The organism is Pedobacter sp. CFBP9032, from assembly GCF_034045265.1.
GTDB lineage: Bacteria > Bacteroidota > Bacteroidia > Sphingobacteriales > Sphingobacteriaceae > Pedobacter.
This window is the reverse complement of record NZ_JAXCWE010000009.1, coordinates 173,015-230,685: the sequence shown is the minus strand read 5'-3', so window position 1 is coordinate 230,685 and position 57,671 is coordinate 173,015. Positions and strand designations below refer to the sequence as shown.

General features: G+C 36.2%; 40 protein-coding genes and 1 tRNA gene (1 of these 41 cut by a window edge). 25 read left to right on the top strand and 16 right to left on the bottom strand.

The annotated features are described in order from the left end of the window. The first annotated feature begins 164 nt into the window (after window positions 1–164). Both SOM16_RS16960 and cobA read left to right on the top strand, forming a co-directional pair. Window positions 165–629 (top strand): hypothetical protein, encoded by a 465-nt coding sequence (locus SOM16_RS16960; RefSeq protein ID WP_320465187.1) that lies wholly within the window; start codon window positions 165–167, stop codon window positions 627–629. Between the two features lie 1,974 nt (window positions 630–2,603). Further along, window positions 2,604–3,398 carry a uroporphyrinogen-III C-methyltransferase gene (gene cobA, locus SOM16_RS16955; RefSeq protein ID WP_320465186.1) on the top strand — a complete coding sequence of 265 codons (795 nt, stop codon included), beginning with the start codon at window positions 2,604–2,606 and terminating at the stop codon, window positions 3,396–3,398. A gap of 270 nt (window positions 3,399–3,668) precedes the next feature. Here the strand turns inward: cobA and SOM16_RS16950 are convergent, their stop codons facing one another. After that, window positions 3,669–4,937 carry a glucose-1-phosphate adenylyltransferase gene (locus tag SOM16_RS16950; protein WP_320465185.1) on the bottom strand — a complete coding sequence of 423 codons (1,269 nt, stop codon included), beginning with the start codon at window positions 4,935–4,937 and terminating at the stop codon, window positions 3,669–3,671. An 8-nt stretch (window positions 4,938–4,945) separates the two neighbouring features. Next, complete coding sequence (locus tag SOM16_RS16945; RefSeq protein WP_320465184.1) at window positions 4,946–6,358, bottom strand: glycogen synthase; 1,413 nt, start codon at window positions 6,356–6,358, stop codon at window positions 4,946–4,948. 459 nt (window positions 6,359–6,817) lie between these two features. Here SOM16_RS16945 and SOM16_RS16940 point away from each other — a divergent pair, with 459 nt between their 5' ends. Further along, window positions 6,818–8,602, top strand: coding sequence for a glycoside hydrolase family 15 protein (locus tag SOM16_RS16940; RefSeq protein WP_320465183.1), 1,785 nt, complete (start codon window positions 6,818–6,820; stop codon window positions 8,600–8,602). A gap of 1,246 nt (window positions 8,603–9,848) precedes the next feature. Here the strand turns inward: SOM16_RS16940 and SOM16_RS16935 are convergent. From SOM16_RS16935 to SOM16_RS16925, 3 genes are all read right to left on the bottom strand, one after another. Beyond that, on the bottom strand, window positions 9,849–12,038 hold the full coding sequence (locus SOM16_RS16935) for a bifunctional alpha,alpha-trehalose-phosphate synthase (UDP-forming)/trehalose-phosphatase (protein WP_320465182.1): 2,190 nt from the start codon (window positions 12,036–12,038) through the stop codon (window positions 9,849–9,851). Window positions 12,039–12,215: 177 nt separating this feature from the next. Further along, window positions 12,216–13,574, bottom strand: a complete 1,359-nt coding sequence (locus SOM16_RS16930) for a HAMP domain-containing sensor histidine kinase (RefSeq protein ID WP_320465181.1) — start codon at window positions 13,572–13,574, stop codon at window positions 12,216–12,218. Between the two features lie 65 nt (window positions 13,575–13,639). Then, window positions 13,640–15,049: a sigma-54 dependent transcriptional regulator gene (locus SOM16_RS16925; protein ID WP_320465180.1), complete on the bottom strand. Its 1,410-nt coding sequence runs from the start codon at window positions 15,047–15,049 to the stop codon at window positions 13,640–13,642. 317 nt (window positions 15,050–15,366) lie between these two features. On the opposite strand from SOM16_RS16925, the gene SOM16_RS16920 reads away from it, so the two are divergent. The 9 genes from SOM16_RS16920 to SOM16_RS16880 all read left to right on the top strand — a co-directional run bounded on the left by SOM16_RS16920 (window position 15,367) and on the right by SOM16_RS16880 (window position 35,081). Next, window positions 15,367–16,611, top strand: a complete 1,245-nt coding sequence (locus SOM16_RS16920; protein ID WP_320465179.1) for an efflux RND transporter periplasmic adaptor subunit — start codon at window positions 15,367–15,369, stop codon at window positions 16,609–16,611. A gap of 199 nt (window positions 16,612–16,810) precedes the next feature. Further along, window positions 16,811–17,509: an ABC transporter ATP-binding protein gene (locus SOM16_RS16915; protein WP_320465178.1), complete on the top strand. Its 699-nt coding sequence runs from the start codon at window positions 16,811–16,813 to the stop codon at window positions 17,507–17,509. 331 nt (window positions 17,510–17,840) lie between these two features. Then, window positions 17,841–20,207, top strand: a complete 2,367-nt coding sequence (locus tag SOM16_RS16910; RefSeq protein ID WP_320465177.1) for an ABC transporter permease — start codon at window positions 17,841–17,843, stop codon at window positions 20,205–20,207. 312 nt (window positions 20,208–20,519) lie between these two features. After that, complete coding sequence (locus tag SOM16_RS16905) at window positions 20,520–22,889, top strand: ABC transporter permease (RefSeq protein WP_320465176.1); 2,370 nt, start codon at window positions 20,520–20,522, stop codon at window positions 22,887–22,889. A gap of 293 nt (window positions 22,890–23,182) precedes the next feature. Continuing rightward, window positions 23,183–25,558 carry an ABC transporter permease gene (locus tag SOM16_RS16900; RefSeq protein ID WP_320465175.1) on the top strand — a complete coding sequence of 792 codons (2,376 nt, stop codon included), beginning with the start codon at window positions 23,183–23,185 and terminating at the stop codon, window positions 25,556–25,558. 296 nt (window positions 25,559–25,854) lie between these two features. Continuing rightward, window positions 25,855–28,236: an ABC transporter permease gene (locus SOM16_RS16895; protein ID WP_320465174.1), complete on the top strand. Its 2,382-nt coding sequence runs from the start codon at window positions 25,855–25,857 to the stop codon at window positions 28,234–28,236. A gap of 300 nt (window positions 28,237–28,536) precedes the next feature. Continuing rightward, window positions 28,537–30,936, top strand: a complete 2,400-nt coding sequence (locus SOM16_RS16890) for an ABC transporter permease (protein ID WP_320465173.1) — start codon at window positions 28,537–28,539, stop codon at window positions 30,934–30,936. 461 nt (window positions 30,937–31,397) lie between these two features. Continuing rightward, the gene (locus SOM16_RS16885; protein WP_320465172.1) at window positions 31,398–33,821 is read left to right on the top strand and encodes an ABC transporter permease; all 2,424 of its coding nucleotides are present in this window, start codon (window positions 31,398–31,400) and stop codon (window positions 33,819–33,821) included. 573 nt (window positions 33,822–34,394) lie between these two features. Then, window positions 34,395–35,081, top strand: a complete 687-nt coding sequence (locus tag SOM16_RS16880; protein ID WP_320465171.1) for an ABC transporter ATP-binding protein — start codon at window positions 34,395–34,397, stop codon at window positions 35,079–35,081. Here the strand turns inward: SOM16_RS16880 and SOM16_RS16875 are convergent. Next, window positions 35,078–36,178, bottom strand: a complete 1,101-nt coding sequence (locus SOM16_RS16875) for an L-dopachrome tautomerase-related protein (RefSeq protein ID WP_320465170.1) — start codon at window positions 36,176–36,178, stop codon at window positions 35,078–35,080. The two genes, SOM16_RS16880 and SOM16_RS16875, sit on opposite strands and share 4 nt — an antisense overlap. An 80-nt stretch (window positions 36,179–36,258) precedes the next feature. Here SOM16_RS16875 and SOM16_RS16870 point away from each other — a divergent pair, with 80 nt between their 5' ends. From SOM16_RS16870 to SOM16_RS16835, 8 genes are all read left to right on the top strand, one after another. Continuing rightward, entirely contained in the window at window positions 36,259–37,056 is a 798-nt protein-coding gene (locus tag SOM16_RS16870) for a helical backbone metal receptor (protein ID WP_320465169.1), read from the top strand. A 61-nt stretch (window positions 37,057–37,117) separates the two neighbouring features. After that, entirely contained in the window at window positions 37,118–37,420 is a 303-nt protein-coding gene (locus tag SOM16_RS16865; protein ID WP_320465168.1) for a hypothetical protein, read from the top strand. 311 nt (window positions 37,421–37,731) lie between these two features. Further along, window positions 37,732–37,813 (top strand) — tRNA-Leu (locus SOM16_RS16860). A 171-nt stretch (window positions 37,814–37,984) separates the two neighbouring features. Beyond that, complete coding sequence (tig, locus tag SOM16_RS16855; RefSeq protein ID WP_320465167.1) at window positions 37,985–39,334, top strand: trigger factor; 1,350 nt, start codon at window positions 37,985–37,987, stop codon at window positions 39,332–39,334. A gap of 72 nt (window positions 39,335–39,406) precedes the next feature. Then, entirely contained in the window at window positions 39,407–39,763 is a 357-nt protein-coding gene (locus SOM16_RS16850; RefSeq protein ID WP_320465166.1) for a four helix bundle protein, read from the top strand. A gap of 152 nt (window positions 39,764–39,915) precedes the next feature. After that, window positions 39,916–40,623 carry an ATP-dependent Clp endopeptidase proteolytic subunit ClpP gene (gene clpP, locus SOM16_RS16845; protein WP_320465165.1) on the top strand — a complete coding sequence of 236 codons (708 nt, stop codon included), beginning with the start codon at window positions 39,916–39,918 and terminating at the stop codon, window positions 40,621–40,623. Then, window positions 40,577–41,845: an ATP-dependent Clp protease ATP-binding subunit ClpX gene (clpX, locus tag SOM16_RS16840; RefSeq protein WP_414692267.1), complete on the top strand. Its 1,269-nt coding sequence runs from the start codon at window positions 40,577–40,579 to the stop codon at window positions 41,843–41,845. Before clpP ends, clpX begins: the two co-directional genes overlap by 47 nt. 94 nt (window positions 41,846–41,939) lie before the next feature. Further along, window positions 41,940–42,803, top strand: a complete 864-nt coding sequence (locus SOM16_RS16835) for an AMP nucleosidase (RefSeq protein WP_320465163.1) — start codon at window positions 41,940–41,942, stop codon at window positions 42,801–42,803. A 308-nt stretch (window positions 42,804–43,111) separates the two neighbouring features. Here SOM16_RS16835 and SOM16_RS16830 read toward each other — a convergent pair whose 3' ends face one another. Together SOM16_RS16830 and SOM16_RS16825 are read right to left on the bottom strand one after the other, a co-directional pair. Further along, entirely contained in the window at window positions 43,112–43,774 is a 663-nt protein-coding gene (locus SOM16_RS16830; RefSeq protein ID WP_320465162.1) for an ATP-binding cassette domain-containing protein, read from the bottom strand. A gap of 389 nt (window positions 43,775–44,163) precedes the next feature. Then, the gene (locus tag SOM16_RS16825; protein WP_010601359.1) at window positions 44,164–45,024 is read right to left on the bottom strand and encodes a sigma-70 family RNA polymerase sigma factor; all 861 of its coding nucleotides are present in this window, start codon (window positions 45,022–45,024) and stop codon (window positions 44,164–44,166) included. 420 nt (window positions 45,025–45,444) lie between these two features. On the opposite strand from SOM16_RS16825, the gene SOM16_RS16820 reads away from it, so the two are divergent. After that, window positions 45,445–45,990: a DUF2975 domain-containing protein gene (locus SOM16_RS16820; protein WP_320465161.1), complete on the top strand. Its 546-nt coding sequence runs from the start codon at window positions 45,445–45,447 to the stop codon at window positions 45,988–45,990. A gap of 12 nt (window positions 45,991–46,002) precedes the next feature. Further along, entirely contained in the window at window positions 46,003–46,209 is a 207-nt protein-coding gene (locus SOM16_RS16815) for a helix-turn-helix transcriptional regulator (RefSeq protein WP_320465160.1), read from the top strand. Between the two features lie 98 nt (window positions 46,210–46,307). Here the strand turns inward: SOM16_RS16815 and clpB are convergent, their stop codons facing one another. From clpB to pyrE, 4 genes are all read right to left on the bottom strand, one after another. Further along, window positions 46,308–48,908, bottom strand: coding sequence for an ATP-dependent chaperone ClpB (gene clpB / locus SOM16_RS16810; RefSeq protein WP_320465159.1), 2,601 nt, complete (start codon window positions 48,906–48,908; stop codon window positions 46,308–46,310). Between the two features lie 151 nt (window positions 48,909–49,059). Continuing rightward, window positions 49,060–51,723 carry an alpha-L-rhamnosidase gene (locus SOM16_RS16805; protein ID WP_320465158.1) on the bottom strand — a complete coding sequence of 888 codons (2,664 nt, stop codon included), beginning with the start codon at window positions 51,721–51,723 and terminating at the stop codon, window positions 49,060–49,062. A 145-nt stretch (window positions 51,724–51,868) separates the two neighbouring features. Beyond that, a complete protein-coding gene (locus SOM16_RS16800) occupies window positions 51,869–52,264 on the bottom strand; it encodes an SRPBCC family protein (RefSeq protein WP_320465157.1) in 396 nt (131 codons plus the stop codon). Between the two features lie 46 nt (window positions 52,265–52,310). Next, window positions 52,311–52,961 (bottom strand): orotate phosphoribosyltransferase, encoded by a 651-nt coding sequence (gene pyrE / locus SOM16_RS16795; RefSeq protein WP_320465156.1) that lies wholly within the window; start codon window positions 52,959–52,961, stop codon window positions 52,311–52,313. A gap of 108 nt (window positions 52,962–53,069) precedes the next feature. Between pyrE and SOM16_RS16790 the strand changes: the two genes are divergently transcribed. After that, window positions 53,070–54,455, top strand: coding sequence for a site-specific integrase (locus SOM16_RS16790; RefSeq protein WP_320465155.1), 1,386 nt, complete (start codon window positions 53,070–53,072; stop codon window positions 54,453–54,455). Here SOM16_RS16790 and SOM16_RS16785 read toward each other — a convergent pair. Further along, a complete protein-coding gene (locus tag SOM16_RS16785; RefSeq protein WP_320465154.1) occupies window positions 54,448–54,762 on the bottom strand; it encodes a hypothetical protein in 315 nt (104 codons plus the stop codon). The genes SOM16_RS16790 and SOM16_RS16785 overlap by 8 nt on opposite strands. A gap of 79 nt (window positions 54,763–54,841) precedes the next feature. On the opposite strand from SOM16_RS16785, the gene SOM16_RS16780 reads away from it, so the two are divergent. After that, window positions 54,842–55,213, top strand: coding sequence for a hypothetical protein (locus SOM16_RS16780; RefSeq protein ID WP_320465153.1), 372 nt, complete (start codon window positions 54,842–54,844; stop codon window positions 55,211–55,213). A gap of 197 nt (window positions 55,214–55,410) precedes the next feature. Here SOM16_RS16780 and SOM16_RS16775 read toward each other — a convergent pair whose 3' ends face one another. From SOM16_RS16775 to SOM16_RS16765, 3 genes are read right to left on the bottom strand one after another with little or no spacing between them, the layout of a single operon-like run. After that, window positions 55,411–55,641: a hypothetical protein gene (locus SOM16_RS16775; protein WP_320465152.1), complete on the bottom strand. Its 231-nt coding sequence runs from the start codon at window positions 55,639–55,641 to the stop codon at window positions 55,411–55,413. A 55-nt stretch (window positions 55,642–55,696) separates the two neighbouring features. After that, the gene (locus tag SOM16_RS16770; protein WP_320465151.1) at window positions 55,697–55,951 is read right to left on the bottom strand and encodes a hypothetical protein; all 255 of its coding nucleotides are present in this window, start codon (window positions 55,949–55,951) and stop codon (window positions 55,697–55,699) included. A gap of 13 nt (window positions 55,952–55,964) precedes the next feature. Continuing rightward, entirely contained in the window at window positions 55,965–56,255 is a 291-nt protein-coding gene (locus SOM16_RS16765; RefSeq protein WP_320465150.1) for a hypothetical protein, read from the bottom strand. 356 nt (window positions 56,256–56,611) lie between these two features. On the opposite strand from SOM16_RS16765, the gene SOM16_RS16760 reads away from it, so the two are divergent. Then, a protein-coding gene (locus tag SOM16_RS16760) for a hypothetical protein (RefSeq protein ID WP_320465149.1) crosses the window boundary here: on the top strand, window positions 56,612–57,671 show its 5' portion. It continues 116 nt past the right edge of the window; the window shows 1,060 of its 1,176 coding nt (coding positions 1–1,060); its start codon is at window positions 56,612–56,614; its stop codon lies beyond the right edge, outside the window.

Genomic DNA, 57,671 nt, shown 5'->3' with positions numbered 1-57,671 from the left:
GCTGAAGTTAATATTTATAGGGAATGTATTTCTTTTGGGGCGCCATATGGTTGCCCCATTTTTGTTTAGATTAGGTAGCATCATAAGTTTTGGTTTGTTATGGAAAGGTGTAAAACTTATCATCTGATTAGTATATTTAATAAAGAACCTTTAATTTTAATATCATGAAAAGAAATCTTCTATACATCGCCTTTGCAGCTGTACCTTTCATTTTTGCTTGTAACCAGTCTGAAAAGAAAGCTGATTCCTCAAAGAAAGATGCTGTAATCAATGAAACTTGTTATGCATCATCATTCGAAAAAGATAGTGCTGCAATGATTTTAAGCACTATGGCATCGGGTAAGGTTACCGGCTCATTATTAATTAAATATGGTAATAAACCAAAAAACAGTGGCGAGATTAATGGAAAGTTTCATGGCGATACGTTATTTGTTGATTATCGTTTTAATACAGGAAGCGACACTACCAGAGCATTCACAAATCCTTTGGCTTTCCTGAAAAAGGATGGCAAACTGATTATGGGGGTTGCTCAAATTGAAACCACACTGGGCAGATCATATTTTGTTAAAGGAAAACCGATTAATTATGATGCAGGTAAGTTTACTTTTCAGGAAGTTCCTTGTAAATAGGAGGCAAGCTTAAAGCTTAGAGACCAAAGTTGAAAGCCGGGAAAACGAATCTTTCTCCCAATATCGTTGCTTTTTTAGTTACGAAACTGTCTTACGTTAACTGTGGATTTTTAATCCACCATAATAATTCAACAGCTTCACTTTTACATTCTATCAGTTTGAATTAATCTGAATCGAATTTGCTTTTAGGATTAAAAATCCTTAGTAAAATCTGTCAGGAATATAAATCCTGACCAGCGTAGACAGAAGACGAACAACATAAAACGGTTGCATAAAAACACTAATTAAGATTATTTTTAAGTTAGTCCGGAAATCTTTTCCAGACTTGTATAACTGTGGATTTTTAATCCACCGTAATAACTCAATAGCTTCATTTTAACACTCTATAGTTTAAAGCAATCTAAATCAAATTTGCTTCAAGGATTAAAAATCCTTAGTAAGATACGTCAGGATTATAAATCCTGACCAGCGTAGACGAACAACATAAAACGGTTGCATAAAAACACTAATTAAGATTGTTTTTACGTTAGTCCGGAAATCTTTTCCGGACTTATATAACTTTGGATTTTTAATCCACCATAATAATTCAACAGCTTCACTTTTACATTCTATCAGTTTGAATTAATCTAAATCGAACTTGCTTTAAGGATTAAAAATCCTTAGTAAGATCTGTCAGGATTATAAATCCTGACCAGCGTAAACGAACAACAAAAAACGGTTGTATAAAAACACTAATTAAGATTATTTTTACGTTAGTCCGGAAATCTTTTCCGGACTTGTATATCTGTGGATTTTTAATCCACCCTAATAATTCAACAGCTTCATTTAACAGTCTATTAGTTTGAATTAATCTGAATCGAATTTGCTTTAAGGATTAAAAATCCTTAGTAAGATACGTCAGGATTATAAATCCTGACCAGCGTAGACTGAAGGCAAACAACATAAAACGGTTGCATAAAAACACTAATTAAGATTATTTTTACGTTAGTCCGCAAATCTTTTCTGGACTTGTATAATAGTGGATTTTTATTCGCCATAATAGTTCAACAGCTTCATTTTAACTGTCTATCAATTTGAATAAATCTAAATCGAATTTGCTTTAAGGATTAAAAATCCTTAGTAATACCTTTCAGTGTTATAAATCCTGACCAGCGTAGACGAATAACAAAAAACGGTTTCACAAAAACACTAATTAAGATTATTTTTACGTTAGTCCGGAAATCTTTTCCGGACTTATATAACTGTGGATTTTTAATCCACCGTAATAACTCAACGCCTTCATTTTAACAGTCTATCAATTTGAATTAATCTAAATCTTCTTTGCTTCAAGGATTAAAAATCCTTAGTAAGATACGTCAGGATTATAAATCCTGACCAGCGTAAACGAACAACAAAAAACGATTGCATAAAAACACTAATTAAGATTGTTTTTACGTTAGTCCGGAAATCTTTTCCGGACTTGTATAACTGTGGATTTTTAATCCACTATAATAATTCAACAGCTTCATTTTAGCAGTCTATCAGTTTGAATAATCTGAATCGAATTTGCTTTAAGGATTAAAAATCATTAGTAAGATACGTCAGGATTATAAATCCTGACCAGCGTAGACTGAAGACGAATAACATAAAACGGTTTCACAAAAACACTAATTAAATGATTCTAAATAAATTACCACGATCTTACGTTAGTCCGGAAATTTTTTCCGGACTTGTGTAACTGTGGATTTTTAATCCACCATAACAACTCAACAGCTTCATTTTAGCAGTCTATCAGTTTGAATTAATCTAAATCGAATTCGCTTTAAGGATTAAAAATCCTTAGTAAGAACTGTCAGGATTATAAATCCTGACCAGCGTAAAGCGGTTGCATTATAACACTAATTAAAATTATTTTAAAATAAATTACTACAATTTCTATAGACTTTATATATTTGTTTAATTAATAAGATTAAAAACGAGCTAAAATTTTCTGACATGATTTTAAATAAAGTAGAAAAAGCGAACATTGAACCAAAAATTACACTAGTAGGTGCGGGACCTGGTGATCCTGATCTGTTTAGTTTAAAAGGAGTTAAGGCATTAAAAACAGCAGATGTTGTATTATATGATGCAAATGTGAACGAAGCTTTATTGTGTTATGCGCCAGAAGGTATTCCTAAAGTGTATGTAGGTAAGCGGACAGACGACGAGGATTTTTCTCAGGAAGCCGTAAATAGACTGATCGTCGACTATGCTTTAAACTATGGTCATGTGGTTCGTTTAAAAAGTGGTGACCCATTTTTCTTTGCAAAAGGTTACGAAGAAATAGATGCAGCCGAATCCTACAGCATTCCAACTGAAATTATACCCGGAATCTCTAGTGCAACTGGTGCGCCAAGCTTGCAAAAGATTCCAATGATCTATAAAGATTTAAGCGAGAGTTTTTGGGCTGTAACAGGAACAAATTCTAAAGGCGAAATTTCTGAAGATTTATACATTGCTGCAAAAACCAAAGCAACGATTGTTGTTTTAAATGGTATTGAGAAAGTAAAAGAAATTGCAGCGATCTTTCAAGGTGAGAACAAAGGTTTATTGCCAGTGGCAGTGATTCAGAATGGTTCTTCTAAAGATGAAAAAATTGCAATCGGAATTGTAGATACCATTGCAGAAGTGGTAGAAGATAAAAGAATTCAGGCACCAGCACTATTGGTATTTGGTGATGTCGTTTCATTGCATCCACAATTTCAACCGATCAGAGATTTCTATGAAATTATTGCTGAAGAGTATTAATAATTAACCTAAACCATATTATTTGTTTTGTTGTAAAACCGCAGGTGAAAGCCTTGCGGTTTTTTAGTTTTGATAGCAAGTGGTCAGGTTCAATTATCGATTGGTAGCTCTTCAATCGAAAATTAATTCTAGGCAATCTAGGTAGGTTGGTGAGACCACAACTATAGACTAGTATAAAATATGTTGCTGCTAATCAATATAAATATGAAGCACAAAAAAAGCCAGTCTGAATGGATCAAACTGGCTGCTATATGAGATTAATAGATCGTATTAAATTACACTTCCACTAGGCAGAACTGCCCCTTTTTTTACCACCACAATACCATCCTTAACTGCATAAAGTTCATGATCACCATCTTCTAAATGTGGTCCGCCATTAATTTTTACATCATTACCAATGCGGCAATTCTTATCAATAATAGCGTTGTTGATGTAACATCTATCGCCGATACCGATTAAAGAATTTCCTTTTTCAGTTTCAGATTGAATTTCTTCAAGGGTTTGGTACCTGTCGCTACCCATCACATAAGCATTAGTTACTACTGTATCTTTACCAATCCGCGCTCTGATACCTAATACTGCATGTTCAATTCTACTGGCTTGCACAATGCAACCTTCTGCAATGATAGCTTTCTCTAAAGTTGTTCCTGAGATTTTAGAAGGTGGAAGCATCCTCGCCCTTGTAAAGATCGTATGATTGCTGTCAAACATGTTGAACTTAGGGATTTCATCAGTTAAGCCAAGGTTGGCTTCAAAGAATGAAGAGATATTACCGATATCTGTCCAGTAGCCTTCATACTGATAACTTAAAACCCGGCTTTCGTTGATTGCTCTTGGCAAAATTTCTTTACCAAAATCTTTTTCATCTTCATTATCATTCAGGATGTTGATTAGGTATTCACGATTGAAAACGTAAATACCCATAGAGGCCAGAAAATTTCGACCTTCAGCCTGCATTTCTGCACCTGTATCTGACACCCATGCCTCTAAACCTACCTTAGGTTTTTCAGTAAAAGAGGTAATCATGTTTTCCTCATCAGCTTTTAAGATACCAAAATCAGTAGCGTCTTTTGCCGTAACCGGTATCGTTGCAATGGTAATTTCTGCTTTTGCTTCGATATGTTTTTCAATCATATCTTTAAAATCCATCTGGTATAGTTGATCGCCGGAAAGAATTAAAATATAATCAAACTCATGTGAAACAATGTGGTGCATACATTGGCGTACTGCATCTGCCGTTCCTTGGAACCAGCCAGCATTTTGAACCGTTTGCTCTGCCGCAAGAATATCTACGAAAGCTGTACTGAAATGGCTAAAGTGATACGTATTTTTAATATGCTTATTTAAAGATGCCGAGTTAAATTGTGTTAATACAAACATGCGATGAATACCCGAATTTAAGCAATTGGAAATTGGAATATCCACAAGCCTATATTTACCAGCAATTGGAACTGCAGGTTTAGAACGTGTTTGTGTAAGTGGCGATAGTCTAGAGCCCTGGCCACCGCCAAGGATAACGCCTAAAACTTTATCAGTCATGTTTAAGCTTATTTTAATATTTGGTATAAATCTATATAATTTGTCGCTGCCTGATCCCAGGAATGATCTATCTTCATCATTGTCTTCCGAACCGTTTTAAAGGCTTTCTTATCATTGTATAATGCTAATGCCCGACTTATAGCGTGTGTTACATCCCATACAGTGGTTTGATCATGACAGATTCCAAATCCACCATCACCAATGTCGATCACTGTATCTCTTAAGCCACCAACCCTGCGTACAATAGGAACTGTTCCATAACGCAATGCATAAAGTTGGTTTAAACCACAAGGCTCAACCCGTGATGGCATTAACAGAAAATCTGCACCTGCATACATCTCGTGCGAAACTTTTTCATTGTACCCGATGTAGGCATTATATTTTTCACTGTAATAATCTTTTATTTGATTCAACCGCCCTTCTATTTCGGTATCCCCAGATCCTAAAATCAAAATATTAATATCATCTCCATGTTGCTGAAGTGCGCTGTAAAAAATATCAGGCAGTAAATCAGCACCTTTTTCATCAACCAACCTCCCTATAAAAGTAAAGAGTGCTTTTGAAGGATCTAATTGAAAAACATCACAAAGTGCTTTTTTGTTTGCAGCTTTACCACTTTCTAACGTTTTTAGATTGTAATTTTTGCCCAGCATTGGGTCTGTTTGCGGATTCCAGACCTCGGTATCAATTCCATTTAAAATGCCAACAGACTTCCAGCGTTCCTGTCTTAAAAGGCTTTCAAGTCCACGTGCGTTATACATCATTTCTTCCATATAACTAGGTGAAACTGTAGTAACCCGCCATGCACATTTAATTGCAGCAGCTAAAGGATTAATGGAATCTTTCCATCCCAATAATCCACCTTTCCATAAATCAAAAGCTGGTAAATAATAAAGCTTATCCCAGCCAAACTGACCTTGATATTGTGCGTTATGAATCGTTAAAACAGTAGGAACTTTACTAATGGCCTGATATTTTAGGCAATTTGAGACCATAAAGGGAACTAAGCCGGTATGGTGATCATGACAATGAATAATATCAGGACGGTGCTCCCACTGGGCAATCCAGTCTAGTGTTGCAATCTGAAAAGCAACAAATCGTTCCGTATCATCATCATAACCATACACATTTGGCCGATCGGTTAAACCTTGAATATGGACAAGGTATAGATCGAAACCTAATTTGTTGGTCTTCTCTTTAAAAACCCGGTATTGAAAATGATTATTTCCATAATTAGACCAGGCATCATAAGCTACTTCAAACTCGCTTTCTCTAATAAATTTTGTATCGTAGGCCGGAACAACCACCTTGGCAATGTGGCCGATTTTATTCTGGTATTTCGGTAAAGCCCCAACTACATCAGCTAATCCGCCAACTTTTGCAGCAGGGTAACACTCGGCGCTTATATGTATAATTTCCATCAAATATTTGGTGTAGATAACTGTGTTAAGTTAGTAATTGTTTTTAAATTAGCGCTTATTCGGAAATTTATTTTTAGTTGAAATAACCTGTGATAAACAACATTTTTATTTAGCTATTGCTATACAGAACGTTGCGGTAAAAATTCAGTAGAGATGGAGTTTTGTAACTTTTTACTGTTATTTTGATTTAAGAGGTTAGGGTTTTAATTATTTTTGAAAGTGAGCAGCACTGAGTTAATGGCGGCAGGTAACCCTGCTTTTTGCTGCAATTTTTTTGTTAGTTCTTTACGGGAAAAGGAATATACGTTTAACAAAAAAGATTTCCGCTTCAATCAGGCTTAAATACAAAGTATAGTAATAGGCCTCATGATAAGTTAGCCGATAAAAAAGAGCTTTTTTACATTCCTGCCAACATTTTTGGCAAAAGCTTGTTAGTTCATAAACACATAAAAATAGCTTATGGCTGAACAGCATCTTTATCAAACTGGAATAATAGGAAATTGTGCATTTATAGCACACGTAAATAAAAATACTGATATCTCTTGGCTCTGCTGGCCTCGTTTTGATAGCCCTTTTGTATTTGGAAGTTTATTGGATAAAAACAAAGGCGGCGAATTCTCCATCCTTCCACAAGGCGAATACAGTTCAACACAGTATTATATCGAAAACACGAATGTATTAAGAACAGAAATCACCGCTGAAGACGGAAAGTACCGCATTACGGATTTTGCACCACGCTTTAGGCTTCATGAGCGATATTTTAAACCCCTCATGTTCATCAGGAAAATTGAACCTTTAGAAGGCAATCCCCGGGTAACCATAAAATGTCAGCCGGTTTGCGATTATGGCAAAGGAAGAATGAGGGCCAGTCGCGGCAGTAACCACATCGATTATTTAGGTTGTGATGAGAATATCCGATTAAGTACCAATGTATCCTTAACCTATATTATTGACGAAAAGGCATTTGTGCTAAATGAAACCAAATACCTGATCATGACGTATGGACAAGATTTGGAAGCACCTATTGTTAGCACAGCAGAAAACTTTCTAAGGGAAACAATTGGTTATTGGAGGTTGTGGATTAAACACTCTACCATTGCCGGTTTTTATCAGCCACTTGTAATTCGTTCTGCATTGGTTCTGAAAATTCATCAATATGAAGATACAGGTGCAATTATTGCCGCAAGTACCACGAGTTTGCCAGAGTCTCCAGGAAGTACCAGAAATTGGGATTACCGTTATTGCTGGTTAAGAGATTCTCATTATGTGCTTACTTCTTTAAATCATATCGGTCATTTTGAAGAAATGGAGAAGTATTTCAATTACCTCTCTGATATTTCTCATAATGAAGATGAGCGTTATCAGCCTTTATACGGCATTGCAGGGGAAAGGGAGATTATCGAAACTACTTTAGATCATTTAGAGGGTTATAAAGGTGAAAAGCCTATCCGGATTGGTAATCAGGCCTACGAACACATTCAGAATGATATTTACGGACAGGTTTTAACATCGATGTTACCCCTTTACACTGATCATCGTTTTGTGTTTTCAGAGCGCAGTGATTCCGTTAAATGGATTGAAAGTGTGCTGTCTAAAATTGAAAGAACTATCGATGAAAAGGATGCGGGTATCTGGGAATTTAGAAATATTGCTAATGTGCACTGCTATAGTAATTTATTTCAGTGGGCTGGCGCACATGCGGCTTTAAAAATGGCCAAAACGATCGGTAATCAGGATTTCGAACAACGGGCACAGATTTTAATAGATAAAGCTGCGGCGCACATCGAGGCTTGTTATGATCCCGAGCGAAAGGTTTATACTAATGCAGTTGGTAGCCCTTATTTAGATGCCAGTACCTTACAACTGATTATGATGAATTATCTTGATCCTGCTTCAGACCGTGCTAAAGACCATTTGATTGCACTGGAAAAGGAACTTAAAACAGAAGATGGTTTGTTCTACAGGTATTTACATGCTGATGATTTCGGAAAACCTAAAACTACTTTCCTGATCTGTGCTTTTTGGTACGTAGAGGCGCTGGCTTGTGTAGGCAGGGTTGATGAAGCTATTAAAGAATTTGAGAATATTATTAAATATTGTAATCATTTATTGCTTTTTAGCGAAGATGTTGATGCCAAAACGGGTAGTCAATGGGGAAATTTCCCTCAGGCATACAGCCACGTTGGTTTAATGAATGCGGCACATCGCATTGCAATTAAATTAGACAGACCAATATTTTTGTAGCGATAGGGACAAAATTTTCCCGCATGTTTAGGTGATTCCTGCAGATTTTTCTGCAGTGATCTCCTGTATATGCGGGATTTTTTTTGCTTATCTATCGGTCGTGTTTCCCAAAACCGAAATGATGATACACTAAAGATAAAATGGTTCAGCTGAAGTAAATAGTGAAGCGCTTCAAATAAGGATGCTGAATCAGGTTCAGCAAGACGAGCGTTTAACCAACTGTTTATGGAAATATCAATTATCTTGGTTTTTATGCAATAAAGAATCTTCTATTAGCAATTAGGAAAAATGGTAACCATGTAAGACATATAGATATTGAAGCTCGATAGCCTACAAAACTAGGTTAGTTGTCTAAAAATTAATGATGAAGAAAAATGATAACTTAACCATGTAAGATTCCAAAGATCTAAATGTTCCAAAATTTTGATTGTAGTAGTGTCGCTCAGACTAACGCACCAACGTCTATATTTTCTTATATGTCTTAGGTGGTTCACTTTTTTAATCTATAACATACAAGAATTAAGCGCTATGGCTAAAAAACTACGTTTAACACTTAAAGATAAGCAAGTAGGAAAAATGGTAACCATATAAGACATATAGATATTGAAGCTCGATAGCCTAAAAAACTACGCCAATTTCCTGAAAATGAGTAATAAGGGAAAATGATAACTTAACCATATAAGATTCCAGAGGTCTAAATGTTCCAAAATTTTGATTGTAGCCTACCGTTCCGACTACCGCACCAAAACATATATTTTCTTATATGTCTTAGGTGGTTCACTTTTTAATTTATAACATAGAAGAATTAAGCGCTTTGTCTACAAACTAAGTTTAGCACCTAAAGATAAAGATTAGGAAAAAATGGTAACCATGTAAGACATATAGACATTGAAGCTCGATAGCCTAAAATCTACGTTAGTACATACAGAGATTATTAATTAGAAAAATGATAACTTGAACATGTAGATTCCAAAGGTCTAAATGCTCAAAATTTTTGCTGTAAGCTAGGCGTTCAGACTAACGCACCAAAGTCTATATTTTCTTATATGTCTTAGGTGGTTCACTCTTTTAAGCTATAACATATAAGAATCAAGCGCTACAGATAAAAAAACTAAGTTTAAGATTTGCAGTTGTTAACGTACCTGACGCCAAACCGAAAGTATAATGTCATTCTGAGCCTTTCGAAGGACCTGAAAAAAAATCTAGGGCGTTTCGACAAACTCAGCATGACAAATCTTGATATAAATTAATGAATTTCTGTAACCTCATCCTTAATCAAACTCCATAGCAGATTTCTTACCTCTTTATAATCATTCAGGTAATACTTCGCTTCAGAAATATTGTTGCCAACTTTGATTGTAAACGCATCGTTAGGTAGGGCCCTGAAAATATCTTCATCGGTATGATCATCACCCAGTGCGAGAATAAAATCTGGTTGCTTACCATAAAGCCAATTTAGTGCAGCTTTGCCTTTATTCACTTCCATATTTTTAAACTCAATCACTTTATTTCCTGGCATTAGTTGCAAACCTTTGTCTGCAGCCAGAATTTTTAAATGACTTACAATCTCATTCGCTCTTAAGTCGCCTAATCCTTCTTCCGCTTTGCGGTAATGCCAAACCAAAGAATAACTTTTTTCTTCGATGAAAGATCCTGGTGTTCTATCGGTATAGGTTTCCAGAATTGATTTCATTTCTTGTTTCCATTGATCGGTGAGAAGCGGAAGGCAATTCCATTTATCACCATAAGCTTTTTGCCATGCACCATGTTCTGCAATTAAATCAACTTTTAAATGTCCAAACCATTTTTCCAAGGTCTCATTTCTTCTTCCGCTGATAATAACAACTGTATTTGATGGATCTGCTGTCAATTTGGAAATCAAATTATAAAGTTCCTCATCCGGAGATGCATCATCAATGTTTCCGGAGAAGTCTACAAGAGTTCCATCGTAATCGAGAAACAAAACCCTGTTTTCTGTAAGGTTATATTCTACGCTGATCACTTCTTTAATGGAATGTACGGCATGTTTTGTTAATAATGAGTTTTGAGAATCTTTCACTTCGTCTAGTCTTAAAATAAAATTATTTACCCAATGTTTAACATTGAATTTTTCTACAATACCCCTCATGGCTTTCATGCGGGCTTGTTGTTCTGCTAACGGCATTTTGAGGGCTAAAACAATAGCCTCCATAATATCGCCTAAGTTGTTCGGGTTTACAATCACGGCATCTGTAAGCTCTTTAGATGCACCGGCCATTTCGCTTAAAATCAGCACGCCATCGTTGCGATTTCTACTGGCTACATATTCCTTACTTACTAAATTCATACCATCACGCATGGGCGTAACCAAACAGATGTCTGCAGTAGCGTAAAGTGCTGATAAAACTTCAATTGGAAAGGAACGGTAGAAATAGTTAACAGGAATCCAGTTGATAGAGCGGTACCGGGCATTCAAATTGCCAACAAACTGGTCGATCTGTTCTTTTAAATCCCTGTATTGTGGAACTGTATCTCTTGAGGGAACCACAATCATATAAAGTTCTATTTTGCCAATATATTCTGGATGAACCTGAAGCAGTAATTCCAATGCTTTTAAACGTTCTAGAATTCCTTTACTATAATCCAGGCGATCAATAGACAGAATTACTTTCATGTCTTCCTTACCATTACGGAAGTATTCAATTTCTTTTTGAACTTCATCATAGGCAGTCAGATTAGAAAATTTATCAAAATCAATCCCCATTGGGAAAGCTTCGACCACTATTTGCCTTTCGTTACTATTTAAGATATTGGCTGATGAATTTACAGGAAGTAACCTGGTAGCCGTGCTTATAAAATGGCGAACATCATCATAAGTATGGAAACCAATTAAATCTGCACCCAACATGCCGTTTAGTAATTCATCCCGCCAGGGGATTAATCTAAATATTTCATATGATGGGAAGGGGATATGCTGGAAAAAACCAATGGTAGACTGCGGTAATTTTTCCCGTAGCACTCCAGATAATAGCAGGAGTTGATAATCCTGAATCCATATTTTATCTTTTTTTGAGAGTACATTTAATGCTGCCTTTGCAAACTTATTGTTTACTGATTTGTAGCAATCCCAATAACTTTGTTCGTAATGTGCGTAGGTTACGAGGTAATGAAAAACTGGCCATAAAACTTCGTTTGAAAAGCCTTCATAATAGAGATTAATTTCTTCCTGCGTGAGGAATACAGGGTAGAGGTTGAGGGCGGAGAGTTTATCTATTACTTCTTGTTGTCTTTCTTCCGGTACTTCAATTCCCGGCCATCCGATCCAGATGGAGTTGCCTGTTTTATAAACGTCTCCAAGGCCTGTAGCAAGTCCTCCTTCACTTGGGATGAAGGTATACTCGTTGTTTTCTTCAATGATTTTAACGGGTAGTCTGTTCGATATTATAACTGTCTTCATGCTTGTATTTGTTGTATCCACATAAATAAAAGCCCTTAAAATTGATTTTGTTTGAATTTTTAGGTTAAAAAAACATTCAAATGATTTTAACCGGAATTTTTAATTGATTACTTTTTAAAACGTAGAGGTGTAAGAACTTAAGTTTAAATCTGGTATTTAAATTTGAATGATCAGGATTTACACATAGTTAAAAACCAACGAAAAAGTAGTTTTTTCGTTCGGTACAGATACCACTTCGATACTTCCCCTGTGCATTTTCATAATGTTGCGGCTGATGGTTAAACCGATACCTGAACCATTTCTTCTTGTTGTATAAAAGGGAACAAAAATCTTTTCTAAGTCTGCCACTTCAATACCATTGCCATTATCTGTTACATCAATATATAGTTTGGTGTTTTCCAATCGATAACTCACGATGATATGTGGGGTTTCCTTTTCTTCAACGGAATAAATACTGTTGGTAATCAGGTTGATCAGCGCCTGTTCAACCAGTTTTAAATCAAGCTGGACTGTGATTTTAGAACTGGTTTGTTCCACATCTAACAACACATTTTTGACCTTGGCAAAAGGTTGCATCAGGACTTTAATATGCCTCAAAATTTCGCCGATGGTGTGCGATTCGAGATTTGGAGTTGGCAACTCTGCTATAAGCCGGTAATCTTTAACGAAATCTAAAAGACCCGCAGATCGGCGTTTGATGGTTTGTAAGGCTGTTTTCAAATCTTCCATTTCATCTTGATCGAGATTTTCTTTATCAGTTACCATGCTGTTGATCGTATCTGATAATGAACTGATTGGCGTGATGGAATTTAAAATTTCATGCGAAATCACACCGATCAATCTATTCCACGCCTCAGTTTCCTTTTGCTCAATTTCATCTTTAATGTTTTGAAAACTAAGGATGGTATAATTTTTTCCATAGAGGTTAAGGGGAATAACTTCTGTGGAAAGCTGAATAAATTTTTCGTTGATTTTCAATTCCAGAAAACGTTTTCCACCATTTGGAATCTGATCAATTTCATTGGCAAAAGCGGGTAAATGCTGTTTTAAACGATGCCAGTATTTATAGGCTGGTACGCCTAAAAGATTGGACGCCGCTTGATTAAAAAAAGCAATTTCCTGATGTTTGTTATCATTAACTGTCGCATTAATTACGATTACGCCAACGGGAACCTGTTCCAGAATGGTTTTAATGAGTTGAAACATGGCTTCCTGCTCCAAGCGGATTTGCTTGTGCACCTGGAGGATGTCGCCGAAAGATTCATATAATTCGGGGAAGCTTCCTTTAGTGGCCTTATTTTTAAAATTTAAGGTATGGTCACGCGTTTTTACGGCTAAGATAAAGCGCTTAATATCTGAGCGAATTTCGTTAATGTAATAGTAAAGCGAAATAATAGTTCCGATAAAAATTAGACCTACGCCAATAATGGTAAACCAAAGTTGGGTGTTTTTGATAAGATAGAAGAGGAGATAACCAAGTAAATTGATGATTAGCAGCCGAAAGATTAAGCGAAAGGTAAAGCGTTTGTAAAACATGTTTTTAAAGCTAAAAGCTCAAGCTAAAAGATCAAAGCTTTCTGCTTTAGTCTTTCCGCTTTGAGCTAGATTCCAAATTTCTCAATTCTTCTGTATAAAGCTGCACGTGTTAAACCCAATTCTGCTGCGGCTTTTGAAATATTTCCTTTGTGTTTATCGATCGCTTTTTGTACCATCATTTTCTCCATATCTCCAAGCGCCATTTCATCTGGAATTGAATTATTTTGCGCAAAACGCTGTGGGCTAAGCTGTAAGTCTTCTTCGGTAATTTCCCGTCCATCGCTCATAATCACTGCTCTTTCCAACACATGCTGCAATTCCCTTACATTTCCTGGCCATTTATAATGTAGAAGAATGTCTTCAGCTTTATGGCTTAAACTTCGGTTTTCTTTATGATACTTTGTGCTAAAAACCTGCATAAAATAATTTGCTAACAGTAAGATGTCTCTTCCTCGCTGACGTAAAGGTGGCAGTAAAAGTTCAACGGTATTAATCCGGAAAAGTAAATCCTGCCTAAATGTATTTTTAGCAACCATATCATTCAAGGGCATATTCGTTGCTGTAATTAACCTAACATTCACTTTCCGCTCTTTGCTTTCACCTAAGCGGGTTACTGTTCTGTTTTGCAAAACGCTTAACAGTTTTGCCTGAAGGGGAAGTGTCAAATTTCCAATCTCATCTAAAAAGATAGTCCCACCATCTGCCAATTCAAACCTGCCGGGTTTATCTTCCTTCGCATCAGTAAAAGCACCCTTAGCATAACCAAAAAGTTCACTTTCGAATAAATTTTCATTTAACGAGCCTAAATCCACATGCATAAATACTTGGTTTTTTCGCTGGGAATTTCCATGTATTTCGTAAGCAAAAACTTGTTTACCGGTTCCGTTCTCCCCCAAAATCAAAACATTCGCATCTGTTGGCGCTACTTTCATCAAAGTGTTTTGAAGTTGTTTAATCCCCTCTGCCTCACCAACAATATTCTCGAAACCCCTGGTCATATCTTTTTGTAAGGAAGTATGGATTTTCTCGAGTTTCTTAACTTTTCTGTTTGATTCCCGCAATTTGGAAGCAGCAGAAATGGTAGCGAAAAGTTTTTCATTTTCCCATGGCTTTAAAATGAAATCCGTTGCACCATTTTTAATTGCCTTTACAGCGAGTTCGACGTTTCCAAAAGCCGTCATTAAAATGACCACATAATCCTTATCAATTGATAAAATGTGTTCCAGCCAATATAACCCTTCCCGTCCGTCGCTGGCACCTTTCTGGTAGTTCATATCCAGCAAAATGATATCCACTTCGTTTTTACTTAATAAAACGTTAATCTCTTTAGGCGATTTGCACGTAATTACTTGCTTTACCTGTTGCTTAAGGAATAACCTGGCACTCAATAGAATGTCATCATCATCATCAATAATTAATACGGTGGCGTCTAAGCCCTCCGCCCCTAAAGGGGAACCTGAATTTCTGTCGTTCATGTAAGTTGTATTATATAAAGCGTAAAACTTTTATCCAACGCTTCTGCTCCTAAAGGGGAAACTTAAATTCTATGTTTATGATAAATGTATTTTTACAACTTTTTTAGCTCCCGCTATTTAACTTCGCCTGTAACTGCTCCTTTGGGTGGCTGGTGGGTAAAATTAATAAAACTGTCCGTTGCCGTACATTAACTGTTCGATAATGAACATGTAAATGTGATCGTAAATTGCAACTAATTGTTTTTCAGTAGGTTAATTATCTTATTTTCGATTGGCACAAGCTTGGCTTAAGGGAAACCGAACAGTAGTACCGAACAATGGATAAAAAAATAGAGAAAAAAAGATTTACCACAAAAACCCTGATGATGCTCGGTGGCGCGGTAGTTTTTATAGCAATTGTACTTTACGGCTATACCTTATCGCTTAAGAAAACTTATAGTGCCGATGCTGAAAAACTAACCATTAGTAAAGTGCAGTATGGAGATTTTGAGGATGTTGTTTTATTAAATGCTAGTGTTGTTCCGTTAACGTCTGTTATTGTAAGTTCGGCAGAGGGGGGGACTGTTGCAGAAATCTTTACAGAAAATGGTGCATCAGTGGTAAAAGGAACTCCCTTATTAAGGATTGCGAATTCAAATGCAATGTTGGGATACACTTCACAACAAACTGCAGCAACAGAGCAAATTAATCAGTTGCGTAAATCAAGGTTAGATTTAGAGCAAAATCAAAGAATTTTAAACCAGGATGTGCTTGATGTTGAAAACAATTTACGTACAGCTACCCGCCAATATAGATTAGATAGTACTTTATATATTAAAAAAGTAATCACGCTTCAGGAATTTAATAAGTCTGTTCAGGATTATGAATATTATCAGGGCAAGCTGAAGATTGTAAGACAAGCGATTAAACAGGAGAATCAAAGTCGTAAAATGCAGCTTTCCCAGATTGATCAATCGATGAATCAAATGAATGAAAGTTTAGAAATGATCCGTAAAAATATTGAAAACATGACGATTAAGGCACCAGTTTCAGGTAAATTGTCTTCATACGATCCGGTGACTGGGAAATCTTATACTTCCAATGAAATGATTGGTAAAATAGATGTTTTGCAAGGTTATAAATTACAGGCCGGAGTTGATGAATATTACATCAACCGGGTGAAAGAAGGGCAAACAGCGAGCTGCGAATTTAATGGTAAAACATACAACTTAGCTGTAAGTAAAGTTATTCCAGAAGTTACAGCTGGTCAGTTTCAGGTAGAAATGGTCTTTAAAGGACCGTCGCCTGAGGGTTTACGTCGCGGTTTATCGCTGCAAACCAAACTTACCTTGTCTGATAATAGCAAATCATTGCTTTTAGCACAAGGTCAATTTTTCCAGAGCACCGGCGGATCTTGGGTATTTGTGGTAAATAATGGCAAAGCCACTAAGAAAAATGTAAAAATTGGAAGAAAAAATTACCTGTATTATGAAATATTGGATGGTTTGGTCAAAGGTGATGAAGTGATTACTTCTTCTTACGATCAGTTTAATCAATATGATCAGGTAGAGATTAGTAAGTAGAGATGTAATGGATGAGTTGGGAGTTGGGAGTTGGGAGTTGGGAGTTGGGAGTTTTTAAAAATAGGAATACAAGTTAGGAAATATATTCAAGTCTTGATACCTGATACTAAATACTTGCCAATAAAGAATTAATAAAAATACTCAGGTCTTGATACTTGATACTAAATACCTGATACTAAATACTTGATATTAAAACGCTATGATCAAAATAGAAAATCTGGAAAAAGTTTACAAAACTGAAGAAGTAGAAACTACTGCACTAAATGGAATCAATCTTCATGTAAAAGAAGGAGAGTTTGTATCTATAATGGGGCCATCAGGTTGTGGAAAATCAACGCTGCTGAATGTAATGGGTCTGTTGGATAAGCCTGAAAGTGGAAGTTACAAATTTATTGATACCGAACTGCTAACTTTAAATGATAGAGAACGGTCCAATTTCAGAAAAAGAAACATGGGTTTCGTTTTTCAAAACTTCAATTTAATTGATGAACTAACGGTTTTTGAAAATATCGAACTACCATTAATTTATAATAAAATTCCGGGAGATGAACGCAAAAAATTGGTGAATGAAATCATTGAAAGGATGAATATTGTAAACCGAAGCGGACACTTTCCTCAGCAATTATCCGGCGGACAGCAACAGCGGGTTGCCGTAGCGAGGGCTTTGGTAACTAAGCCAAAATTGGTTTTAGCCGATGAGCCTACCGGAAACCTGGATAGTTCGCATGGTAACGAGGTAATGGAATTGCTTTGTGAGTTAAATGAAACCGGAACCACTATCGTAATGGTAACGCACTCCAGTCACGATGCAAGTTTTTCAAACCGAATCATCAACCTCAAAGATGGCCATGTGATTTCTGAAAAAATAAATAAAAGTAGAAACGAGGAACTGATATAAGCTGGAAGGTAAATAGTTGAGGGTTTTCATTCCCCATCTTCCTAACAATGACCTTTCAATTCCATAAGCTCAGACGAAAAATTTTAGTTTAGTTAATGATAAGTCTTCCTAAAAATCTTCCTGGATGGGGAGATTTAGGTAGGCGCTTTGAAGGATGAAAGAGCAAGGATGAAAGAGCAAGGACGAAAGACTAAAGCCGAAGATTGTGGCGAATAAATTAATGCGAAAAATAATAATTTAAGACTTAAGCGATTTGCTAGTGTCTTGATACTTGATACTAAATACCCGATACTAACTACTCGATACGATATACTAACTACCCAATACTAATATGTTCAAACTCAACTTAAAAATCGCTTTGCGAAACCTTTGGAGAAATAAAGGATTTTCGTTAATTAATATAGGTGGATTGGCTATTGGACTGGCTAGCTGCATGGTTTTGCTTTTGTACATTAATTACGAGTATAGTTATGATAGGCAATATAAAAATTACGCTAAAACATATGTTGCTTATACAAATATGGAAGCAAATGGTAAAACATTTAGTTGGGCATGGACTCCAGGTTTACTCGCTCCAAACATTGCCGATAATATGTCTGAAGTAGAGTATGCTGCTCGCTCAACCTATCCAAATCAACAACTAATAAGTTATGGAGATAAAAAAATCAAGAGTATAAGTTTATTTGCAGACCCGTCTTTTCTTAAAATATTAAATTATCATTTTTTAAGTGGCAATCCGGATAAGGCTTTAAATAATGTAAATTCTGTAATTCTGACTAAATCATTAGCTAAAAAACTTTTTGGTTCAGAGGATCCCATCAATAAATCGTTGAAGCTTGATAACCAGGATGTATTAAAAGTAGAAGCTGTGATAGATGATTTACCTGCAAACAGTTCTATCGTTTTCGAGTATATTATGCCTTGGAAGTTATTTGAAAAAAGAGAGCCCTGGACTTTGAAAAATGGTTGGGGAAGTAATTTTTGTTTAACGTTAGTTCAGCTTCGGAATTCAAATTTATTAGATCAAGCCAATGCTACCATTAAGAATATTTATAGAAGAAATCAATCAAATATCACCAATACATCTTTTCTCCATCCTTTTGCCGAATGGCATCTTTATAATGAGTTCGAAAACGGTAAAACGATTGGTGGAAAAATAGATCAGCTAAGGATTTTCTTTTTGTTAGCTTTTTGTATTCTTTTAATAGCCTGTGTAAACTTTATGAATCTATCGACTGCACGTTCTGAAAAACGTGCGAGAGAAGTTGGGGTGCGCAAGGCTATTGGTTCTTCCCGAAAATCTATTATTTATCAATTCCTACTGGAAAGCTTGATGATGGCGTTTATCTCTGCGATAATTGCTTTTATTTTAGTGGAAATCAGCTTGCCATATTTTAATAATCTTCTTAATATTAAACTGGTGATCGAATATCACAATTGGAAATATTGGGCCACATTATTATGGTTAGTCTTATTTACAGGAATAATTGCAGGGAGCTATCCTGCATTCTTTTTGTCATCATTCGATCCAGTGAAAGTATTAAAAGGATTTGGAATACAAACCGGTGCTACATTTTCTATTCGTAGAATACTCGTTGTTTTCCAATTCGTTTTTGCCGCCTGCTTAATCATTTGCACAGCCGTAATTTATCAGCAATTAAACTATATTAAAAATAAGCCGATTGGTTATAATAATAGCAACCTTGTTGAACTATATATTCAGGGAAATTTAAAAAACAGTAAAAAACAAGAACTGCTTAAACAGCAACTGTTGAATTCTGGTCTGGCAACTCATATTTCTACATTTAGTATGAGTCTTGCAAATGGTGGAAATAATACTTCTGATTTAAGTTGGCCGGGCAAAAATCCCAATGATAAAGTATTATTCAATGAACGAGGAACAGGGAACGACTTCGTTAAAACGGTTGGTACGAAAATGATTGCGGGCCGTGAATTTTCAGCTGGCTTCAAAGATACAAGCAATATAATTTTTAATGAAGCAGCCATAAAAATTATGGGATTGAAAAATCCTGTTGGATCAGTTATCAGCTGGGGCGATCGGAAATGTACAATCATTGGTGTCATGAAAGATTTTGTTGTCGAATCTCCATATCGAAAGGTAGACCCTATGGTTTTTTATCCATCTTACTTAAACAGCGTTGGTGTAATGTTAATAAAGCTGTCTCCAAGTCAAAATGTTAGTTCATCCATCGCAAGGTTGGATGCTATTGTAAAGGACATTAATCCAGATTATCCAGTAGATAAAGGATTTGTAAATCAGTCATTTGAAGCCAAGTTTCAAAATGAAAAACTTTTGGGCACGCTTTCCAATTGGTTTGGTGGTTTTGCTATCTTCATTTCCTGCCTCGGATTATTGGGTTTAGCACTTTTTATGGCAGAGCAACGCAAGAAAGAAATCAGTATCCGTAAAGTTCTTGGTGCAAGTACGGCTAATATCCTTACACTTTTAAATAAAGATTTTATCAAACTCGTGGCAATTGCCAATGTGGTTGCCTTTCCAGTAGCGTACCTGGTAATTAATAAGTGGCTTTCTGCATTCGAATATCGGGTTGACATATCGTTTTGGCCATTTGCGCTTGCCATTACCATATCGCTTTTGATTGCCATTTTGACCGTCAGCATTCAATCTGTAAAAGTGGCTAAAGCTAATCCGATTGATGCTTTGAAATATGAATAGGGGGGAGAGGTTAGAAAAGGTTTAGTGGGTTAGGAAAAGGTTAGAGAAGCGTTAGTAAATTAGAGAAGATGCTAGTGAGTTAGGGTTTTGAGTTTACAAACTAATCAGTCCATTCTACCCCCTAAAAACTTCTAAGGCTATAAATTTTAATCATATAAAGTCTTGATACTAAATACCAAATACTTGCAAACTGTCGCTAACCCATGCTAAACTTTAACCCTCTAACCCATTACTTCATGGCCCTCCACAGTCTTAATACTTAATACTTGATACTAAATACTCGATACTATATACTAACTACCCAATACCAATATGTTCAAACTCAACTTAAAAATCGCTTTGCGAAACCTTTGGAGAAACAAAGGATTCTCTTTGATCAATATCGGAGGTTTAGCCATTGGCTTAGCCAGTTGTATGGTTTTGCTTTTATACGTTGCATATGAATGGAGTTACGATAAGCAGTTTATTAATCATGATAAAACCTATGTAGTTTATCAAAGCTCTGTTGCAAATGGTAAAACCTTTAGCTGGGCTTGGACACCAAACTTAATGGCCAAGGAAGTGCAGGAAAAAATTACAGGGGTGAAATATGCATCACATTCCTCTTATCCAAATCCAAAACTGATTACAGTTGGTGACAAGCGGATAAATAGTAGGGCCGTTTTTGCAGACCAATACTTTACAAAAGTATTTGATTATCAATTTATTCGTGGCAATCCAGCAAAAGCCTTGGAAGGGGTTAATAGCATTATTCTTACCAAGTCTTTTGCAGAAAAGTTATTTGGAAATGAGGATCCCATTAATAAAACCGTAAAGCTAGAAAACCAAGATGTGTTAAAAGTAGAGGCGATAATACAAGATGTGCCAGCAAATAGCAGCATCGTTTTTGAATGTATAATGCCTTGGGCATTGTTCGAAAAAAGAGAATCCTGGGTAAAACAGGGTAATTGGGGCAACAACATGTGTTTAACTGTTGTTCAATTAAAAGACAATAAATACTTTAATGAAGCTAATGCCGAAATGAAAGGCATTTACAAACGCAACCAAAAAGAAAATACAGCAGAGGCTTTATTGCATCCGTTAACCAAATGGCATTTATATGCTGATTTTGAAAATGGTAAACCTGTTGGTGGTAAGATAGATCAATTGAAGATATTCTTATTGCTTGCCTTTTGTATTTTATTAATTGCTTGCATAAACTTCATGAATTTATCTACAGCGCGTTCTGAGCGAAGAGCAAAGGAAGTGGGTATTCGCAAAGCAATAGGTTCAAATCGAAAATCGTTAATTAGTCAGTTCTTTTTAGAGTCTTTACTCATCACGTTCATTGCAACCGTTTTAGCCTTCATCTTGGTCGAAATCAGTTTGCCATACTTTAATAGTTTATTAAATATTCAATTATCAATTGATTATAGAAGTATTGCATTTTGGATGGTGCTGTTAGGTTTAATGCTTTTTACAGGGTGTATTGCCGGGAGTTATCCAGCATTATACTTATCATCTTTCGAGCCCATTAAGGTTTTAAAAGGCTTAAAAATCAAAACAGATTCATCCGTTTCGGTAAGACAGGTATTGGTAGTTGGGCAATTTGTGTTTGCAGCATGCTTAATTGTGTGTACGGCTGTCATTTATCAGCAGCTTAATTATGTAAAAAATAAACCAATTGGCTACAATAAGGATGGTTTAGTGCAGGTTGCTGTTCAAGGTAAAATGGCAGACCATGCTAAACTTGAGCTACTTAAAACTAAATTATTGAAATCAGGTGCGGTTTCTGATGTTACTTTTTTTAGCCAGGACCTTACTGAAAGCGGAAATAATACGATAGATGTTTATTGGGAAGGAAAAAATCCTAAAGAATCAATTCTTTTTAATAACAGAGGAATTGGAAGTGATTTTATCAAGACTATTGGTACAGAGCTTGTGGCAGGACGAGAATTTTTAACAAATTCTTTAAACGATAGCAACAGTGTAATGCTTAATGAAGCAGCTGTTAAGATGATGAGGTTAAAAAATCCTGTCGAAACAAAAATCAAATTTTGGGATAACGATAGGAAAATTGTAGGTGTAATTAAAGACTTTGTAGTGGAAAGTGCCTATCAAAGAGTAGCTCCAATGATATTTTTTCCAAGTTCAACATGGGGAGCAGCCGCAGTAATAGTCCGTTTAAACCCTAATCAAAATATAAGTTCTTCATTGATAAAAATTGAGGAGTTGGTAAAGGAAATAGAACCAAATTACCCGGTTAACCGCAAATTTGTAAATGAATCTTTCGAGGTCAAATTTCAGGATGAAAAACTTTTGGGCACGCTTTCCAACTGGTTTGGTGGTTTTGCTATCTTCATTTCTTGCCTGGGATTATTGGGGTTAGCCCTTTTTATGGCAGAGCAACGCAAGAAAGAAATCAGTATCCGTAAAGTTCTTGGTGCAAGTACGGCTAATATCCTTACGCTGTTAAATAAAGACTTTATCAAACTCGTGGCTATTGCCAATGTGGTTGCCTTTCCAGTAGCTTACCTGGTTATTAGTAAGTGGCTTTCTGCATTCGAATATCGGATTGACATATCGTTTTGGCCATTTGCGCTTGCCATTACCATATCGCTTTTGATTGCCATTTTAACCGTCAGCATTCAATCTGTTAAAGTGGCTAAAGCTAATCCGATTGATGCTTTGAAATATGAGTAGGGGGAGAGGTTAGAGAAGGTTAGTGGGTTAGGAAAAGGTTAGAGAAGATGCTAGTGAATTAGGGTTTTGAGTTTGCAAACTAATCACTTCATCCCACCCCCTCAAAACTTCTACGGCTATAATTATTAACCATATAAAGTCTTGATACTAATTACTAAATACTTGCAAACTGTCGCTAACCCATGCTAACCCTCTAACCCTTTACTTCATAGCCCTTCACAGTCTTGATACTTGATACTAAATACTCGATACTATATACTAACTACGTGCTACTAACTACTTAATACCAAAAAATGTTCAAACTCAACTTAAAAATCGCTTTGCGAAACCTTTGGAGAAACAAAGGGATAACTGCTATAAATGTTGGCGGTTTAGCCATTGCTTTGGCTGCATTTATTTTAGTAGCCATGTATTATAGTTATGAAACCAGCTATGATCAGATTAATCCTAATTATGCAAATATCTATGTAGTAGGTAGAATAGAGCCAGATTTTAAGACTAACTATACTTCTCCACCGTTGGCAAAAGTAATTAAGGAAAGTTTTCCTGAAATAGAAAATGCAGGGATTACGAAATTGAACCGCTCGTGGGAACTGGCCATTAAAAATGGGAAGAATGCTGTTTTTACGAAAAATATTCTGCAGGCTGATTATCACGCTGCTAAAATCCTGAACATTAATCCAATAGGAGGTCTGATCAAGCCCTCTGGTGAAGAACGGTTAACTTACTTAAGTGTTGAAAATATCCAGTCCTTATTTCCAGGTAAGCGGGATAACAAACCAGAATTGGTAAGTTATGGATCTGCCAGTTCTGGAGTAACCGGAACTATTGCCGGTGCTATTGTAAATAATGCACATTCTAATTTTAGCGTCGACGGGGTTTCTATTGGCAATGAACTTGGTAAAGGAGAGGCTTATGGTTATAATAATTACAATACTTACGTTCAGCTTAAGCCTGGAACAGATGTGAAAAACCTCGAAGAGAAAATTACGCTTTTATATCGAGCGGAGTTGTTAAAAGGTGAAACTGATCAGAAGACTATCGAAGAAATTAAAGGCATATCAATTTTTTTGGATCCGTTGGCAAATCTGCATTTGAGGCCTAAAGCAGGAAATGATACGCCATATAAAATACTAATTGCGCTTTCAATTCTTGGGGTTTTGATCTTGGTGATCGCCTGTATTAATTTTACGAACCTAAGTATTGCCCAGGCTGCTAAAAGGGCTAAAGAAGTCGGAATTAAAAAAGTTATGGGGGCTTACCGCTTTCAACTTACAGTTCAGTTTTTAACCGAAATATTTATTCAATGTTTGGCGGCAACTATTTTGGCGCTGGTATTTGCAGAATCCGCTTTGCCGTACTTCAACAATTTGTTTCAGGTTAAACTTTCTATCTGGCAGCTTGAAAATAACCTGCTTTGGCAATTGCCTTTAATTTTATGCCTGATCACAGTCATTGCCGGGATTTATCCTGCTTTGGTTTTATCTGGATTCAAGCCTGCGTTGGTACTCAAAGGAAACTTTGCCACCAGTAAACAAAGTTCATGGCTGCGGAATGGATTGCTGGTTTTTCAGTTTAGTATCGCTGTGATATTCATTATTGGTTTATTTATCATCAACTCGCAACTCAAATATATGCGGACGGAAGATTTGGGTTTTTCACCCGGTCAGGTAGTTTTCGTTAAGAATATTGCTTATTTCGGCAAACCCGAAAAGTTTGAGCCATTAAGGAAAAAAATGCTGAATATTCCAGGGATAAAAGCAGCAACTGTAGCCACCGATATTCCGGATGGTTCTGAAAACGGAATTAATGGTTACGTTTTTGAAGGTGAGCAGAAAAGTATAGACTTTGTCGACGTTGATTTTGATTATTTCGAAACCCTGAATATCAAACTGAAAGATGGTCGCTTTTTTTCAAAAACCTTTCCTGCTGATACTGCAACTGCCGCTGTGATTAATGAAAGTGCTGTTGCTAAATATGGGATGAAAAATCCTGTGGGTAAAATTATAAGAGGTTGCGGAATCGATTATAAGATTGTTGGTGTAGCCAGAGACTTTAAAGCCCAAGGGTTTGAAAGTGCTGTTCAACCCACAATCTATGCCATCAAAAATCCTTGTGGAAATGCCAAAACAAATATCATGCTCAATATTGATCATCAGAAAATGAGCGAAGTACTTGCCGCTTTGAAATCGCAATGGTCGCAAATTAATACGCTGGATGGAGAAGATTTTAGGTATGAATTTTTGGATGATTTATATGGCAAACTATTCAAAAAACAAGAGCAACTCCAGTCGGTCTTTTTCGCTGCAGCACTCCTCACCATTTTCATCGCCATTTTAGGTTTATTTGCCTTTGCAAAATACATCACCAATGGTAGAATTAAGGAAATCGCAGTGCGAAAAATCCTGGGCGCAAGCGACGTACAAATTTTCAAGTTGATTAACAGCTCATTTTTTGTGATGGTGCTGATTGCCAATGTAATTTCATGGCCAATTGCGTTTGTACTGGTTAAAATGTGGTTAACCACCTTTACTTATAGAATTGATTTATCGGCCTTGCCATTTGTTATCAGTGGCCTAATTACCATTTTATTAACTGTGATAACGGTAAGCATTCAGGCTAGAAAAGCCGTTAAAGCTAATCCGGTCGATGCTTTGAAATATGAATAGGGGGGAGAGGTTAGAAAAGGTTTATTGGGTTAGGAAAAGGGAAGCGTGAGTAGGTTAGAGAAGATGCTAGTGAGTTAGGGTTTTGAGTTGACAAACTAATCACTCCATTCTACCCCCTCAAAATTTCTAACGCTATAAATTTTAACCATATAAAGTCTTGATACTAAATACTAAATACTTGCAAACTGTCGCTAACCCATGCTAAACTTCTAATCCTCTAAACCGTTACTTCATGGCCCTGCACAGTCTTGCTACTTGCTACTAACTACCTGATACTATATATTAAATACTAAAAAATGTTCAGACTCAACTTAAAAATAGCCATTAGAAACCTTTGGAAAAACAAGGGATTCACTTTAATAAATATTGGCGGACTTGCGATTGGCATGGCTTGCTGTTTGATGTTGCTGCTTTATGTAAATTACGAGTGGAGTTATGATAAGCAATTTAAAAATCCGGATAAAATATATTTTGCCAAATTAAAGTTAAAATTTAACGGAGAATTGATCACCACAGGTGCTGTTCCTTACAAATTAGCCAAATCGGCTTTGGAAGAAATTCCTGGGATACAAAATGCCGCAAGATTATCCATCAATAATGGGCAACAACTCTATAGCAATAAGGAAAATAAATTTAAACTTCATTCAATTTTTGTAGATAAATCTTTTATAAAAATACTCAGTTATAAATTTCTTTATGGCAATTCGGCAACAGCGCTTGATGAGCCGGGTTCGGTAATCATCACCTCAACCACAGCTAAAAAGCTGTTTGGAAGTGAGAATGTTGTAGGGCAAAGTGTTAAATGGGATAATCAGAGAACACTTAAAGTTGCTGCTGTGGTAGAAGATCTTTCAAAAAATCAAACTATACAATTTGACGTTTTGCATCCCTGGGCTTTTTTCGAACAAATAGAGCCAGAAATTCCGGCTACAGGTTGGGGAAGTATAGATTGTGCTACAATATTTCAGTTAAAAGATAACGTTGTACTTAAAGATGTTAATTCAAGATTAAAGAATTTTATCGTAAATAAAAATCCACCAATGAAGGCTTATGTTTACGAACCATTTCTTTTTCCTTTTAGTAAATCACATTTGTGGGATGAGTTTAAAAACGGTGAAGTTGTTGGAGGTAAAATTGATGAGGTAAGATTATTTGCAATTCTCGGTCTTTGTGTTTTACTTATTGCATGTATCAATTACATGAATCTATCTACTGCGAGGTCTGAAAAACGAGCAAGAGAAGTTGGCGTTAGAAAAGCATTGGGATCAGCAAGAAGTACACTCATCAGCCAGTTTCTTTTAGAATCTATTATTCTCTCTTTTTTGGCGGTAATGATTGCATTTGTATTGTTAGAAGTTTTTCTTCCATATTTTAATAACCTGCTTGATATTAATATTTTTATAGACTACAGTTCCTTTATCTTTTGGATTGTTTTAGTTAGTCTGGCGCTTTTAACAGGTTTTTTAGCAGGAAGTTACCCTGCGTTTTATCTATCCTCCTTTATTCCTGTAAAAGTGTTAAAAGGTTTTAAAGGAAGTTCAGGTTCGCTTAGTATTAGGCGTCTATTGGTTATTTTGCAATTTAGCCTTTCCATTTGCATGATCATTTCGGCAATTGTTGTTTATAGTCAAATCCAATATTTAAAAAATAAACCTTTGGGTTTCGATCAAAATAATATGGTTCAACTGGATATTGAAGGAGAATTGAAGAATCATTCCAGACTGGAGGCTTTTAAAGATAATCTCATTAAAAATGGTGCAATAATATCTTCAACCGAGTTTGCGGGTAATTTCACTGGTGGAGGCTCAATTACAGGCGATTTAAGTTGGCCCGGTAAAGCTGCAAATGATAACGCTATTATAAATTATAGAAGTACAGGCTTTGATTATACAAAAACCATTGGAACAAGAGTTATTGCAGGGAGAGATTTATCGGCTAAATTCCCCGCAGATACCATTACCTCGGTATTATTAAATCAAACTGCTGTTAAGCGGATGAGCTTGAAAAACCCGGTTGGAACAATTCTGAAGTGGGGTGATAATCCACCTTTGACAGTCGTAGGCGTAGTGCAAGATTATTTTAATGAAAGTTTAGGTAGGGTGGTTGAACCGACTATTTTTTACTATAATGTTAAAAAGAGTTCTGTTTTATTATTGCGATTAAACCCAAACCAGTCGCTTAGCACTTCCATTCAAGCAATAAAGAAAATCGGTGAGCAATTTAATCCGGCCTATCCCCCTCAAATCACTTATGTTAATGATGGGATGAAAGAAAAGTTGCAAAGTGAAAAATTGCTTAGCGTACTTTCTAATATTTTCGGAGGTTTTGCCATCTTCATTTCTTGTCTTGGCCTGCTCGGACTAGCGCTTTATATGGCAGAGCAACGGAGCAAAGAAATTAGTATCCGTAAAGTTTTAGGGGCTAATTTATCTGATATCCTTGTCCTGCTGAATAAGGATTTTATGAAACTGGTAATCATCTCCAACATTATTGCCATTCCGGTAGCTTACTTTTTAGTTAACCATTGGCTGCAGAAGTATGATTACAGAATTGCCATCAATCCATGGCCATTTATATTGGCACTATTGGCTTCTGTAGTTATTGCTGTGCTAACCGTAAGCCTCCAAACTTTTAAAGTGGCAAAAGCGAATGCTGTTGATGCGCTGAAATATGAATAGGGCGAAAAGGGTTAGAGAAGAGGTGAAAAAAGGAGGGGAGTAGGTTAGGAAAAAGGTTAGTAGTTTAGGGAAGAGGTTAGGGTTGAGTTTGCAATTACAAACTAACCACTCCATTCTAACCCATAACATTCCGGCCCTACCCAGTCTTGATATTTGATATTAAAAACTTGCAACTATGATCTAATCATTGCTAAACTTCTAACCCGTTAACCCAATAAATCCTTAACCCTGTCCAGTCTTGATACCAGATACTAACTACCTGATAATATATACTAAGTACTAACGACCTGATACTAAAAAATGTTAAAACTCAACTTAAAAATCGCATGGCGGAACCTTTGGAAGAACAAGGGTTATACTTTTATTAATGTGCTTGGTCTTTCCATCGGGATGGCGAGCTGTATTCTGATTTTTATTTTTATCCGATACCAAATGAGTTTTGATGAGGATTTTAAAAATGAAGATAGAATTTATCGGATCACTACAAACTGGACTTCCGCAGATGGGTTTTATGAATCAGAAGGCGTACCAAAACCGGCACCGGCTGCTTTAAGAAACGACTTCAAAGATCAAATCGAAAAAGTGGGTGCCATTCGCCAGGATGGGGGGATCATAAAGGTGAAAGACGATGCTGGCAAAGAACGCGTTAAAATTCTGGAAGATGTTTTTTATGCTGAACCTGAATTTTTCCAAATCATGAGTTTTAATTGGTTGCAAGGCAATCCGGTTCAATCATTAAGCGAACCCAATACCGTGGTATTATCAAAAGAAATGGCCACAAAACTTTTCGGCAATTGGAATCAGGCTGTAGGTAAAACAATTAATTACCAGAATAGGGAAAATTTTAGGGTTACCGGCATTCTACAGGATATGCCAGAAAACAGCTCTTTTCCTATCAACATAGTGGTTTCTTATAAAACCTTTCAAGGGTATAAGGATGAGGAGTTTACAAAGTGGGGAAATACCTCTTCAAATGATCAGTGTTTTTTCTTATTAAAAAACGGCGTTTCAATTGAAGAGATTCGTAGTTTATTGCCAAAATTTTCGTCAAAATACTTTGAAAAAACTGCATCTTCGAAAGAAGAAATAAGTGTACAGGCACTCAATGATATTCACTATAATGAAAGTTTGGGGAATTTCGCAAATAAAACTGTTCCTAAAAAAGAACTTTACGGTCTGGCGATCATCGGTATATTTTTATTACTAACTGCCTGCATAAACTTTATAAATCTGGCTACGGCACAAGCAGTAAGCAGAAGTAAAGAAGTTGGTGTTCGGAAAGTAATGGGCAGTTTAAGGAAGCAATTGGTATTTCAGTTTCTTACCGAAACCCTAACGATAAGTGTATTTTCCTTGCTTGTTGCCTGTGTTTTAACGGAAGCTGCCTTACCTGGAATGAAGCGTTTGTTTAATGAAAACATTTCTTTCAGTATCATTCAACATCCTGTCATTTTTGTATTTATGATTGGATTAGTCATTCTGGTCAGTTTTCTTGCGGGCTTTTATCCGGCAATGGTTATGTCGGGTTTTAGCCCCGCTCTGGCGATCAAAAATAAAATTACTGCAAATGCAGGAGGTTTAAGCTTACGCAAAGTGTTGGTTGTGCTTCAGTTTACCATTACCATTATTCTGATCATTGGTACGGTGGTAGTCTTAAATCAAATGAAATATACGAGAGAGAAACCATTGGGCTTTAATCCATCGGCTATAGCGATGGTAAGCGTCAGAAATGATAGCCTGAGTGTTTTAAAATACAATATTTTGCAGGAGCGGGTGTCAAAGATTCCAGGGGTGCTGCTCACCAGTTTTTGCCGCACACCTCCATCTTCCAGTAACAATAACGAAAGCAATTTCAAATATAATGGTACTGAAAGTGCAAACTTTCAGGTCAATACAAAACTTGCTGATGAGCATTATTTCAAAACATTTGGGTTAACTTTTGTTGCTGGAAGAGGCTTTTCTAAAAGCGATACCATCAAAGAACTGGTGGTAAATGAAACCACATTGAAAAAGCTAAATGTGGTAAATTTTAATGAAGCTTTAGGTAAACAGATCACCATATGGGGCAAAAAGGGGACTATTGTAGGTGTAGTAAAAGATTTTAATAACCTGAGTTTGCACGAGCCGATATCGCCAGTAGTAATCGCACCGATAAAAGAAAACTACCGTAACCTGGCTGTTAAAATGGATAGCAAACAGATCATGGCTATAATGCCGCAAATAGAAAAAATCTGGAATGAAACCTTTCCCGAAAATTTCTATAGTTCATCCTTTGTTGATGATGATATTAGTCAGTATTATGAGTTGGAACGTATTATGGGAACACTTTTTAAAGTTTTCGCTGGCGTAATTATTTTCATTTCCTTTATTGGTCTTTTCGGATTGATATCATTTGTAGCCACCCAGCGAACGAAAGAAATGGCCATTAGGAAAGTGCTCGGCGCATCAACTTTAGAATTAGTACGCATGCTAAATGGCACGTTTCTATTAATGGTTTTTCTGGCAAATGTAGTGGCCTGGCCGCTAGCATATTTATTAGTTTCTAAATGGCTGGCAACATTTACTTATCGAATCGAATTAAGCATCTGGCCATTTGTATTCGCCATGATTATTTCCATGTTGATTACTTTAATCACAGTAAGCTTTCGGTCTTTTAAGGCAGCCCGGGCAAATACTATTGATGCGCTTAAATATGAGTAGCGGGCGGAGATGGGTTAGGGATGATCTAATTGTTTAGGGTGGGTTAGCGTTGTTTAGATAGGTTAGCGGATTTTAAATATGAGTAGCGGCGGAGATGGGTTAGGGATGATCTAATTGTTTAGGGTTGGTGAGCATTGTTTAGATAGGTTAGAGGATTTAAAAATAGGAATAGACATTTTGATTTTAAAGATGATTCGATGTAAACTAAATTATGATAAGACAAAGAATAAAATTTATGCATTTATCAAATAAGCTCATCATTTATAAAGATGAAAACTTTACTCACGGTGAGGTCCTTAACTCGCTAACCATTAATCTATTCATTAAATTTTTAACCCAATTTTACCTAATCTTGATACTCGATACTAAAATACTTGATACTAACTACTCGCTACTAACTACCTGCTTCTAACTACTCGAACTTGATACTAACTACCCATTACTAATTACCCGATACTACGATGTTCAAACTCAACTTAAAAATTTCCTGGCGCAACCTCTTTAAAAATAAGGTTTATACAGCCATCAATATTGGCGGTTTAGCCATTGGATTAACTGCTTTTGTGTTAATGATGTTATATATTAATCACGAAGAAAGTTATGATACCTGGACGCCGGATTTAAAGAACGTTTATCAAATCCGCGAAAAACATGATTTTTCTACTCCTGATAACAAGGAGCATTGGCAAGATGCTACCGATAGTAGAATGGCCGCTTTGGTAAGAGAAAATATTCCACAAGCCATCTCGGTAACCAGGGTAGATCAGGAATGGGAATGGAATACTGGTTATTCAGTAAAGATTGATCATGCTGATCCAATAATGATTGAAAAAATTAAGGATGCAGACAGTAGCTTTTTCCGCGTGTTTAAATATCAGTTTTTGCAAGGTGATGCGCTAACTGCATTTAGTGCGCCAAAATCAATTGTATTAAAAGAAAGTGTTGCCAAAAGGCTCTTTGGTACAGATAAGGTTTTGGGTAGAACTTTAAAGATCGTATTGTGGAGGAGCGATCCCGGACAAGACCTAACCATCACTGGTGTAGTAAAAGAACCTGAAACGCCACAAACCGTAGGTTTTAATGCTATAATGAGGACGGGTAATAAGGATAAAGACCCAGATAATGTTACGGCCAAGCACTTTTGCCAGGTTTACGCCCGGATGAATGCAGGGGTAGATAGCATAGCGCTTAATAAAACGTTGCAAAATATTTACGTGAATGCTAAAAAAGCTGCATTTGCCAAAGAGAAGAGGAATTACAATGATTATTATAAAGACGGTAGAACGCCAGGGTTGATGGCAATACAATTAGCAGACGTTCATGCTAACCCATCATTAAAAATGAGCTGGAAAGATAAGTTGAAACCTGTAGTGGGTATTTCAGTTTTCTTACTATTAGTCTCGGTAATCAATTTTGTAAATCTGGCAACCGCTCAATCTGTTCAAAGGGCTAAAGAAGTTGGTGTAAAAAAAGTTTTAGGTGCTAACAAGCGTCAATTGCTTTTACAGTTTTTACTGGAATCTGCTCTGCAAAGCATAACCTCACTATTTTTATGTGTGGTGTTGGTTGAAGTAGTGTTGCCTTCATTTAATCAGAATTTTAATATCACATTAAGTTTTTGGCACAATGCCAGGTTATGGATGATGATTTCACAGTTAATCGTATTGTTTATTGTGGTTACCTTGCTGGCTGGCTTCTATCCTTCTTGGGTATTATCGAATTACAATCCGGTTTCTGTATTGAAGGGTAGTTACGGAAGTGGTTTAAAAGGAACCGCATTGCGCAATATGTTAGTTGTTTTTCAGTTTGTGATTTCCGTTACATTCATCATAGCCATCGGCGTGATGTACCAGCAAACAACATATGTAAGTAACAAAGATTTAGGGTTTGAGAAAGGAAATTTGATCAATATTAAATCTAACTACGAAGAAAAATTTGCTGAAAGGTTAAGAAAGGTGCCGGGAGTTAAATACGTTGCTACCACTACACAGGTGTTGGGAAATGCCTTCAATATACCAGAAGAGATTACTTATAAAGATAGCAAGGTGGCCTTAAATACCGTTACGGTAACTATCGATGCCTTGCCGGCGCTTGGCGTTAAAGTATTGGAGGGAAGAATTTTCGCTAAAGAATATAAACAGGATACCATAAATTCGGTAGTTATTAATGAAAGCGCGGCTAAATTGATCGATAAACATCCTGTTGGTAAAATGTATGATGTGAAGGGAGAAAACGAAAAATACACTTTTCAGATCGTTGGCGTAATTAAAGATTACCATAATGAAGGTTTTGATAAAACCGTTCTTCCAACCATTTATAAGGTTACTCATTTAGGGGGCATGTCTAGCACCAATAATTTGTTGGTTCGGTTTGATAATGTTAATAGTGGCGAAGTGATCAAAAAGATTGAGGCGGAATGGAAAGCCTTATATCCAGATTATCCAATGTCGTATGTTACGATGAAAGACTCATTAAATAAAATTCTGGAAGAGAATAACCGCTTCATGAACGTGATCATCCTGTTTAGCTTAATTTCTGTTTCACTCTCCCTGTTGGGCCTATTTGCATTGTCAACTTTTGTGGCAAAGCGCAGAACAAAAGAGGTAGCCGTTCGAAAAGTTTTGGGTGCATCTAACATCGAAATCATCAATCTGCTGAATAAATCCTTTTTAATTTTAGTGGTTGTTGCAAATCTGATCAGCTGGCCTATTGCCTACGTCCTGGTTAAAAAATGGCTAGACGGTTTTGCCTATCGGATAAATATGCCCATTTTTCCATTTTTTCTGGCAACCGCAGTTTCTATAATAATAGCTATTCTAACAGTAAGCATTCAGGCGAGAAAGGCTGCGATTGCTAATCCTGTTAAAGCACTTAAATATGATTAAAGGGGTATGGAAGAGGTTAGATGGGTTATAAGTTTCTACGAACGAAGCTTTAAATCAAAATATAGAAGAGGTTAGATGGGTTAGGATAGGTTATAAGTTTATACGAACGAAGCTTTTAAATGAAAATATAGAAGAGGTTAGATGGGTTAGGATAGGTTATAAGTTTATACCAACGAAGCTTTTAAATTAAAATATAGAAGAGGTTAGATGGGTTAGGATAGGTTATAAGTTTATACGAACGAAGCTTTTAAATGAAAATATAGAAGAGGTTAGAGGGGTAAGGATGGGTTATAAGTTTATACGAACAAAGCTTTTAAATGAAAATGTAGAAGAGGTTAGATGGGTTAGGATAGGTTATAAGTTTATGCTAACAAAGCTTTAAAATGAAAGTATGGAAGAGGTTAGATGGGTTAGAATAGGTTAAAGTTTATGCTAACAAGGCTTTTAAATGAAAATATAAAAGATGATAATTGATTTAGGCTACTTAGTCATATCCTTTCTAACCCCTAAACTCCTAACCTTCTAACCCCTTCTTAAACAATCTTGATACTAATTACTTGATAATAAAATAAAATGATAGAACTTAAAAACATCGAAAAATACTATTCCAGCAAAGGCATAAAACATTATGTGCTGCGCCATGTTACCACCACCATTAAACAAGGTGAATTTGTATCCATTATGGGGCCATCGGGTGCAGGCAAATCAACACTATTAAATATTCTGGGCATGTTAGAAGAGCCTACTTACGGCACCTTCGAATTCTTAAGTGAAGATGTAACCACGCTAAACGAGCGTAAGCGAATAGAACTTTACCGCAATCACATCGGCTTCGTTTTTCAGGCTTACCACTTGATTGATGAAATGACCGTTTACGAAAATATTGAAGCACCGCTACTTTACAAAAAAGTTGGGGGAGCGGAAAGAGCAAGCCGAATTGCTGATTTATTGGATCGCTTTAACATTGTTGCCAAAAAAGACTTGTTTCCGAATCAACTTTCTGGCGGGCAACAGCAATTGGTTGGAATTGCAAGGGCTTTAGCCGCCCAACCGTCCATTATCCTGGCTGATGAACCAACTGGCAACCTTCAATCTACTCAGGCTGAAGAAATTATGCAGCTGTTTCAAAAGTTAAATAAAGAAGATGGCATCACCATTATCCAGGTAACGCACTCCGAAAAAAATGCACAATATGGAACTCGGATTCTAAATATTGCCGATGGTGTGATCAAAGATGATATTGCGATTGCAGCTGTTTAAGGTAACTTAACTTTATATATCCGGTAAGGATAGTCTGTTCTGTCCTTACCATTATTGTATTTCTCCTGCCTGTTTAATTGCGAGCAACTCAGGTACAAATAGCCATCATCACCAATGCCAAAAGAATCGGGCCAGCTCAGCCTTTTATCAGTAACAAGTGTATGTAATTTACCATCCGGACTTACATATTTGATCGAATAATCTGGCGATGAGCTTAAAAAAATATTTCCTTTTTTATCAGCGATCATTCCATGGCTAACACCAGTTTCAGCAACCATTTCTACCGCATTACTGAGGTCATTCTCTGCCAATTTTGCATCAGCTAAAACCGCCGTTTTGATGCGATAAAGTTTAGTTTGATTAATAGCCCTGAAATAAAAATATTCATTATTTTTGGTCAGTGCTATTCCATTCACATTCGAACTGAATGGCTTTCCTGAATCATCAACCACATCCCGGTTGTCTAAATGCAGTACAAAATTTGGATCGGCCATTGTAGATTTATCCTTTTGAAGAACAATCCTTGATTTTCCGGTTTTCAAATCTAAAATTACGATGGCACTTAAACCTGGATCTGATAGATAAGCGAGTTGTTTATCATGGTCAACAACTACATCGTTTAACGCACTTCTGTCTTTTGGCAGATCTTCAAAATGGTAAACGCTCACCACTTTGTTATTGGTTAAATTGATTTGCAGTAACTTAAACTGACCATCTTTCTTTTGCGTTTGGCTGCCTCCAAAAATTGAAGCACTACCTGCTGGCTTGGAATCTAAGACCCAAAGAAAGTTATCGTTATCAGCATACAAATCCTGTACATTAACAAAATGGTTTTTAGTATCAATGGTGTCAACCTTATTCCATTCGCTATCTGGAAATGGTTTTCTTTGTCCATTCACTATTTCTGTTAACCCGTATAAATAAGGTTCACGTTTCGGAAAAGAGACAAATAATCGGTTAGTTTTAGCAGAAACAGTTACGCCTATAGGTTGATTTTTACCAGAAGATAAAACTTCGATAAGTTTAGATTCCTGAGCAAATAGTTTAACGTTTGATAAAATGCTAATCAGGAGTATAGTGGGAATTAGTTTTTTCATAAATAATGAATTAAGTAGCTCAAATAATAACTCTAAACCGAGGCTGAATGTTTTTCGACTGCTTAAGTTACCTTTGCGTTATGCATAAATCTTTTACCGATCAAATGGGGCGGGAGATGACAATCAGTTTTCCACCTAAAAGAATTATTTCTCTTGTACCATCGCAAACAGAATTGCTTTTTGATTTAGGCTTAGATCAAGAAATAATCGGTTTGACGAAATTTTGCATTCATCCGATAGAAAAGTTTGCCGGGCGTACTAAAGTTGGGGGCACTAAAAAGCTTAATATTGATTTAATAAAAGATTTAAAGCCAGACTTAATTATTGGAAATAAGGAAGAGAATACGCAAAGCGATATTGAAGAACTGTCTGGATTTTTTCCGGTTTGGATGAGCGATATTTTTACGTTGGATGATGCCATAAAAACCATTAGCCAGATAGGAGCATTGGTTGATCGGGAGCCAGAAGCAAGTTATCTTAATCACCTGATATCGGCGGGTTTTAATGATTTGAAAACACTTGCCGTGCAAAATAAAATCGACAAAAAGATTGCTTACCTGATTTGGCGTAAGCCATACATGGTTGCCGGAAAAAATACTTTTATTGATGATATTTTGCTCCTCAACGGGATGACAAATGTTGTTCAGCAAGATCGGTATCCTCAGATTACATTGGATGAACTGCAAAGTTTAAACTGTGAACTGATTCTGCTTTCTTCAGAACCATATCCTTTTGATTCCAAACATATTGAAGAAATTCAATCGGCTATTCCCGGCGCCAAAATTATGCTGGTTGATGGGGAAATGTTTAGCTGGTATGGGAGTCGTTTGGTAAAAGCGGTACAGTATTTTTTTGAATTTCAGAAGAAACTTTATTGAAAAATCCCGCAAGGTTTCCATAAATTGTCGCGTTAAACAACTTTACTTCGTTTTAGGTACTATGAAAAAAATACTTGCATTATCATTGTTTATCGCCATTTTTTCTGGCTGCACTTCTTTTAAAGATTCGAATACGGCAACCCAGGCAACTGCCACCGGAACTATTCAGAAAATAGGGGCAACTACTTTTCAATATGGTACCCACTTGCTAACAACCGAAAATAAAACTTTTGCCCTGAAAAGCAGCGCCATCAACCTGGATGAGTACATGAATAGAAAGGTTACCGTAAAAGGGAAGAAAGTTAAAGGCTATCCTTTAGATGGCGGGCCTGAATTTTTAGATGTAACCTTAATTAAGTTTTAAACAATTGATCTTGCTTTTTAGATGCTGCAGTTTCTGGAAATCTAAATTTTACCAGTAGCAAGATCATTGGTTAATTAAACCCGATTGCCGCGAAAAGCCCCGGTTTTTTCTACCGGGCTTGAAGCAAAAAGCGGGACTGCTGAAACCGACTAGCACCAAAACTGCTTTTCTGAATCATTTTAAATAAAATTTTTCTCGCTCTAAATTAATGACTTAGCTTTTTTGATTGAAAATAATAGATAAAATAAGTTGTATACCTTTTGATTATTCAATCTTGTTTCTATCTTTGCAGTCCTTACAAAATCCTAACTGCGGATGTGGCGTAATTGGTAGCCGCACCAGACTTAGGATCTGGCGCTTCACGGCGTGGGGGTTCGAGTCCCTTCATCCGCACTATAATGAAGCCGTTTTGAGTTAAATCGAAACGGCTTCGTTTTTTTTAAAAACATTGATTAACAAAAATTGATGTGCTGTTAAATTAGAAAGATATGTGCCATTTGTTTCAAATCTCATATCTTAAGATTCAAATCTGATCGCACATCTCAATACTCATATCTGAAAAAAATGGATATTACACAGGAAAAAACCGGCAACTTAAATGCTGTTGTAAAAATCAAAATCGCACCTGCCGATTATAGTGCTAAAGTAGAAAAGGCAATCAAAGACCAGGCTAAAAAAGCACAATTACCTGGTTTCCGTAAAGGGATGGTTCCACCTGCACACATTAAAAAAATGTATGGCAAAAGTATTCTGGTTGAAGAAGTAAACAACTTGTTAAACGATACTTTATCTAACTACATTGCTGAGCAAAAATTAGAGATTTTAGGTCAGCCTTTACCACAGTTAGAAAATGAGCGCGAATTTAAATGGGATAATACAGACGAATTCGAATTTGATTACGAGTTAGGCTTAGCGCCTGCTTTTGATGTAAATATTTCTTCTAAAGATCAATTTACTGAATATGTAATCAAAGCTGATTCCGAAACGTTAGAAAGCCGGATCAAAAATATTCGTCGCAGTTATGGTAAAATGACTAACCCTGAGGTAGCTGCTGAAGGTGATGTATTATATGCAGAATTGGTACAATTGGGTGCTGATGGTGCTGTTTTTGAAGGTGGAATTACCAATACGGCTACCTTGCGTTTAGATTTAATTAAAGACGAAGCCATTTTGAAAACCTTAGTGGGTTTGAAGAAAGACGATGTGGTAACCATCAATATCACGAAAGCGCTTGATGACAATGCTGCAGTTGCAAAAGCTTTAAATATTTCTGAAGAAGATGCTGCTGATTTGCAATCAGATTTCCAGTTGACAGTTAAAAATGTGAACCGTTTAGAGGAGTCTGATTTAAACCAGGAGTTTTATGATAAAATTTTCCCTGATGGTTCAGTAACGGATGAGGCTGCTTTCAGAGCAAAAATCACGGAAGAAGTGGAAGGCATGTTTAAACAAGATGCGGAACGTAAATTATCTAACGATATTTATGAAGACCTTTTGAAAAAACATACTTTCGAATTGCCAGATGAATTTTTACGTCGCTGGTTAAAAGCAACCAACGAAAAATTAACCGACGAAGAATTGGCTGAAGGTTATGATGATTTCGCTAAGAACCTTAAGTGGACTTTAATCGAAAATAAAATCATTAAAGATAACAGCATCGAAATTAAATATGAAGACGTTGTTCAGGCGGCTAAAGCGAAGTTAGATGCACAATTCAGGATGTATAGCCCAGCTCCACTTCCAGAAGATCAGTTGGCACAATATGCTGTTCAATTCTTACAGGAAAAAGAAAATGCAAACCGTGTTTTCGAAGAGGTGAAAGCCCTAAAAACTTTCGAACAAATCAAATCTATTGTTACGTTAGCACAAAAAGATATTGATTACGATAAGTTTGTGGAGATGGATAAAAAGTAGTTGGCAGAGGGCAGAGCGCTTTAAGCTTTGAATGCCATGATGTAAAATCAGTTTAAAATCTTAATTTGCCTGATGGCAAAATTTAGATTTCAAGACTTACTTATTTGGCAAAGAGCTATAATAGTAGGCAATAAGCTGATAGATATTTCTGAGAAATTAGAAGAATTGAAAAAATTTAGATTCGCAGAGCAGCTTCGAGGGGCTGCTCTTAGCGTATCTAATAATATTGCAGAAGGCTCGGGATCGAACTCTAATCCTGATTTCAAAAGGTTTTTAAACTATGCGCACCGATCTATTTTTGAAAATGCCAATATTCTACTGGTCTTAAATTTAAGATTATTAGTTTCTGACAAGGATCTGGCAGATTTACTAGAAGATTTGGATATTTTAGCCAGGATGATTTCCAGTTTTTCGAAGAGTTTAAAATAGGAGGTGCTATATTGTCAGCAAATCTGATGTGGTATACTCTTTGACTAACTGACTATAATTAAAATATTATTTATATTTTGGTTTTTTATTATTCAAGAAACTGTGGGGACAGGATATTCAAGCTCTATGCCCTCTGCTAAAAAACTCATAAAATGAACATAGATTCACAAGAATTCAGAAAATTTGCCGTTAAACATCAGGGAATTGGCGGTTTACACGTAGATAAATTTATTTCTCAGGCGAATGTAAATCCGCAGAGCATGACACCGTACATCATTGAAGAACGTCAGTTAAATGTTGCACAAATGGACGTGTTTTCGAGATTAATGATGGATCGTATTATCTTTTTAGGAGATGCGATTTATGATCAGAATGCAAACATCATTCAAGCACAGTTGTTGTTCTTGCAATCAACAGATGCAGATAGAGACATTCAGATCTATATTAACTCTCCGGGCGGTTCAGTTTATGCTGGTTTAGGTATTTACGATACAATGCAGTACATTCAGCCTGATGTAGCTACAATCTGTACAGGTATGGCAGCATCAATGGGGGCTGTTTTATTAGTGGCAGGCGCAGAAGGAAAACGGTCTGCATTACCGCACTCAAGAGTAATGATTCACCAGCCATCAGGAGGTGCACAAGGTGTGGCATCTGATATGGAAATCAACTTAAGAGAGATGTTAAAATTGAAAAAAGAATTATACGATATTATTTCAGAGCACTCTGGTCAAACTTATGATTGGGTAGAGAAAGCTTCAGATCGTGATTACTGGATGAGTGCTGAAGAAGCAAAAGGATTTGGTATGATTGATGAGGTATTATCGAGAAACGCAAGAAAAAATGGCGAAACAAAATAAAGAATCTCGTTGTTCATTCTGCCATTCTGGCAAGCATGAAACTTTAATGTTAATTGAAGGCATGGATGCATTTATCTGCGATAAATGTGTTACACAAGCCAATCAATTGCTTGCTCAGGAATTGGGTACGAAGAACACGAAAAATATTCAGGATGCAATCTCTTTGCTTAAACCCTTAGAGATTAAGCAACACCTCGATCAATATGTAATTGGCCAGGATGATGCGAAGAAAGTATTGTCTGTAGCCGTTTATAACCACTACAAACGTCTGAATCAGAAAGTAGATAAGGATGAGATTGAGATTGAAAAATCGAATATCATGTTAGTTGGTGAAACCGGAACGGGAAAAACGCTTTTAGCTAAAACCATTGCGAAAATTTTGCATGTACCTTTTTGTATTTGCGATGCAACGGTTTTAACTGAAGCAGGATACGTTGGTGAAGATGTAGAAAGTATTCTTACCCGTTTATTGCAGGCAGCTGATTACGATGTGGCTGCAGCAGAACGCGGAATCGTTTACATTGATGAGGTAGATAAGGTGGCCCGGAAAAGCGATAACCCATCTATAACACGTGATGTATCTGGTGAAGGTGTACAACAGGCATTGCTTAAAATCTTAGAAGGTACGGTTGTGAATGTTCCACCACAGGGCGGTCGTAAACACCCAGATCAGAAAATGATTCCGGTAAACACAAATAACATCTTATTTATTTGCGGTGGAGCATTTGATGGTATTGAGCGTAAAATTGCCAATCGCTTACGTACGCAGGCAGTAGGTTACAAAATAAAGAAAGATGATACCGTTCTAGATCTTAAAAACCTTTATAAGTATATTACACCACAAGATTTAAAATCTTTCGGATTAATACCTGAATTAATTGGTCGTATTCCGGTTCTTTCTCACTTAAATCCGTTGGATAAAGAGTCTTTACGTAATATCCTGACTGCACCGAAAAATTCGTTGATTAAGCAATATGTTAAGCTTTTTGCTTATGAAGAAGTTGATTTGGTATTTGAAGATGATGTATTAGATTTTATTGTTGATAAAGCAATGGAATATAAATTGGGCGCCCGTGGGTTAAGATCAATTTGCGAAGCCATTATGCTTGATGCGATGTTCGATACACCAACTCAAACAGATGTCAAGGAGTTGCATATCAATCTCGATTATGCGATAGAAAAATTTGAAAAGGCCGACTTTAAAAAGTTACAAGCCGCATAAAAATCAAATCCTTCCCAAGTATCGGGAGGGATTTTTTTTAATATAATAATTGTTAACGCTAAGCGCCTGGCGCTATGCTCAAAGCTATTGAATTATGAATGAAGAAAAAGACGTTAAGAAAGATGAGGCCATCGTAGAGAAATCAAAAAAAGTGAAAGAGGTAGAAAGTCCGGTTAAATCTGGACTGAAATCTAAAGACGAGATTGTGAAAAATTGGCTGCCCAGATATACCGGGCGTCCATTGGATCAATTTGGTGATTATATTTTGTTAACAAACTTCAGCAAATATGTAAGCATGTTTTCTGAATGGAATGACAATGCACCAATTATGGGTTTAGATAAACCTATGCAAAGTGTTACGGCAAATGGAATCACCATTATCAACTTTGGGATGGGAAGCCCGCTGGCGGCAACCATGATGGATTTGTTAACCGCGATTATGCCAAAAGCCGTATTGTTTTTAGGTAAGTGCGGCGGTTTGAAGAAGAAAAACCAGTTAGGTGATTTAATCCTTCCTATTGCAGCAATCAGGGGAGAGGGAACATCAAATGATTATCTTCCGGCAGAGGTTCCTGCATTACCAGCCTTTGCGTTACAAAAGGCGATATCCACTACCATTCGTGATCATGGAAGAGATTACTGGACGGGAACCTGTTATACCACTAACCGCAGGGTTTGGGAGCATGATAAAGAATTTAAGAAGTATTTGAAAACCTTAAGGGCTATGGCGGTTGATATGGAAACAGCCACCGTTTTCACCACGGCTTTCGCAAATAAAATTCCTGCCGGTGCATTATTATTAGTTTCAGATCAACCTATGATTCCGGAGGGTGTGAAGACAGCTGAAAGTGATAGCAGTGTTACGGAGAAATATGTAGAGACACATTTAAGAATCGGGATCGATTCATTAAAACAATTGATTAATAACGGCTTAACAGTAAAACATTTGTTGTTTTAATTGTTGCTGCACTAATATTTAAATAAATAGTATAAGATCGGAATGCCGGTCTTTTTTTATGCGCAAAATAAGTGTTGAATCGAGAGCAGGTGTAATTGCGTTCGGTCTTTGCGCCACCGGCCATTGTGTATCTATCGGTTTGTTGTCTAGCCAACGGGGAAAACAGCGTAAATAGATTGAGATAAGGTTGCTTGGTGAAGACACAACTAATAGAATAATCCCTAAACAATAAACTGCCATTTAGCAATTAAGAATAATCCAGCCATTTTATTCGAAAGTTACAACAGGATACGTTCTTTTCGTTTTAGCTAATGACCAGGTAAATAGCCGTGAAGGATCAGGTCATCAGTGTTATTTATTTTATAATTGCATCCGTTGTGAAGTAATATAATTCTGTCTGAAATATCCAGAATTGATTTGTAATAATGATCGGTCACAATGAATCCTTTAAATAGCTTCATATGATTGATGTGCTGCTTAACTTCATCTACTAATAGTGGTGCTAACTGTGAAAAGGGCTCATCCAGAAGTACAAAGTCAGCGTTACTGTAAATGATAATTAAAGCTTCTATGAGTCTATTCTCTCCTCCAGAAAAGTCCCGGAATTTCTTGTTTAAGTTTTCAGCAATAAAGGGGATTTGAACAATTGCTTCTTTATGCTTACTGCAAAAAACTGCTATTGCATCTTTTACTTTCAATTTATTTGGAATAAAGTTATGCTGTGTTAAATAAGCAATCTTTCCGGATGAGTAGCCTTTAGAAACGATTTCCCCATTCACTTTCAGATGTTTGAAATCAACATTCAGAATCCCAAATATTGCCTTTAATAAAGTCGACTTTCCGCAGCCATTTCTGCCTAACAAACCTACAACTTCACCAATTTTGCAATTCAGGTAAACTCCATTTAAAATTGCTTTTTCATTAAATCGGTGGGCAACGCTGTCAATAGATAATCCCTGCATAAAAGACATAAAATAACAATAAAGAAAAGGAAGAGCAGATCAAAGAATACAAGATTTAGAAATATTTTTCTAAAACTTAATCCCATATTTTTGTAGAAGATCGTGTGTTTGTGAAGAAAAAATCGCTCTATAATTAAGGAAAATCCCCAACTGATAGGTTTCATCAACAAGGCCATGGCGTATGGGCCTGGCTTTCCAGGCCCATCAATAATGAAGAAAATACCAACGATGATATCGACCAGAATATTCCAGAATACAATAGGTTTATAAACTATTATAGATTTTTTGAAGAGCTTAATCGACATATCTAAATGTATGGAAAAAACCTAAAAAGCCTGTAACCAAAAACGGATCGACAATTTGTCGATCCGTTTTTAGTTCAATGAAGGTAATAAGTATTACCCTAAGTATGATTTTAATATTTTACTTCTTGAAGTATGACGAAGGCGTTGAAGTGCTTTATCTTTAATCTGACGAACACGTTCGCGGGTTAAATTGAATTTCTCGCCAATTTCCTCTAAAGATAGTGGATGGTTTGAACCAAGTCCAAAGAACAATACAATAATTTCTCTTTCTCTTTCTGTTAAAGTAGACAGTGAACGCTTAATTTCTTCAGAAAGTGACTCATTAATTAATGAACTATCTGTATTTGGCTCATGGTTTTCCAATACATCTAACAATGTATTTTCCTCACCTTGAACAAAAGGTGCATCCATAGATACGTGACGACCTGAGTTACTTAAGGTATCAGAAATCTTATCAACCGTTGTTTCTAAAATATCTGCCAATTCTTCAGGAGAAGGTTCGCGCTCATATTCCTGCTCTAATTTAGAGAAAGCTTTACTGATCTTGCTTAGTGAACCAACCTGGTTCAATGGCAAACGTACAATACGACTTTGTTCTGCGATGGCTTGCAAAATGGATTGACGAATCCACCATACTGCATATGAAATGAATTTGAAACCTTTTGTTTCATCAAAACGTTTTGCTGCTTTGATCAAACCTAAATTTCCTTCGTTAATTAAATCGCCTAAGGTTAAGCCTTGATTCTGATATTGCTTTGCAACAGATACTACGAAACGCAAGTTTGTTTTTGTTAATCGCTCTAATGCAGCCTGATCGCCTTCACGAATCTTTCTTGCTAAAATTACCTCTTCCTCTGCTGTTATTAAATCTACTTTACCAATTTCGTGTAAGTATTTATCAAGTGATTGACTTTCACGGTTGGTTATGGATTGCGTTATCTTGAGTTGTCTCATTTATACGTTTTGTGTGCTCTTTAATTATTGAAGTGTGCAAAGTTACGAAATTGTACGCCAATCCGAAAGGATAAAATACTGAAAATGTTGCTGTTTGCACTTGTTTTTTACACTTTTACTTATAACAAAAATCATTCCAATAAAGTTTTTGACATAGTTCTAATCAGTAAATCCAAAATATTTGAATATTAATATATATTTATTGTATTTCAATAAATATATATTAATTTATAACTAAAATATTTTTTATTTTTGCTAATATTGTAATGTAAATTTGACGCTTAGTAGATAACTATTAGTTTGATGATAAAATTTTTATTTTTCTATTTAGTGTAAGTTCTTGCGCTGCTTATCTCATCTAAATAGATGACAAGAGTGGTCTGCTAAAATTATCAACTGAGTATTTAAAGAATTTAATACATGAAACTAATCTCAATAGACAAACCTGAAGAAAATAAATTAATTAGCATCAATATGAAAACACAACATCAAATTTTAGCTATAAAAACTGCCTACGTTATTACGCTCGCAAGCGCATTATTATTGTCTTTCGATGATGCTGCACGTGGCTTTAGGGACGGTTATAATGCTGCAGGTAATCCAGGTAAAAGTAGCTTAACGGAAGTGATTTTATCGTTATTAATCTGCTTTTTTACGCTAAGGGTGTTGGTGTACCTCTATCATTTCATCAACTCTGTACAAAACGGAAAAGTGTTTAACGAAGAAAACGCAAGCCGATTAAGCAGAATGGGGTACTACTGTACCATTATTCCATTCTTGCTGTTTGGCTTTAATCTGATAGGCTATTTAAACGAAGTGGGTAATAAAACTTTGGGAATAAGCGATATCATTAAACACGTCGACTTTGAGATATGGCTGCTCATTTTTGGCTTAACACTCCTCACTATTGCTTTTGTTTTCAAAAAAGGTATAATCATAAACCAGGAAAACGAACTGACCATTTAAATCACATTCCTTATGCCAATAATTATAAATTTAGATGTGATGCTTGCCCGAAGGAAAATGTCGCTTACTGAACTCAGTGAACGGGTAGGCATTACCATGTCTAATTTGTCTATTTTAAAAACCGGTAAGGCTAAAGCAGTTCGATTAGAAACGCTCGAATCCATTTGCCGGGTTTTAGAATGCCAGCCAGGAGATATATTAGAGTTTAGAATAAATTAAGCCGGGTAAAAAAACCTGAAATTATTTTCTTTGAGCCTATTCCAAAAAAAAGACTCTGATCACGTTAATTAATCAGAGTCTTTTTGATACTTAAAAATTTAATCCTGTTTTTGGTTCAGAAAAACAAAGTTATGATCGAACATATCTAACTTAATTTTGCTTTCTTTATCTATTTTGCCAGCAAGAATTTCTTTAGATAGTTCATTCAAAATACGTTTCTGAATGACCCTTTTTAAAGGTCTTGCACCAAATTGGGGATCGTAACCTAACTGGGCTAACCAATCTAGCGCTTCATCACTGGCCTCCATTTCAATGCCCATCTCTGCCAGGGTTTGTTTTACCTGTTTAAATTGTAAGGCAACAATATTCCTGATTTCACTTCTGTTTAATGGCGTAAACATGATCAGTTCATCAATACGGTTTAAAAACTCCGGGCGAATGGTTTGCTTTAATACCTCAAAAAGTTCATTTTTAGTTTTTGCAATCACCTCATCGCGGTTCTCATCGCTCAGGTCTTTAAAATTATCCTGAATTAAATGTGCACCAATATTAGAAGTCATAATGATAATGGTGTTTTTGAAATTCACTGTTCTGCCTTTATTGTCAGTTAAACGGCCATCATCTAAAACTTGTAGCAGAATATTAAATACATCAGGGTGCGCCTTCTCAATTTCATCTAACAGCACTACAGAATAAGGTTTCCGTCTAACAGCTTCTGTTAGTTGTCCGCCTTCATCATAACCTACATAGCCCGGAGGCGCCCCAATTAAGCGGGAAACCGCATGGCGTTCCTGATATTCGCTCATATCAATCCGGGTTAAAGCATTTTCATCATTAAATAAAAATTCCGCCAATGCCTTCGCCAATTCCGTTTTACCTACACCTGTTGTACCTAAGAAAATGAATGAACCTATCGGTTTGCGCTTATCTTGCAAGCCTGCACGCGAACGACGGATGGCATCAGAAATGGCTTCAATTGCTTCATCCTGTCCGGCAACACGCTGGTGGAGCTCATCTTCTAAATGAAGCAATTTCTCGCGCTCGCTGGCAATCAGTTTAGTAACCGGAATACCTGTCCAACGGCCAACCACGCCAGCAATGTCATCTGCTGTCACCTCTTCTTTCAGCATGCGGCTATCCAACTGCTGACTTTCTAAATCGACTTTAAGTTTCTCAACCTGATCTTGGGCTTCTTTAATTTTCCCATAGCGGATTTCGGCAACCTTGCCATAATCCCCTGCTCGTTCAGCCTGCTCTGCCTCTAATTTATAATGCTCTATTTGCTCCAGCTGATTATTCACCGCATCTACCAGGTCTTTTTCGCCTTGCCATTTGGCTTTAAACTCATCACGCTCTGCTGATAAATTGGCAATTTCTTCAGATAATTCCTGAACTTTACGATCATCCTTTTCACGTTTAATGGCTTCACGCTCAATTTCTAAACGCATAATCTCCCGATCTAATGCATCAACATTTTCTGGCACACTATCCATCTCCATTCGAAGTTTTGATGCCGCCTCATCCATTAAGTCGATGGCTTTATCTGGCAGAAAACGATCGGCAATATACCGCTGACTCATTTCTACTGCTGCAATAATGGCTTCGTCTTTAATTCTAACTTTATGGTGTGTTTCGTAACGCTCCTTTAATCCACGGAGGATAGAAATGGCATCCTGGGTATCGGGTTCTTCGACCATCACCTTTTGGAAACGACGTTCCAATGCTTTATCTTTTTCTAAATATTTTTGATATTCATCTAAGGTAGTGGCTCCAATAGCCCTCAATTCGCCACGGGCAAGGGCTGGTTTTAAAATGTTAGCCGCATCCATCGCACCTTCTCCGCCGCCAGCACCTACAAGGGTATGAATCTCATCAATGAAAAGCACAATGTCACCATCACTCTGTGTAACCTCTTTAACCACTGCCTTCAAACGTTCTTCAAACTCACCTTTATATTTAGCGCCGGCAATTAAAGAGCCCATGTCTAATGAGAACACGGTTTTACTTTTCAAATTCTCTGGAACATCACCTTTGATAATTCTAAAGGCAATTCCTTCGGCTATAGCAGTTTTACCTACACCAGGTTCGCCAATTAAAATCGGATTATTTTTCGTCCTGCGGGATAAAATCTGAATTACCCGACGAATTTCTTCATCGCGACCGATTACCGGATCAAGTTTTCCGCTTTCTGCATATTCATTTAGGTTGCGTGCATATTTACTTAAAGCCTGATAAGTAGCTTCGGCATTTTGGTCAGTTACTCTATTATCGCCACGTAATTCAACAATGGCTTTTTTCAGGTCTTTTTCATTTACACCTTGCTCTTTTAAAAGTTTTGATGTGCTATCATTAACGCCTAAAAGTCCTAATAACAAGTGCTCTACAGATACAAACTCATCCTTAAATTCCTTCAAAAACGTTTGTGCCTTTTGCAATACGTTATTTGTATTTGATGACAAATAGACATTACTTCCACTTACTTTCGGGAATTTGGCGATCTCGGCATCCAAATTCTGGCTGAGGGAATTGAGATTAACATTTAATTTTTTCAGAACGTATGAAACTACGTTTTCATCAACAGTTAGCAAACCTTTAAGCAGGTGCGCTGTTTCAATAGCCTGCTGCTGATTGCCCTGAGCTATTTCAGAAGCCTGTTGAATCGCTTCCTGGGCTTTTATTGTATAATTGTTGAAGTTCATATTTTCCTTTGAATCAAAACAAATGCCATAGCGGTTTTGAATTTTGAATCGGAAATTTTGTCTGTATAAAGGATTTTTTAATGACTAAATTGCTGATAATAAGTAATTTGGGCTGAGTTTTTGTCTGTAATTGGGTAAAGTTGATCAAGTATTATATTGCCTCATGTTCTATTACATATTTCCCTGCTGGTAATTCAATTTTATTATTACTGATTTTTCCATTCACTTTAATTTGCATTTTGCGAACAATAGGTAGTTCCATACTTGCCGAAGAATTTGCCGGAATCGTGATGTTGTATCTGATGCCTTTTTCCGTTCTTTTCCACGCGCTTACAATTTCGCCGTAAGGCCCAACGTGGCTGGCTTCAAAAGCATTCAAACCATCCATAATATGCGGATCTAAAATCACATGTTTGAATCCTGGTTGCTTTTCATCAGGTTTAATGCCCCCGGGAGATTTATATAACCATGCACCGATTTCGCCGAACATAATATGATTCATCGAGATATCAGATTTTGCATCAATCGGCCAGTTCTCGTATAAGGTAGTGGCGCCATTCTCCATCCACCAACCCCAGCTCGGATAGGTTTTTTGAGCTGCTATTTTATATGCCCAATTGCTGTAGCCATTCTCGCTAAGGGCATTCAAAATTGCTTTTGTTCCTAACAATCCTACGTCTAAATGAAAACCGTCGGCCGCTACCCGTTTTGCCAGATTTTCGGCAACCAGGGCAATAGATTCTTCAGGAACAATTTTCCAATACAGTGGAACACTCATTTCTGTTTGGATGCCGGAAGCGTAAATGCCAGTTGATTTATTTAAATATTTAGTGTTGAAAGCCTTTTTTATTTTTTCTGCCAGAGCAGTGTACTTTTCGTAATCCGCTTTTTTACCAAGAATATTAGCTGCTTTAGCTAAGATGACGACATCAGCATAATAATAGCAGGTTGATGTTAATTCTACAGGTGATTTTGATTTGACCGGAATCCAGTCTCCCAACCCCCAATCCGTTAATCCCGAAGGGTAATTTTCATCAATATGATTGACATATTTTCTAATGTTTTCATAGCAATTAGCCAATAATTTTTGGTCACCATAAAATAGATAAATATTCCATGGGATGATGGCAATGGTACTGGTCCAATCGGGGCCATTTCCCCATTCATAACCCCAGCCATCTGTAGGAATGATTGATGGAAGAACCCCATTTGGTTGTTGTTCATCCTGGTGATCTGCCAGCCACTTTTCGTAGATTGTAATGCCATCGAAACCATAAAGGCCTGTTTCAATTGCAATCTGGGCATCTCCCGTCCAACCATTTTTTTCCCGCTGAGGGCAATCAGTAGGGTAGCCAAAAAGATTTGACAGGTAAGAATTATTGGTGGCGGAATAAATCTTATTGATGATGGCTTCAGACGATTTTACCGCTCCCGAAACCGGAACATCACTGTGCATAAAATAGCCAACGAGATCCTCTTTTTTAAGGTTAATAGGCATTGACGTGGTTACTTCTATATATTGAAAACCTTTATAATTAAAATGAGGCATAAAACTTTGCCTGCCTTTCCCATTTAAAATTAAAATATCAGTTTGAAATGGATCTTTGTTGTCAGTAGGGCGATAATGCGCGTCAATATTAGAAATGTCCAATCTTCCATTTGGATATAAACGTTCGCCATGTTTTAATTTAACCACTGTTCCGGCTGGGCCAGTTAAGGTAATTTCACTCACTCCAGAAATATTCCTTCCTAAATCGAAAAGATAAGTAGTGTCATTAATTTTTTTTAATGTTTTTGACGTAATTTCTTCAACATTACGAATGGGATGTAGCGCCTGAGCTACAATATTTCTGGATGGCGCAGAACGATTAATAACCCCTTTCCAATCTTTGTCATCGAAGTTTGCGGTATTCCACCCAGGTTTTTCAAGCCTGGCATCATAATGTTCGGCGGTATAAATACTGTTGAAAACAATCGGACTTAAAGCAGTTTTCCAGTCCTTTCCAGATTTGATCGTTTCTACTGTTCCATCTTCATAAGTGATTCTTACATCAAGACAAAAAGTAGGCCTGTTACGCCAAGGTGCCCGATCGAAATCCCAAACGGCAGTAGATTGATGGTTGTACCAACCATTTCCTAAAAGTACGCCAATTGCATTGTTACCCTGATTAATTTCATTTGTAACATCGTAAGTAACATATAAGGTTCTCCTGTCGAAACGAGTGTACATCGGGTCCATACGATGGTTGCCTATCCTTTTTCCATTGATTGATAACTCATATAAACCTGCAGCAGCAATATATGCTCTGGCCGATTTCACTTTTTTTGAAGTATTAAAAGTATTCCTGAAGTAGGGGGCAGGTTTAAGCTTTACGTTTTCATTATCTGATATCCATGAACCTTGCCAGTTGCTTATGCTCATCATACCCGTTTCAAAGCTCGCTATTTTACCGAAGCTTTTCTGGCTACTATTGGTTACGTCTACCCTCCAGAAATATTTAGTAAAAGGTTTTAGTGGAAGTCCAGAATAAATTACAAGATTGCGATCTGATTTGATCCAGCCAGTATTCCATGAATTGGCTTTTTCTTTTATTAACACTGTTGAATCAACATCCACTAAAATACGATACTTTGTTTGCTTTGCGCCCTGGCTATCATCATTCATTTGCCAGGTAAAACGAGGTTGAGCGTTATCTAAACCAATTGGTTGCGTCAGATATTCGGTTTTTAAAGCTTTTAATGATTGTGCTCTTGCATTTAAATCGAGGAATATAAATAGGAGCAGTGTGAATATTTTAAGGAAATTAAATCTCATAGTTTAGGGCTTATCCAAAACTAAGGTATTAAAAAAATATATAGATAAATACCGCTGGAAATTTCTTCGCATAAAAAAAGCGAAGAAAAATCTTCGCTATATCTTAATCGGCCGCTAAATTGATTGCAAGATTCAGGATTTTAAGCTATCCTAAAATTTGCTGTAAACGCTCCGTTTGGTGATCTACTAATTTTTGCAAAGGACCTGAGGCTAACATTTTCATCATCATATTCAGATCTGCGGAAATGATGAGTTTTGCAATTGTTCCGTCGCCATTTTCTGCAACAGTCCATTTTAATTCGATTTCGAAAGGTGCTTTTTCCGTTGGAGTCGCCGTTAGTTCCTGATTTTCAACACGGTTGGTAATCGCAATTGCTAATTTGGCCATGTTTTGAATGGTAAAACGTGCTTCATCTTCGGTAGATTCCCAATTGTATATATTTTCAGGCATCAATCTCTGATGATTGTTCATATTGGAAAGAAAAGCATAAACCTCGGCAACGGGTTTATTCACTTCCACAGCGCTTTCGATAATAGTCATTATATTTTTTTAAATTTTTAGATAATTGGTTTGAAGTAAAGTGATCTTAGCTAGAAGTTTGGCCCCACTCTGATGGGTTTAACCGCCATTTGCTAAGTAGCTCCATATCATTTTTTGCAATAATACTATGTTCAGCAGCATAATCAATTAATGCACCATAGCTTGATAAAGTTAAGTAACGGCATTTCGCAGCTGCAAAGTTTTCATCAGCTTTTTCAAATCCGTAGGTAAAAATTGCAGCTAAGCCAGCAACAGATAAACCAGCAGATCTTAATGCCTCAACAGCCTGCAAGCTACTTTTACCTGTAGAAATTAGGTCTTCGATTACCACTACACGTTGCCCTTCTATCACTTCACCTTCAATTAAACTTCCGGTTCCATGCTCTTTTGCTTTTGCTCTTACATAAATAAATGGAAGACCAAGTTCCTGAGCAACCAGTACACCTTGAGGAATTCCGGCTGTTGCAACTCCAGCAATAACATCAACCGAACCAAACTCTTCCTGAATTGCCTGTGCAAGTTTTTGACGGATGTAAGTTCTAACCTGAGGATGGGAAAGGGTAATTCGGTTATCGCAATAAATTGGCGACTTCCAACCAGATGCCCAAGTAAAAGGATTATTAGGTTGTAATTTAATTGCCTTTATTTGTAATAAAAATTCCGCTACCTTTAATTCAATATCACTTTTATTATACATGGCCCAAAATTACAGAATTTTTTATCTTTGTCATTATCATACTTTAAAGCCACTTTTTTAGTGGTGTGTAGAAAATTGTAGAAAAATTCTTTGTTTAAAAATTAATTAATGTCTCAAATATCGCAAATATTAGTTGATGGTGAAAGTTATATTTTACCACCTGTTAGTAATCAACACTTTAAATCAGCAGCAGTTTTAAAAACGCCAAATAAAGGTGATTGGTATATTTATTACTCTCTATGGGATTTTAAAGTTGGAAAATGGAAACCTATAAAGTTCTACACCAAACAGCTTAACAACTCTGATGCGTTGAAGCTACCTATTAAAAAAAGAATCCTAACTGGTGAGGCAATTCTCTCTGCCTGTAACGCAGATCTAAGCAATGGTATAGATCCAAAGACCGCAAAAGCAATTGCGCCATTTAGTAAGGTAACGTTGAAGGATGTACTTGAGGATGCTGCAGATGAATCAAAAGTACCACGCCTAGATGAAGCAATTGAAACCTTCTTAGCAACCAAAACTGATACGTTAGGTGGGAAGACAGGTGCGGAAAACAAGGAGAACACTGCAGTTACTTACAAGTATTTTTTTAAAGCCTTCAAAGATTATTGTGTAAGATCAAAAATTGATAATTACAAAGTGAACAAGTACACTAAGCAAGATGTGTTTAACTTCATGCAAGAGTACTTAAATGCTGGTATCTGGGGTGCTTCTACCTATAACAGCAATTTAGGTTTTATCAAATCCTTTTTCAACTTCTTTGCTAAACGTTATGACTTCACACATTACATTGGTAACATTGAAGATGTTGAAGTGACCGAAGAAACTGATAAGTTTGAACCATTCAATGAAGTTGACGTTAAACGTGTTTTTGATTTCTTATCTGCGGAACAAGTAATTGAATATCCACATTACAGGCGAACTTTACCACCTAATAATCTGATCAGAATAATTGCTAAAACTATCTTTTACTCCTTTCTCAGACCCTCTGAAATAAGAAGAATTAAGGTAAAGCATATTAAGCGTTATAAGCAAGGTTACTTTGACTTGAGTGTTGATATTACCAAAAATAAGAAAGTGGCTTCACGCTTTAAAGAATTGTATATTGATCCTATATTGGTTGAAGAGTATAGTAACTTAGGTTGGGATGAATTAATCAGCAAAAAAGAATGCCAGGAATACTATGTTTTTACGAAAGATTTGATTCCATCATTAGATAAGAGCAGCAATTATCAATTTGGCAAGAAATTCTCAAGAGAGTTGGATAAGCTGGATAAGCAAGCCTCAAAGAGTGATACAATCTTTGCGGATGCTAAGTACTCTTTATATTCACTAAAGCACTCAGGTAACATCCAAGCTTACAAGGCTGGTTGGACAATTGCACAACTTCAACTTCAAAACAGACACAGTAGTGAAGAGCAAACCGAAAACTACCTAAGAGAACTAAAACAAGAAATTAATCAACAACCAAGGCCACCAAGAGCAGCTATTTAAGTAACTGATTCGCTCTAAAGGTCGCAATGACATCTTCTTTTGTTTCTTTTTTCTTTACGTTTGAAATTTTAGATGTTAGAGCCTTGTTAATAGGCTTTAACATGCTTTTTAGACTTGTAATCTCTTCTATAAGTAACGTTTGTTCTTTTAATTTTTCGTTTTCCAATTGAAGAGACTCAATCTTCATCTGACTTTGTAGCAAAGCATTGCCAAACTCTAAAATGGTTTCTCTATCAGAACCCCTGTAGGTTTCTCGTTCATTTGAATCGCTAAATTCCTGTAATGATATACATGTCACTTTTCCCATTTTTCTAAAGTAATATGAGATTGAAAAAAATCAAGGCTGAGATATTAATAATATCATAAAAAGATTTTTATTTTCGTGAATGAAAAAATTAATAACTCTCTTTCTACTTATGTTTACTACGCTTATCCTGAAAGCTCAAACAGCAGATGAAACTTTGGAATGGTTGCGAACAAAACAACCAAGCCTTGGCGGAAATTCAGTCACGATAGACCAAAAATTCATTAAAGTAACCAATGATAAAGATGTAACATCAATTGAATGGTCAAAGATTAAAGATGTAACAAGAAAAAATTTTGAAATAAAAATCGTTGGTGACGAACTTCTTAATGGTAAAAATATTTTTATCAACATTAGGGTTGACGATTTTAGGCTCTCAGATAAATTCGTGAAAGCACTTAGGCATTTAGCCGAATTGAAGGGAGCTAAATTAATAAAAGATGATTTGTTTTAGTATAACTAAATCTAAGTAAGAAGGTGGCTACTGTACTTCACCACCCCTTTGATCAGTGTGTTTCTAAAGTAATATGAGATTAAAAAAAATCAAGGCTGAGAGATTAAAAAAAATGGCAGCTGGTTACTATACTTCTCCAACTGCCTCGTTAATATCTGATACTAATTTAGCACCAGTATCAAAATTTGTAAATGTTATTAACTTAAAGCAAGTGGATCTTTACCCTCGAAAATTTCAGTTTCATTCTCGTGGTTGTGAAATGTTTCAGTTATGGTGTTATCAGGTTTAGGTTTACGGTGAATCCATTTACCATCTTGTTTACCATTTACATAGTTACCTTCAAGCCAAATTCCACCATCACCATCTGATAGTTTCCAATAACCTATTCTTTCATCATTTTCGTTTAATTGATTTATCTTTCTTTCCATATCCATAAATATATTGCAACAATTGAAAATGTCAAGTTCAGGTGAAATATATTTATTAAACTAATTTCTTTATCTGATTTTGAAAGGCTATTGCTTCACCATCTTCACGTACCAAGGGATGTACATCAACAACTGTAACCGAACCATTTTCAACATAAAGTGTAAATATTGGGTTATCCAATGCATTTTTGAAAATCATATAGTTATCATTTACAGCTTCATAGTAGAAGGATGAACCAAATAGTTTTTTAGCAGAACTGAATATTTCTCCAGCAGTTTTTCCTGTATTAAGTTGTATTGTATTATTCATTTATACAAAAGCATTAAATTTCAGTTCTGTTCACTCTTAAAAAATCCCCTATTTCGTAATAACCAACAGCCTTTAAACTTTCTTCAAATTCTGTTTTTGATGGGGTTGGTACATCTGATTCTAAATCATTGTAATAGTTAGCAATCATTTCACGATATGCTTTATCTAATGAGCCAACTTTGATTGGTGCTTCACCATCATCAGCATTTGGGTGTGGAATTGAATAAGTGTAACGGTTTCTAACTACTGGCACTGCTGGTTGAGCAGTAGCAAATAATGATTGTTGTTTGGGCTTTTTACTCATAGCGTTTTATTTTATGCAAAGATAACTTTTGCTTTTCCATTTTGTACCCATCTCTGTTGTATATGTTTTGCTTTTTTTATATACAACAGAGATGGGTACAAAATTAATATTCAATATAGACTTGATAATTTTCAATCTACCAATACTTTAGAATAGTACCATGTTGGAACTAATTAAAAATAATTAACTAAGAAAATGAATTTAAAATTTTTAGAGACTATTTATAAAAGTAACATACATGGTTACAATATATTTTAATTAGCATTTAGAAAGTTATTACTGGTCGGGCGTTGCTTCCCGACCATTCTCTTTAAAGCTAATTAACTGAAGAGAATAAATAGTAAATACAATTTTTAATGTTAATCAATACTTATGCAAATGTAAGTACACCATCAGTACAATCAATAATACCAACCACAGAATGGTTGGAAAAAATCAAATTCGGTGAGTATGCCGATGTTATAACACAATTAAGAAAGTTCAAGAAAGGTGATTCATTCTATGATGAAACCAAAAAAACTTTACCATGTTGCACATATAATTTCTTATTTGATTCCTATAAAAAAAATTCAAATATAGTTTCACCTACTGGCTTAATCTACTTTGATGTAGATGAACCATCATTTGATGTTTCAACGTTGAACTTAGATAAGGTATATTCTTATTATAAGAGCGTAGGCGGTAAAGGTTATTCAATTCTAACTAAGGTTGAGAATTTAACATTAGATAACTACAATGCAACCTATGATGCAATCCTGAATGATTTAAACTTAAACAACTACTTTGATAAGGATGCAAGGAAAGCAACTCAGTACAATATCATTTCCAATGATTCAGATATTTTCATCAATAACAGTTCATTCATTTATGAATCAAAAAATGAAAATGTACCCATCTCTATGGTATATAAAGAAAACACAAACATATACGAAAGAGATGGGTACAAAACCAATTACATCAGATATAGTGATTTAACCAACATTGAGCTTGATACACCATTCGTGGTTGATTGGAATAACTTTAGAGAGGTTAAAGTTTCAATACCATTTCACAAAATATCAGATGGTAGAAAAAGAACCCTTCTGGCTATATGCTGCAATTATGTATGGTTAAATGATTGGTTACCGTTTGATAACGTGGTTAAAACTATGTGCGTAATCAATACCTTAACCTGCAGTGAGCCCTTACCGTATTCAATAATCTTAGGTATTGTGAAATCAATCTTTCAACAGAAAAGGGAAAATAGATTAAAGCCTAATTATAACGAGCGTAGCATCATTTTTTCAAAAGATTGCGGATATGATAAAGATGAAAAGTTAGCCATTTGTAGGGACTTGTATAGCCAAAAAAGAGTGGGTGAAAGCAAAGATAAGCTGTATGATTTTATTGAAAGTTGGAATTTTCAACTTCACGGAA

Coding starts and splice junctions, on each gene's coding strand:
- SOM16_RS16960 (WP_320465187.1), top strand. CDS start 165: ATGAAAAGAAATCTTCTATACATCGCCTTTGCAGCTGTACCTTTCATT.
- cobA (WP_320465186.1), top strand. CDS start 2,604: ATGATTTTAAATAAAGTAGAAAAAGCGAACATTGAACCAAAAATTACA.
- SOM16_RS16950 (WP_320465185.1), bottom strand. CDS start 4,937: ATGACTGATAAAGTTTTAGGCGTTATCCTTGGCGGTGGCCAGGGCTCT.
- SOM16_RS16945 (WP_320465184.1), bottom strand. CDS start 6,358: ATGGAAATTATACATATAAGCGCCGAGTGTTACCCTGCTGCAAAAGTT.
- SOM16_RS16940 (WP_320465183.1), top strand. CDS start 6,818: ATGGCTGAACAGCATCTTTATCAAACTGGAATAATAGGAAATTGTGCA.
- SOM16_RS16935 (WP_320465182.1), bottom strand. CDS start 12,038: ATGAAGACAGTTATAATATCGAACAGACTACCCGTTAAAATCATTGAA.
- SOM16_RS16930 (WP_320465181.1), bottom strand. CDS start 13,574: ATGTTTTACAAACGCTTTACCTTTCGCTTAATCTTTCGGCTGCTAATC.
- SOM16_RS16925 (WP_320465180.1), bottom strand. CDS start 15,049: ATGAACGACAGAAATTCAGGTTCCCCTTTAGGGGCGGAGGGCTTAGAC.
- SOM16_RS16920 (WP_320465179.1), top strand. CDS start 15,367: ATGGATAAAAAAATAGAGAAAAAAAGATTTACCACAAAAACCCTGATG.
- SOM16_RS16915 (WP_320465178.1), top strand. CDS start 16,811: ATGATCAAAATAGAAAATCTGGAAAAAGTTTACAAAACTGAAGAAGTA.
- SOM16_RS16910 (WP_320465177.1), top strand. CDS start 17,841: ATGTTCAAACTCAACTTAAAAATCGCTTTGCGAAACCTTTGGAGAAAT.
- SOM16_RS16905 (WP_320465176.1), top strand. CDS start 20,520: ATGTTCAAACTCAACTTAAAAATCGCTTTGCGAAACCTTTGGAGAAAC.
- SOM16_RS16900 (WP_320465175.1), top strand. CDS start 23,183: ATGTTCAAACTCAACTTAAAAATCGCTTTGCGAAACCTTTGGAGAAAC.
- SOM16_RS16895 (WP_320465174.1), top strand. CDS start 25,855: ATGTTCAGACTCAACTTAAAAATAGCCATTAGAAACCTTTGGAAAAAC.
- SOM16_RS16890 (WP_320465173.1), top strand. CDS start 28,537: ATGTTAAAACTCAACTTAAAAATCGCATGGCGGAACCTTTGGAAGAAC.
- SOM16_RS16885 (WP_320465172.1), top strand. CDS start 31,398: ATGTTCAAACTCAACTTAAAAATTTCCTGGCGCAACCTCTTTAAAAAT.
- SOM16_RS16880 (WP_320465171.1), top strand. CDS start 34,395: ATGATAGAACTTAAAAACATCGAAAAATACTATTCCAGCAAAGGCATA.
- SOM16_RS16875 (WP_320465170.1), bottom strand. CDS start 36,178: ATGAAAAAACTAATTCCCACTATACTCCTGATTAGCATTTTATCAAAC.
- SOM16_RS16870 (WP_320465169.1), top strand. CDS start 36,259: ATGCATAAATCTTTTACCGATCAAATGGGGCGGGAGATGACAATCAGT.
- SOM16_RS16865 (WP_320465168.1), top strand. CDS start 37,118: ATGAAAAAAATACTTGCATTATCATTGTTTATCGCCATTTTTTCTGGC.
- tig (WP_320465167.1), top strand. CDS start 37,985: ATGGATATTACACAGGAAAAAACCGGCAACTTAAATGCTGTTGTAAAA.
- SOM16_RS16850 (WP_320465166.1), top strand. CDS start 39,407: ATGGCAAAATTTAGATTTCAAGACTTACTTATTTGGCAAAGAGCTATA.
- clpP (WP_320465165.1), top strand. CDS start 39,916: ATGAACATAGATTCACAAGAATTCAGAAAATTTGCCGTTAAACATCAG.
- clpX (WP_414692267.1), top strand. CDS start 40,577: ATGAGGTATTATCGAGAAACGCAAGAAAAAATGGCGAAACAAAATAAA.
- SOM16_RS16835 (WP_320465163.1), top strand. CDS start 41,940: ATGAATGAAGAAAAAGACGTTAAGAAAGATGAGGCCATCGTAGAGAAA.
- SOM16_RS16830 (WP_320465162.1), bottom strand. CDS start 43,774: ATGTCTTTTATGCAGGGATTATCTATTGACAGCGTTGCCCACCGATTT.
- SOM16_RS16825 (WP_010601359.1), bottom strand. CDS start 45,024: ATGAGACAACTCAAGATAACGCAATCCATAACCAACCGTGAAAGTCAA.
- SOM16_RS16820 (WP_320465161.1), top strand. CDS start 45,445: ATGAAACTAATCTCAATAGACAAACCTGAAGAAAATAAATTAATTAGC.
- SOM16_RS16815 (WP_320465160.1), top strand. CDS start 46,003: ATGCCAATAATTATAAATTTAGATGTGATGCTTGCCCGAAGGAAAATG.
- clpB (WP_320465159.1), bottom strand. CDS start 48,908: ATGAACTTCAACAATTATACAATAAAAGCCCAGGAAGCGATTCAACAG.
- SOM16_RS16805 (WP_320465158.1), bottom strand. CDS start 51,723: ATGAGATTTAATTTCCTTAAAATATTCACACTGCTCCTATTTATATTC.
- SOM16_RS16800 (WP_320465157.1), bottom strand. CDS start 52,264: ATGACTATTATCGAAAGCGCTGTGGAAGTGAATAAACCCGTTGCCGAG.
- pyrE (WP_320465156.1), bottom strand. CDS start 52,961: ATGTATAATAAAAGTGATATTGAATTAAAGGTAGCGGAATTTTTATTA.
- SOM16_RS16790 (WP_320465155.1), top strand. CDS start 53,070: ATGTCTCAAATATCGCAAATATTAGTTGATGGTGAAAGTTATATTTTA.
- SOM16_RS16785 (WP_320465154.1), bottom strand. CDS start 54,762: ATGGGAAAAGTGACATGTATATCATTACAGGAATTTAGCGATTCAAAT.
- SOM16_RS16780 (WP_320465153.1), top strand. CDS start 54,842: ATGAAAAAATTAATAACTCTCTTTCTACTTATGTTTACTACGCTTATC.
- SOM16_RS16775 (WP_320465152.1), bottom strand. CDS start 55,641: ATGGAAAGAAAGATAAATCAATTAAACGAAAATGATGAAAGAATAGGT.
- SOM16_RS16770 (WP_320465151.1), bottom strand. CDS start 55,951: ATGAATAATACAATACAACTTAATACAGGAAAAACTGCTGGAGAAATA.
- SOM16_RS16765 (WP_320465150.1), bottom strand. CDS start 56,255: ATGAGTAAAAAGCCCAAACAACAATCATTATTTGCTACTGCTCAACCA.